Below are 57,671 nucleotides of genomic sequence, written 5' to 3'. Positions count from 1 at the left end.
AGGAGATCGCCGACCAGTTCGGATTCGAGAACCCGCCCGCGCATGGTTTCGAAATGCGGATTGTTGGACAACAAGGTCGTGGGGACCGCAGCGACATTCAGCCCATGGGCCTGCATGGGCAGAACCGCAGCGCTGTTGCCAACATGCCCGTGCACGACCTGGCTCTGGATTGAAATGATGGAGGTGGTCATGCCGTGGATTTTCGCAATCATTTCACAGTTCCCTCGCTGACGGCCAGGTCAGTCCGTTCACGGCGCGGCAGGCGACCATTGAGAACGACATAGGCAACAAGCCCGATTATCAGTCCCCAGAAGGCTCCGCCGATGCCGAAGAGATTGATGTTCGCAGCCGAGGCCAGAAACGTGATCAACGCTGCCTCGCGGTTTGTAGGGTCAGACATGGCACCAGCCAGGCTGTTTCCAATCGTGCCCAACAGAGCCAGACCTGCGAGCGTTGTGATGAAGCTTGCCGGAAATGCCATGAAAACAGCGGCGAGCGTCACGCCGAACACGCCGACCAGCACGTAGAAGACACCGGCCGCAATACCGGCGATCCAGCGCTTTGATGAATCCTCGTGTGCTTCGGGTCCGGTCGCGATTGCCGCCGTGATTGCCGCGATGTTGAAGGCATGCGACCCGAAGGGAGCCATGATGAGCGAACCGAGACCTGTTGCGGTGACGATTGGATTAGCGCTGGTTTTGAAACCGTCATTGCGCAGAACCAGCATTCCGGGCATGTACTGTCCTGTCAGTGTGATGAGGAACAATGGTAGCGCGACAGACAGCAGGGCATTGAGAGAGAATTCGGGCATGGTGAAAACCGGAACTGCAAACTCCAGCCGCAGTCCAGACAGGTCGACCCGGTTTTGTAAAAGTAGAAAAGCCAGCCCAAGCACGAGTATGCCAACCACGGCGTAGCGGGCGGAAAACCGTTTCAAAACGACGTAGGCAACAATCAGCAGTCCGATCAGCGTGGGATCGGCTGTGGCGCCACCGAAGGCTCCGATTCCGAATTGCAGCAGAATTCCGGCCAACAGGCCTGAAGCTATGCCTGACGGTATCAGCCGAATGACTTTCTCAAAATAACCTGACACACCGAGAATAATGAAAGCCAGGGCCGAAATCATATAGGCACCGATCGCCTCGGCATAGGGTGTGGTGGCGAGCGCTGTGACAAGAAAGGCAGCGGCGGGCGTCGACCAGGCGGTGATGATCGGCTCGCGATAACGCCAACTGAGGTAGAGACCCGTCAGGCCGACGCCGATGGAGACAGACCAAACCCAGGAGGCGGTCTGCTCCGGGCTCAGTTCTGCAACTTTTGCTGCCTGAAAAACAAGAATGAAAGTACCGCCATAATTCACGATGACGGAGATCAGGCCCGCCACGATTGGATGAGTAAGATCGCTCAAGCGGATTTTTGATGTTGAAGCGCGGGATGAAACCATCCTGGGAAACCTCCTGGGAATCGAGGCGCGTGGCCGACAAGATAGCTTGACAACTAGTCGTTTAATGGCCTGATAGTTCCATCCATTTTGGCAATTAGGACCAGTCCATTTGTTCAAGCACTCCCAACTTGAAACGGTGAAGGCGTGGATCGCCCACCCCGCCCATGCGGCTATGCCGCTCCACGCCCGCATCCAGCGATCAATCCGGCAATTGATTGTCGATGGGGCGCTTGGGCCGGGAAAAGCGCTTCCGGCTTCGCGCGGTCTCGCCAGATCGTTGGGTGTGTCCCGAGACACGATCGAAGCCGCTTATACGCAACTGCACGCGGAGGGCTTCATCGACCGCCGGGTAGGCAGCGGCAGTTTTGTGGCGCAGATAACGGAGTTCACGCCCGGACGCAGTGTGTCCCAGCGCGACGCTCTTCTGCGCAATCAGGCACCCAATCTGAGCAAGCGCGGAGCGGTCATGTTTCGCAGCGGTGGCGTGCGTGAGCTGCTGACGCCGCGGCCTTTCGCTCATGGCGTTCCCGAGACCCGGAACTTCCCGCTTCCGCTTTGGGAACGTCTGGGACGGCAGGTGTTGAAGGAAGCCGGTACGCGGGCGTTGCTGCACGGGCATCCGCAGGGAACCGAGCCTTTGCGACGTGCTGTCGCCGAATATGTGAACCTGGAGCGCGGCGGTCGTGCGACTCCTGACAGGGTTCTGATCCTGACCAGCTCACAACAGGCGTTGGCTCTGTGTGCAAACATGCTGTTCGATCCCGGCGACCGCATCTTCATTGAGGACCCGGCCTATTACGGTGCACGCAAGGCGTTCGATGCTGCAGGTCTTGAATCAGTCCCGGTCAGCGTGGACGACCAGGGCATTGTGATCGAGCGGATGGCAAGCGAAACAAACAAGGCCAAGGCCGTGTTTCTCACGCCTTCGCACCAGTTTCCAACTGGTGCGACCCTGTCGCTGGATCGCCGCCTGGCGCTGATCGAATGGGCTGCCCGCCAGCAGGCATGGATTATCGAAGACGATTATGACAGCGAGTTTCATTACGCTGGAAAGCCTACAGCCTGTGTTCAAGGCCTCGACCGGCATGACCGGACAATCTATATTGGCACTTTCACCAAATCGCTCTTTCCGGGTCTGCGGATCGGCTACATGGTCTTGCCGCCGCAACTGGTCAGGCCGATGACCGTTGCGCGCACTCTGCTCGACGGGCATTCCGCACCAATTGCGCAGTTGACGCTTGCCCGGTTTATGGAGGGTGGACATTTCGGGGCATATGTCCGTGCCATGCGCAGCATCTATGCGGAACGGCGCGATGTGCTTGCGGGGTTGATCGAAAGACATCTGGCGGATTTTGTTGAGCCGCATGTATCTGCCGGAGGGTTGCAAATGTCTTGCTTGCTCACCGGTGATTTGTCGGAGCGCAATGCTGTCGCCGCTGCCCAACGTGTCGGCATTGAACTCCTTGGCTTGTCCGGGCTTTATGCTGCCGGTAATGGAAGGGCTGGCTTCCTGATGGGATTTGCGGCCTATACGCCGACAGAAATCGAGGTCGCGGTCAGAAAACTGGCAGCGGCCTTTCGGGCGACACCACATTTGCCAGCCTCATGAAACTCCCATAACTCACAAGGCTTGACCGAATTATAATTGTCAGTTGGTGCAATATTCTTTCTGAACAGCAGCCGATACCGGGATGCAATTTATGAACCTCCACACCAGAAGCACCCGATCTGACGCGCTTCCGCTCTTCATGTGGTTGCTGTTCAATCTTCTGGCGATCGGTGGCCTTATTGTCTATGAGCGTTCCGCTTTGTTGTCCGACCTTCAAACTGCAAGCTTTACGTTGCACCGTGAGGCTTCACAACGTGCCGATCAACACGATGCCCATTTGACGGCGCTTTCGACGATTGCTCAATCCAAAGTGCGAACAGCCGATCTCTCGCAGGACGATGTTTTCGTTGAAGTGGCGGCAACGGTCATTCGCTTCTATCCGCGCATAGATGAGATTCAATTGGTGCCGATGGAGCCAACTGTCCCGGTGACCGGCACCAGAAGGATGGAACCGGAACTGGCCGATGCCATACGGGCTGCGGTTCGCTTATCCCGTGGCGTTCCCGAATTGTTGGCACCGACGGCACGGCCCGGACACTATTTGATCGTAAAACGCAGCCCGAATACGGATAATCCGCGCGACGGCCTGGCACTGGCGATCGATGCTGGCAGCCTGATCACCTCTGACGACGCGTTCTGGAACCGTGAAGGCGTTGCCCGACGCATTGTCATGCCCGACGGAACCGTTCTGTTCAGCAGCCCTGTCTCCTTTGGCGAAGCGCGTTTCTCCAAAAAACTGGGCAGTGCCACACAGCCGCTTCTTTTCCAGACCGCGCTTGCCATGAAATGGACTGATCTGTTGCCTCTTGACCAATTGATCCCGCTTCTTGTCCTCGTGAATCTGCTGTTCTTTGGCGGGTTAGTCATCGTGCGCCAGACACAACGTACACGCCATGCGGAACGTCAGGCAGAACTGAGCGGCTTAGATGCCCGGCTGGCTCACGCTTCCCGTGTCAACGTGATGGGTGAAATGGCAAGCGGGATGGCGCATGAACTTACACAGCCTCTGACGGCAATTCTCGCCGGGGCGCAGGCAGGGCGCCGCTTGTTGATCCGCGCCAATACGGAGGCCGTCGCCCAAGCGCTGGAGGATATGGTGGATCAGGCGCGTCGCGCATCGGCAATTCTGGATCGGTTGCGCAATTGGTCTCGTCCGCAGCAGCGACAGACGGCACCTGCCGATTTGCGCCTGTCGCTTCAGAACGTCGAGGCCTTGCTGACGTCGGAAGCCGCTCGGCAGAATGTCAAAGTTGAGCTTGTGATGCCCGAAACACCTTTGATGGCCGCTGTTGATCCGGTGGAAATGGAGCAGGTGATGTTCAATCTTCTGCGCAACGCGATTGAATCGTTTCATGACGATGATCAAAACCGGTGGGTTAATGCATCGCTGAAAGCCGACGGGTCGGTCGCGATTCTTGAAATTGCGGACAATGGCCCCGGCGTTGCGCCTGATCTCTTGCCGCGCCTCTTCACCCCTTTTACCACCAGCCGGACGGAAGGAACCGGCCTCGGTCTGGCACTCAGCCAGCGGCTGGTGGAACGTTTTGGCGGCGAGATTTCCTATACTCCACTGGAGCGCGGCGCACTGTTTCGCGTTGTCCTCCCAATTGCCGAAGACGCGGGAAGTTAAGAGAAATGGGTCAGCCAGTCTATCTCATCGATGACGATGAAGCAGTGCGCAAGTCGCTCGGTCTTCTTTTGTCGACCATAGACATTGAAGTCAGGAGTTTTGCCGACCCTTCTGTATTTCTATCTCAGCTGCCACGACTCAAGCCGGGGTGCATGATTTTCGACATTCGTATGCCGGTCGTGACGGGTCTGAAACTTCAGGAGGTATTGTCTGAACGGGAGATTGACTGGCCCGTGATTATCATCTCTGGCCACGGAGATATCGAAGCTTGCCGTCGCGCCTTCCGAAATGGCGCGGTAGACTATCTTTCCAAGCCAGTCGACGAGCAAGATCTGATCGACGCAATCCAGAAAGCACAGCAATTGCTTGAACATCGGCTTGGCAGTAAGGCGCTGAAGGCCGAAACGCTGGCATTGCTAGATACGCTGACAGCGCGCGAACGCGAAGTGCTCGACCGTATCGCGCAAGGTTTCACTAGCCGGCAAATTGCCGACGGTCTTCAATTATCGCCCCGCACGATAGACAGCCATCGGGCGGCCATCGGGGCAAAACTGGGCACAACCTCGCAAGCAGAAATGACCCGTTTGTGGCTGGAGGTCCAGTCAAATCCGTAGAACTACCGATAAGGTCGTAAATGCTACGGATTTCGTTGAATGCTGGCGGCGACTAAATGTGCCTCATCACAAACGAGGAACGATCATGATCCGTAAACTTGCAATAATCGCTCTGTCGATGGCTCCGGCTACCGCTTTCGCTCAAACGCTTCCCACCACGCCTTATCTGCCGCTTGATCTCGCAACCAAGGCTGCACAGGTAGCGCTGGATGCCTGCATTGCCAAGGGCAATAATGTAAGCGTCGCCGTCGTGGCTCGAGATGGATCGACCAAGGTTCTGCTCAAGGCCGATCTTTCTGGCCCACACACCGGCAATAGCGCAGAAGGAAAAGCGTTCACGTCGGCAGCTCTGGGTCGCAATTCCGGTGAAATTGCAGATTTTATCGCGTCGAAACCAGCCAATAATGGCATGCGGGACATGGATTCTCGCTTTGTGATCCAGGCGGGCGGACTACCGATCAAGATCGGCGACGCGCTGGTGGGCGGGATCGGCGTCGGCGGTGCGCCATCCGGTGCTACCGATGCGGAGTGCGCCCTTGCCGGTCTTCAGGCTATCGAAGCAAAATAAGAAAGACAGTCGGGACTGGGTATTGTTCAGTCCCGACCCATTTTCATGACATCTTGCCTCTTCGATCTGTATTGTTCTCGTGCGCCTCAAAAACCGACTGAATCTGGCGATCTGATTCATCGGAGGCCGTCTCTATCCGGTGTTCGGTTATCAGTTCACTGATTATCGTCAGAAATCGCATCAGCGTTGGCGACGTGTCACCGGCGCGATAGGTGGCATATAAAGGGATTTCAGGCGGTGAGGGATGAATTGGTTTGAAAACGACTTCCGGCTGGGCCAGCTGCCGCATGCTGGCGGGCAACAGGGCGACGCCGATGTTGGCGCCCACAAGGCTCAGAAGCGATTGCACCTCGACAACCTGCTGGCGAATTCTCGGCGTGAATCCGGCTTTGACACAACACTGATAGAGAAAATCTGCAAATCTCGACTGCTGAAGGCCAAACATTACGAACGGCTGATCTTTCAGTTGCATCAAGGAGACGCTGTTCTGGCTGGCGAGAGGATGTGACTGTGGCATGGCTACCATGAGAGCTTCCTGCATGATGATCTCTCGGTGCAGGCCGTCCTGATGCGGCGGCATGCGAAAAAGACAAACATCAATGCGCCGCTCAAGCAGTCCCTGTATCTGGAGCGCTGGTGTTAATTCGTGGAGTTGCCAGTCGACATCTGGATAACGGCTCGTGAAGATGTCGAGTGCTTTGGGGATGATGCCGACCAGCGAAGAACTGATTACGCCAATGTCCAGTCGACCGATGGCGCCTGCGGCCGTCATACGGGTCGTGACAACAGCCTTTTCCAACTGCTGGAAGATCAGCGGAACCTGCTCCTTCAAAGCCAGTCCCGCTACAGTCAGTTCGACATTGTGATGGCTGCGTTTGAACAGCACGACGTCGAGACGATCCTCCAGTTGTCTGATCTGCTGACTGAGAGGAGGCTGCGACATGTTCAAACGGACTGCGGCGCGACCGAAATGGAGTTCTTCCGCGACGACCAGGAAATAACGCAGTGTTCGCAGATCAAAAGGTTTCAGGTGATTGTAGGCCATATCGAAAATCTTTCACCGAGCGAAGCAAACAATATTGTACGACCCAAAGGACGAGGGGCGATAGTCCTTGAGAATACGAAACTCTGTTGTCGAATACGGCTTGCTGGCGGCCTCACTCACGACTACCCGCGAATATGAATAATCGCAACGCATCTTGATTTCATTACCCTGTTGCATTTATGGGGTCCGTGTCAGGTGTGGGGATGAAGATCTGGAGATTTTCAAGGGATGCTGACCGGTAATTCCTTGCCCATTCACTCAAGACTGTGCGGCTTCCCATTTTCGAGGTTTAAGTGTTCGATATCATTCTCATTTTCGCTGTTCTCAGCGTGACCATGCTGTTTGACTGGACCAGACAGTCTTCAAAGTGATCGCTTGCAGCAATCCACGTCTCAGAAGAGTTACAGTCGGCCTTTGGGTCGGCTTTTCTATTGTGCGCGGTGCTCCTGATCGGAGCGATAGGTTTCTGGGCTGAACCAGACCATATCGAAATCGTCTCACAATGCACTGAAAGCGATATTGTACGTCTTACCATCAATGCGGCGATAGTGGGCAGTGACGAAAATCACTGCTGTCGGAAAATAAGCCTGCCGTCGTCTGGCGAACGGTTGCTGCACCAAAGGGGGACGCAGTTGGTTTTCTCGAGGATCGGTCCTTAACGACCGGGAAAAGGAGACCAATCAATGATCATCGATACCAGTTGCTATCCGACCAATCTGGTCGATCTGGCCTGGCAGCATGATGGCGATCCGTTCAGCGGTGAGCGCCTGATTCAAATGATGGACGGCCCCTATACGATCAACGGCAAACCACGTCGCATCGACAAGGCGTTCATCCAGCCGCCGCAGGGCAATACTATCTATACATGGACGGATGGAGAGCTGGACGGGCGCCAGTCCATCGATGCCTATATGGCCTATACGCTTGAAATGGTTCAAAAATACCCAGACCGCTTCATTGGCTGTTTCGTTTATAATCCGCGTTGCGGCGTACAGAACGGGGTCGAGGCCATTGAGCGCTATGTGAAGGAACATGGCTTCCGCATGGTCCAACTGCAAGCCAACATGCATGCATATCGGCCTGACCGTGCCAAGGACTGGCTGCGCCCTGCGCTCGACAAATGCCGGGAACTGGGTGTGCTCGTCAAGCTGCATACCGGTGATGGACCCTACAGTATTCCGACGGAGTGGATTCCGCTCATCAAGGAATATCCGGATATCAATTTCATCATGGCGCATTTCGGTGTGCAGACCGGAGGGGTCTACTGTTTTGAGCCTTTCCAATGGGCAATGGAGTATCCGAACGTGTTCTGCGAAAGCAGTTGGTGTCTGCAGTCGCGCATCGTTGAATTTGCCAAGGATTTGCCGACGCACAAGATCCTTTACGGTTCAGACACGCCGCCTAACGAACCGGGTATGTGGCTGAACCTGCTCGAAGTGCTGTGCCACGAACCGCCGCAAGGGATGAATCTCGACGAGGATACGCTTGAAGATTATCTCGGCAACAACCTCGCCCGTATGTTGGGCATGGAGCCGACACCTCCGCCTGCCACCTATCAGGATGCAGTCGCAGAACTTGAACGTCATGGCATCGAAAACAAGCACTACCTGGCGACCCTTGCTTAGTTCAGCGGAGAATCCACATGATTATCGATACCCATCTGCATCCTACCAATCTGGTCGATGAGGCCTGGCGCCATACCGGTGAGCCGTTTACCGGCGAACGTATGCTCAAGCTTATGGACGGTCCGTATATGATTAACGGCAAGCCACGCCGGATCGATATGGGCTTCATTCAGCCGCCACCCGGCAATACAGGCTACCGCGATGGCAACCGCCGCGGACGCGACGGCATTCGTGACTACATGTCCTATGTCGCCGAACTTTGCCAGAAATATCCAGACCGCTTCATCGGCAACTTCAACTACAATCCTCGGTGGGGTCCGGAAAACGGCGCTGCGGAACTGGAATTCCATGTCAAGGAATATGGCTTCAAGATGCTGAAGCTGCATTCCAACATGCATGGCTATCGCCCGGACCGCGCATTGGAATGGTTGCGGCCTGCCATGAAGAAATGTGCGGAGCTGGGCGTCGTCGTGCTCATCCATACGGGCGACGGTCCCTATTCGATCCCCACGCAGTTCTATCCCATCATTCGTGAATTTCCGATGGTCAATTTCATCATCGGTCATTTCGGGATACAGACGGGCGGAAACTACTCGTTCGAAGCATTCTGGATGGCGATGGATACGCCGAATGTCTATTGCGAATCCGGCTGGTGCTTCCAGTCGCGCATTGTGGAGTTTGCAAAGCAGTTGCCCCCGAACAAGATCGTGTTCGGTACGGATTCGCCACCGAACAATCCCGGCATGTGGCTACGCGAACTGGAGGTTCTGTGTTCGCCAGAGCCACAGGGCATGAACCTTAGCGAAGACATTCTTGAGGATTATCTGGGCAACAACATAGCCCGCCTTATCGGTCTCGAACCGACCAAGCCTCCCAAGGATCTGGCGGAAGCGGAGAAGCGTCTCAAGGCCACCTACGTCTGAGGCACCGTGCGGGGTGCTCCTGCGCACTCCGCACATTTCAGGAAATGACATCGGGAGAAGTCATGAACGAGTTGCATTCAGTCACCAAGACGGGATCACAGGATTTTCAGAGTTTCGCGAACGTCTATCGGCAACTTTACCCCGATGACGTGGTTCATATCCGCGAACCCCTGCAGGACGGTCGCGATGTCACAGCACTGGTGGCGAGGCTGGCAGAAAAGGGCAAGACGCCCATGCTGGTCTGCGATCAGGTTCAGGGTAGCGAGGTGCCGCTGGTCACGAATGTGTTTGCATCGCGCGAACGGATCGCACGCATTTTCGGAACACCTGTTTGCGAGCTTCATGGCGAGTATCAGAAACGCGCTAATGCTCCGATCGAGCCTGAATATGTCGCCGATGGTCCGGTGATGGAACAGGTCGATGAAAGCAAGGACGTAGATCTCGAAAACCTTCCGATGATCCGGCATTTCGAGAGTGATCGCGGTCCCTACATCACAAATGCTATCATCGTTGCGAGTGATCCTGAAACTGGTATTGCCAATCTCAGCTATCACAGGTCGATGCGGCACTCACAGTCGGCACTTGCAACGAGCCTGCATTCGCGCGGTCATCTATGGCGGATGCACCAAACGGCACGCGAAAACGGTCGGCCGCTGCCGGTGGCGATGGTGATTGGTGCGCATCCGCTTTTCATGCTGGCTGCTTCTGCGCGGCTGCCATTCGGTGCAGATGAGCGTGCTGTTGCTGGCGGACTGATGCGTGAGCCGTTACGTCTGGTCAGGACGCCGCGCTACGCTATCGGTGTCCCGGCGGCGGCAGAATATGTACTGGAGGGACATCTCGATCCGCATGCACATGTTGAGGAAGGGCCGTTCGGTGAGTTCTCGGGATATTCTTCGGATAGGTCGACCAATACGCTGTTTCACGTAACGGCTATCATGCGTCGTCGGTCGCCTTGGCTGGTCGACGTCGTGGGCGGCGCGACAGACGAGCATCTCAACCTTGCCCGCCTGCCGCGGGAAGCCGAAATGTTTGAAAAGCTGAAGGCGCGGTTCCCCTCAGTGACGCGGCTGCACTATCCCACCTCTGGAACGCATTTCCACTGCTATGTGGCGCTGAAGCAAACTCGCCCCGGCGAGGCGCGCCAAGTCATGATGGGTCTTCTTGGTTGGGATCCCTACCTGAAAACTGTCATTGCCGTCGATGACGATATAGACGTTACGCAGGACAGTCAGGTGCTCTGGGCTCTGGCTACACATTTCCAACCGCATCGTGATCTTTTCACGATCGACGGTCTTCCCGGCAGTCCGCTCGATCCATCGTCAAGCTCTGACGGTACGACATCGCGGCTGGCGCTTGATGCGACGCGAAGCCCTGATTTTCACGGCATTCGCGCCGTGATCGGCGATGACGCGCTGGCACGTGCGCACGATCTTCTCGGCGATCTGGCCGGAATAAGACCAACAGGAACGCCATCATGAATGCCGTCTCTCCACGCCCACACGACTATCGTCCGCGCATGGTGGTTGGTATCAGCGGTGCGTCAGGCTTCGTGTACGGTTTCCGCCTTCTCGAAATTCTACAGCGGCTTCAGATCGAAACGCATGTCGTGGTTAGCCGGTCGGCGCTTTTGACGATGACACACGAGACCGACTACAAGCTCGCCGATATTCGCGAGTTGGCAAGTCATCTCTACAAAGCCGACGATATGGCCGCCAGCATTTCCAGCGGATCCTTCAGAACCATGGGCATGGTTGTGGCGCCGTGCTCAATGAAAACGCTTGCGGAAATTGCGCATAGTCTCTCGGGGAGCCTGATCAGTCGGGCGGCCGACGTCACACTGAAGGAGCGGCGAAAACTGGTGCTGTTGGCCCGGGAAACGCCGCTGACGCAGACGCATATTGCCAACATGCTGACGGTCACCCAGATGGGCGCCATTGTGACGCCCCCTGTTCCCGCCTTTTATGCCAGACCCGCAAATATCGCGGAGATGGTCGATCACACGGTTGGCCGGGTTCTGGATCTTTTCGATCTGGAGACGGGTGGCGTGCGGCGATGGCTCAAAATGCCCTGACAATGACAATCCAAGGGAGAAAAATGATGTTGAAGACAGTCAAGGACAAGATTCCCGTCACGGTGCTCACCGGCTTTCTCGGTTCCGGCAAAACGACCTTGCTGAACTACATTTTGAAGGAAAATCACGGCATGAAGATCGCCGTGATCGAGAACGAATTCGGAGAGATCGGCATTGATGGCGATCTGGTTGTTGGCAGCACGGAAGAAATCTTCGAAATGACCAATGGCTGCGTTTGTTGTGTGGCCGAGGCACGTGATGATCTGCTGCGGGTTATACGTCAGCTTCTAGAGAGGCCGGAACGTCTTGATCATATCATTATTGAGACGAGCGGACTTGCCGATCCCTATCCGGTTGCACAGACTTTCTTCCTCGACGATCCGATCCGCAATGAAACCAATCTCGATGGCGTCATCACGCTGGTTGACGTGAAACATATTCGCCAGCATCTGGACGATATCCATCTGGATGGCATCGACAATCAGGCGGTCGATCAGATTGTCTGTGCAGACCGTATCGTGCTGAACAAGGTGGACCTGGCACAGGACGCAGATATCGCCGATGTAAGCAGGCGCATCCGCCAGATCAACGAAACTGCGGATATCGTGTTGTCGAGCTATGCGCAAATCGACCTGACCAAAATTCTGGGACTGGCTGCCTTCGATCGCAATCGCAAGATGGCCGCCGAGATCGATTTCGACTGGCACGTGCACAATCATAATCGCCACAGGCATGATGGTCACGTTCATGATGGGGATCATGGTCGTGATCACCCATGGCTCGGGGACGCCAGTCATACCCATGACGCATCGGTCACGTCCGTCGGTATCGAGCTTCCGGGGAATATGGACCCGCAGAAAATTTCGCGATGGGTGCAGGAACTCAAGCGACAGAACAACGAGAATCTGTTTCGAATGAAAGGCATCTTTTCCGTTCAGGACGATGACTATTGCTATGTCCTGCACGGCGTCCACAACGAGATCGAATTCCGCCCCAATCATCCATGGGCAGGGGACGAACGCTCGAACAGGATGATTTTCATCGGGCGCAATCTCGACCGGGCTTCGCTGCAAGCCCGAATGGAAGCGTGTCGAGCATAAAAGGCCCGTATCGACCGGCTTCGGAGCCGGGAGTTTATCTGCTGCATCGCCCGATGCGGGATGATTTCCGAAGCTGGTTTGATGGAATAGGTGAAAAACGTCGAGACAAGACGTCACGAAAGGAACGGCCACAAGTCGTTGGAAATTGACTCAACAAGGGGAACAACGATGATATCTGCAATACATCCAGTTGATGAAATATTGCCTGCCAAGAAGACACTCACGCTGGCGTTGCAGCACGTTGCAGTGTCGTATGTGGGATCGGTCGCAGTACCGCTGATTATCGCCAATGCGCTCGGCTTCAGTTCTGAGGAAACCATCATCCTGATCAGTGCGACCTTCTTCTGCTCAGGTATCGCGACACTGCTGCAAACAATAGGATTTTGGCGTTTCGGCGTCCGTCTTCCGATCATGAACGGTGTAGCCTTTTCCAGTGTCTCGGCAATTATTGCCATTGGCTCCATGCCGGGTGTCGGGATCGCGGGCATTTGCGGTGCCGTGATTGCAGGCGGCATCTTCATTATGCTGATCGCGCCGATTACCGGGCATCTGCGCCGCTTCTTTCCACCTGTCGTCACGGGCTGCATCGTCACCGCCATTGGCGTGCAGCTTCTGCCGGAAGCCTATCAATGGGCAGGCGGCGGACGTGGCCAGTCCGATTTTGGCGACCCTGCTTTTCTTGGCGTGGCGCTGCTGGTGCTGATTGTCATCCTTGCGTTCAACAGGTTTGGATCGCCACTCCTGAAAAATCTGGCTGTACTTTTCGGTATGGGTGCAGGCGCTCTGGTCGCCTTTCTTCTGGGGATGGGCAATCTCAACCCGGTAGAAGCTGCCCCTTGGGTAACCGTGCCGACGCCGTTCCATTTCGGGCTGCCGACTTTCGCCATCTTGCCATTCATGACGATTGTGATCGTGATGATCGTCCAGACAGTAGAATCCATGGGGCTGTTCATTTCGATCGGTGAGATCGTCGACAAGGATGTAAAGCCGGAGCAGGTAGCCGATGGTGTGCGCGCCAATGGTCTTGCCAGTGCGGTTGCGGGCGTCTTCGCGGGCTTTCCCTTCATCGCTCATATGGAGAATGTCGGCCTCGTCATTCTGAGCGGCGTGCGCAGCCGCTGGGTTGTTGCGCTCTGCGGCCTCATGCTGTGCGTTATCGCCTTCTTTCCAAAGTTCGGCGCGGTCCTTGCAGCGGTGCCTGCACCGGCACTCGGAGGTGCAGCGGTAGCGATGTTCGGTATCGTTGCTGCGGCTGGCATCCAGTCGCTGTCCAAGGTCGATTACGCGAATAATCAGTACAATATCCTGATCGTCGCGTTGACGCTGGCCATCGCTTTCATTCCGATCATGTCGCCGAATCTATTCCAGCAGCTGCCGGACTGGACGCAGTCGATCCTGCATTCGAGCGTTGTAGTGGCTTGCGTGGTTTCCGTTACGCTTAATCTCGTTCTCAACGGATTGGGCGACAGCAACCTGGTTCATGGCAGTCATCTGGCCGAAGCTAAGTCCCAGACCAGCGGAGGCTGATCCTAATCTGCGGAGCCGGGTAGAGAGCCCGGCTTGCCGCCAAAGGTTCGTATCCGCCCGCTATGGAGGCTGCGGAATACATGCCTGCGGGACGGCTTCGTTTTACTTTTTCAGCTCCATTCACATAGTGAGGTTCAAGATGGATAATCTGTACCAGCAATCCAACGTGCCGTGCCGCTGCCTTGTCCGGGGAGGTTTGGTTGCTGTCAGCGCCCGCGATGTCCGGCAGGCCGACATGTTGATTTCGGAGAAGGGCATCATCCTGGATATTGCACCCGACATCGAACCCGAAGGTGATATGCGGCTTATCGATGCGGCAGGATGCATTGTTTCGCCGGGTTTGGTGGACATGCACCAGCATCTTGATAAGACTGGAGTATTGCGTTTCGCACCCAACCCATCCGGCACGTTGCAGGGGGCACGTGATGCTTTCGCGAAATACGCGCGGCAGGCCCCACCTGACGACATTTTCAAGCGGGCGTCCCGAACCATTGAGCGTTGTCTTAGCCGTGGTACTCTGGCTATCCGAAGTCATGTGAATGTGGACAAGGATGCTGGTTTTAATGGCATAGAAGCTCTGGCGAAATTACGATCTGGTTGGGTCGACCGGGTGAAGCTGCAGCTCGTGGCCTTCATGATCCCGCATCCCGGACAGGACCTCGACTGGCTGGAAGCCAATATTGATCGCGCGGTTGCGCTGGCTGATGCCGTCGGGGGCACGCCCGCCGTGGCAGAAGACCCGGAGCGTTATCTCGATATTCTGTTCGCCGCCGCTGCACGGCACGGGCGTCCGGTCGACCTGCATCTCGATGAACATCTCAACCCGCAACGCCCACTTTTCAATGCTGTTTTCGAGCGGGTCCGCCGCTATGGGCTGGAGGCCCGTACCGTGCTCAGCCATGCTTCGGTTCTTAGCGCGATGGATCGGAGGGATTTCGAAGCAATCCTGGAACATATCATTGTGTTGAAACTCGGCGTTGTCACGTTGCCAGCGGCCAATCTTTATCTTCAGGGACGCGATTGTGACAAGCTGCCACCGCGCGGGCTGACGCGGGTGGCAGAGATCGTGCGTGCCGGTGTGCCTATTGCCACAGCATCCGACAATATCGAAGATCCATTCGTTCCGACCGGCTCTGGCGACATGCTGGAAATCGCACGCTGGACCCTGCTTGCAGGACATCTAAAGGGCGACGAACTGGCCACTGCCTATGCGATGATTACCGCAATTCCTGCAAAACTTATGGGTGTCAACGATTATGGCTTGCATCGGGGCGCACGGGCTGATTTTCTGCTGGCCAAAGCCGAAAGCATCGACAGCTTCGTGGCCGGCGGAACACCGCATTTGCGTGTTTTCTCCAGTGGAACGCTTGTATCGGAGACGCAAGTCGCCACGGTGACTGCGGCGAAGGCGCAATCCGTCATGCGCGAACCGGCCTGAGACGTCGCGCGTCTCCGGACAAAGCGAGAGGGGCACAATGGCCGGGGAATCGACAAAGCGGCTGACAGCGTTCGGCATGGTTATCCTGCGCGAAGTGATCAGCGTCTACTGGACGCTGATCAAGATCATGCTGCCGGTGATGGTTCTGACACAGCTTGTAATCGAGATGGGCTTGATCAAAGCCATCTCACCTGCCTTCGCTCCCGTCATGCAGGTCGTGGGGCTGCCTCCGGAGGCCGGCTTCGTTTGGGCGATGAACCTTTTGGTTGGCGTATGGAGCGGGGCAGTGGTGATGTTCACCGTCTTGCCGGTTGACACACTCACATCGGCACAGGTGACGATCCTCGGATCGCTGTTCCTTTTTGCCCATGCTCTTCCTATCGAACAGCGCATCGTGCAAAAGGCCGGTCCGCGTTTGATTGTCTCGACACTGATCCGGCTTGGCGGCGGGCTTGTCTTCGCGTGGGGGATCAAGCTGATTTCCAGTCATACCGGCTGGCTGGCGGAACCGGCGGCGCCGAGCTGGGTGCCGGGCCACTATGATTCTAGCTGGAGCAGCTTCGTCGCCGATACGGCGTCTACACTGGTCTGGATATTTGTTGTTCTGCTTGGTCTGGTGGCGGTGTTGAGAACGATGGATGCGCTCGATGTGACGCACTTCCTAAACCTGCTTCTTTCACCCTTGTTACGCATGCTCGGCATATCGAAGGATGCCGCTCCGCTTACTGTTGTGGGGCTGGTGCTGGGGCTATCCTATGGCGGTGGCCTCATCATTCGTGAAGCGCAGCGCGGACACATCCAGCCTCGGGACGTCTTTCTCGCGTCGAGCTTCATGGGACTCTGCCACAGTCTGATCGAAGATACGCTGATCGTGGTGGCTCTCGGTGCGGATATCTATGTGGTCCTGTTCGGCAGGCTGATTTTCTCCGTTCTGCTGGTTGGGATATTTGCCAGATTTTTGCGCGGAACTGGTGATGCGTTCTTCTTCCGCTTCCTTTATCGAGATACTCTGTGCGGCAAATCCCGATCACAATACGGACAGGTTATCGAACAATCATCGGATTCTTGAGTGGCGCCTGCAAAAGCGGTGTCCTTGCCGCGACAGATGCTGGTTGGAGGATGATTGCCTTGGCGTCCCGTGCAAGTGAAAGGATGGCTTACTGCGCCCTCTGACACGTGTCACTCACTTCCATAGCCGATTGGGTCTATGTAGGTCACGAGAGAAAGGATGTTGGATCTCGTCTCTACCTTGCAGAAGAACAATCAAATATCAGGCCGCGTGGATCAGGGATGAAGGCTGATCCAGTACGAGCCTTCAAAGGGGACGGCAGCAAAACGCTTGTTAATTTCTGCCAGTGTTGCTTCAGGATTGATGTCTGCGAACATTTCCGGTCTCAGCCAGACGGCGAAGGCTTCGGCGGCCAGAATATTCAGGGGGACGGCATTAAAGAAGTTCCACAATCCATGCACGCGCTTATCGTGCACAGCCTTCAAGCCGACCCGAAAAGGATTTTTCAAGGCGTTTGACAGAGTGCTGCGCGCTTCCTGCTCGCTGACGCCTGGCCCAATCGAAAAGCCGCTATACTTGCCTCCCGGCGACGAGGTGGCGATGTAAACCTGCGGGTCGGCAGCAACGATAAACTCGCTGCTGATCACGGCCCCCTGTGGCGGTCCGTCCGCAGCGATATTTCGGCTGCCGGTCAGTGTGATGAACTCGCCCATGCTGCTTTGTCCGTAGGCGTAGCAGCATTGGTCGGCATTGGGAAAGGCTTCAAGCAACACCGTCGGCCCGGCATCGTTCTTCGCCACCCGATCGCGAATTCGGGCAATGCGTTCGTCATAGAAATCCGCAAAGGCGTTGGCTTGTTCTTCGCGGTTGAGTACCTTACCCAGCAGACGCATGTTCTTCGACGTGTTTTCGAGTGCATGGTTGCCGAAATCGACGACGATAACCGGTATACCCATTTTCTCGAGATAGGCGATTGCCTGCACACCCTCATCATTGCGCATCTGCCAGTCTGAAAGGATGGCCAGGTCGGCTTTGACAGAAACGATCTTCTCGACCGAAACTGTCATGCCGTCACCGATGATTGGCAGCTTGTCAATTTCCGGGAAGCGCCCTTCAAAACCAGCGTAGATTTCCGGGTTGTCTCCCTTGAGATCGTCTGCCCAACCGGCCAATAGGCTGACGGGATCGGGATGGATAAGTGACAATGCAATCAGATTGAAGCCGCTGCCAAGCAATACGGACTTCGGTTGGGCTGCAATGGTAACGTCCCGGCCAAGCGCGTCCTTGACATGAATGGGATAGGTTACATCTGCACTAGCGCTTCTACCAACGGCTAGCCAGATTACTGTCAGGCAAATAAAAAGACGGATCATTTCGTTACTTTCTGGAGCGGTTCCAGGCACAGCGGAGCCGCTGGAACTGCTCTAAGTATTTGTTTCGTCTCATTATCCTACGCAAAACCGCTTCGCACTTTTGCTGGAACCGCTCCAAGTTCAGATAGCGCTGTCGGGGCTTGAGAACTTTACTCTGCGTACTGGCGTCTACCAGGAGTATTTCAGGCTGCCGACAACCGTGCGGCCTTGATCGCGATAACAGAATCCCGCAGAACAGACCGGCTTGCGCGTGTCAAAGAGATTGGTGGCGTTAACTTGCAGTTTTACGCCTTCATAGTCCTTCTTGATGGCGCCGAAATCGAAATCAATCGCGGCGTCGACGAAAGCGCGCGAGCTGTTTTTCATGGTGTTTTCGTCATTGCCATAACTGGAGCCGACAAAGCGCACGCCTGCGCCGACACCCAGACCGTAGAGGAAACTGTTCTCGGGCAACTTGTAATGCGCCCAAGCCGATGCCATGTGGGTCGGCACGGACGAGATTTCATTGCCCAAAGTGCCTTCCGGCCCGTCCTTTATACGGGTCTGTATGTAGCTATAGGAGGCAATGAGGGACAGGCCGTTGTCGAGGCTGGTACTGGCTTCTAATTCCAGGCCGCGCGAGCGCAGTTTACCGCGCTGGACCTGAATGTTGGCTGGGCCGCTATCCAGCTCAACCACTTCGTAATAGAGGCCGTTGTCCTGATTGATGTTGAACAGAGCTGCCGTCAACAGGGTATTGCTGTTGGGCAACTGGTACTTGATACCGATTTCCTGTTGTTCACTTTCTGTTGGCTCGAACGGGTTGCCCGTTGCCTGGTTAACACCGGCATTGGGCGAAAAGGCTGTCGAATAGCTTGCATATGGCGTAATACCCCAGGGGGTCTCATAGGTAAGCCCGGCACGCCATGTGAAGGCTTTGTCGCTCTGATCGAAATCGGTTGAGGTGCTGGTTGTCAGATCGGTGTTTTTCGTGTCGGTGCTGACCCAGTCCTGACGGCCGCCAAGGGTAATGGTCCATGCGTCGTAACGGATTTGATCCTGCATATAGACGCCAGCCATGAACTGGTCCTGAACGTTTCTCGTCTGGAAATCTATTGGCGCTACAGGGCGTCCCATAGACGGATGTCTGGTATCCAGCGGGGGCGAGTAGCCATAACCATTCAATCCCTTCCATTGCAGCTTCGTCAGTTCGATACCGGCCAAAAACCTGTGCTCAAAGTTGCCGGTATCGAAATTCGCTTCCAGTTGGTTATCGATAGTGAAACTGGTCAGGCGCTCTTCAAAAGTGCCGGCGCTGCTATCGAGAAGCAACGGATCGTCCTGATTGGCCTGATAGGCAAAGGCCCAGTCGGCCCCGATCTTTGACGATGCAAGGCGCGCATTCTGGCGGAACACGAATGTGTCGTTGAGGCGCGTTTCAAATTCATAGCCGATACGCCCCTGGGTTTGGACAGAGTCGTTGAAAGCGGTGTTACCTGCAAAAAAGTCGGAGACCTTGTTCGTAACGGCATCATAATAATAAGCGGCCGTGCCACCGGTTTTGGTGCGAGAGAACTCGCTGAGGATTGTCAGACGCGTATCTTCGTCCGGTTTCCACGTAAAGGCTGGTGCAATGTAAATGCGGTCGTCGGGAACCGATGGCTGTTCGGTATCGGCGTTTCGCCAAAGGCCTGTCAGGCGGTAGTAAAGCGGGTCACCTTCCTTAACTGGACCGGAGAGATCGAACTGGGTCTGATAGCGATTGTGGGTACCGTACTGGACCTGCACTTCATGAAGAGGAGTTTCGGTTGGACGCTTGCTGATGAGGTTGAACAGGCCGCCAGCACCAGAAGCACCATAGAGGGCTGACGATGGGCCACGCAAAATCGAAACGCCTTCCAGGCCATATGGTTCGGTCTTGAACAGTGCGGAACTGGCTCCGGGCTGGCGGAGATTGTCGCGGAACACACCAGTATAAGTGACGTCGAAGCCGCGCACGGTGAAGGAATCGAATCGCGGATCGAAGCCGTAACCACCAACGCGGGCACTGGGCGTATAGGCAATGGCATCAAGCAAGGTCTGCGGATTGCGATCCTCAAGCTGCTGTTGGGTAACAGAGGAAATAGACTGCGGGGTCTGGACAAACGGCGTGTCGATCTTGGCGCCGGTTGCGCTACTGCGCGCCACATAGCCGTCTGCATCAATTACGCCGCCGCTGCCGCCATCAATCACGATTTTGTCGAGAACGACAGCACCTTTCTCCGTCGAAGATGAGGCGGATTGCTCCTGCGCAATTGCCGTGGCAGCAAGAGCGATCAGGGATGTACCGGCTAGAATTGTGCGGCGAAGAGGCATGCAGTCTGAACGCATAAAGAATATTCCCACCATGATTTTGATAAGCATGAGTGATATACTCATGTATTTATACTGGCAAGAAATTACATGATAAAAAGAGTCATATTTTAAGGTTTGTAGTCATCATGCAACAATCCGGTTGATGCGGGATGCAGCCTCAATGTCATCGTGCCGTATGATGGCGTCCTATTCCCTCATGAAGAGAAGGAGCCGAGGGGGTAGAAGCAGCGACTATGTAAGCCAATTCAACAAGCCCAAGCGTCTGGTTTCGGTGATTATATTTAAACGTGATAGTGAGGACCGTTTCGTCGGACGCATGGTAAGCTGCACCTTTCGTAACGAGAAGGCACGATAATGCGCTTGATAATGGGAATGCTTCTGGCGGTGTCAGCATTTGGGTGGGGAGGCCCTGCTCGGCAATCTTGACGAAGTGGCCAATAAGGAAGGCCGGGACAAGGTTATCCAACCGGTTGCACATTACCGTCAGTTCTTATCTTAACCAGCGCCGTGATGTCATTTGGGCCGAATATCTACAAACGGCGCTCATCGATCTCGCGCCGGCCGTGGTGATCGACGACAAGGCGGGCGTGCAGTTCATGGGTGATTAGGCCAAAGGCGAATTCAGCAAGGCAGGGAAAAGCCTGGCATCGATTTTGTCTGCGGGCGTTTCCGGGAGCTGAAGGCTCAGTGGCTTTCAATGCCGGTCAGTTTGCGGCTTTTGAAGTTGGCGAACACAAGAGCAACGCGCAGCCAGCACTAGCGACCGCTGCGGAAGACGTCAATTTCCAGTCGGCCTTCGATGTGGTGAAGGGGTCGGCACCCGCGAATTCAATGGTCAACTCAACGGAGATCAGGCGTTGAAACAGTTGACAGGTAGCACGTTCTTTGAAGGCATGACGCTGATGGCGCGTACAGGAGTACAATGGGGGTGGTATCGGCATTGATGAATGCGGCAAGTCTAACAGTGTCTTCTGTCGACATCGACGCTGGGTTGAGACCAGAGTGTTCGAAACAATGCTTGAAGCTCTAGCTGAGCCAGCGGAACGGGATCGAAGTGCCGGCATGATCGACAGCACTGTCATTCAGGTATGTCATTGTTACGTTCGACCTAAAAAGGACCCAAGAGACGAAATCGCTGGCTGATCGCGCGACTGGTTCACAATCAATCGCGATGCTCAGGAAGGACTGCTCGGCTTCGCCTTGATCCTAAGATAGACGCAAGTTGGCTCTAAGGTTCGCGCCGTTGCTCCGAATATATTGGACCGGATTGAGGCGTTCCTAGCCGACGAGGGTTATGATGCTGATGCCATTCGCGAAAAGATCGCGAGCGGCAACATCCAGGCAAAAAACAGCAGACGCGATCTAGTCCTACATAACCAAACCAAACACAAATGTCTCAATCAGATCGAATCGCGTTCTAATAGATGGTGGCGGGCTGCATCCGATACGACAAGATCAAGGTATCTTACCTCGGCTTTGGCGCAGTCGTTGCAGTTGAACTATAGATGCCCAATGTTCACGAGCGCTAAAGAGTCCACAATTGTACGCTCGGTAATATATCAGAGGATGAATCAAAAAGAAAATTGTGAAATTTCTACGATTATTTGATTGCTGTGTGAGAACTCTTAATTGGCGAAATCCCGTTGTGTAATCAACAAGAATAAATAAATAAAACTAGAGAAAACAATTTTATATGCATTACTCTAATAAGTAAATTACTAATTTATAATGAATTGATAGTATAGTTTCTATAATAATGTAGGTTATCTTTTGATTTACTAATATAGTCAAGGTATTGACCGTATCAATATGATGTTGTATGTTACATAATTATCATGTGCACGTCAAATATAGTTATATATATGATTCATCATGAATAATAATTCAAAGAATAGCCGTTGGAAATATTTCACAATTCGAACATATTGTCGATGTTCTTGAAATAAACTCCGATGAATATTTGGAAGGAAATGCGACGTAGATGGTTGTTTGTCGTGCGTGGGCTCTGAAAGGGGTGACTGTTTTGCGAGATTGCCGCTTTTTATGTGCGGGTGTTTCCGCGCTGGCGCTTGCGATCAGCGGGGCTGTTTCTTCTGTTGCATTTTTTAACCTCGATGGTGCCTATGCGGCGGATCTTTCCGGTGCGGCCCCTGGTGGTAACAGGGGTGGCCATCCTGTTGGCGGTTCCGGAAACGGGTATGGTGGAACGAGCTACACAGGTGGGGCGCCGGGGGCTTCAGTTGACGGCGTTGGCGGTGCTGGCGCTACTGAGGGCACTACGGCTGGCGGTAAAGGCGGCGCGGTCGGCGCAAGCACCGTCGGGGGTAGCGCTGTTTCCATTACGGGGGGGAAGGGCGGCGCTGGTGTTGCGGCATCCAACGGAAATGCGACCGGTGGCGGTGGCGCTGGGTTGTTTCTAGGAAGCGGTGGCACGTTCAATCTGATGGCCGGCTCCCGTGTAACCGGCGGTCAGGGCGGCGATGGTGGTCCTGGGGGCTACAAAACTCGGGGTGGTGGTGCCGGCGGTGGCGGTGCCGGTGTTGTATTGAACAATACCACGTTGAGCAATTCATTGGGATCGGTAATCCGTGGTGGGGCAGGCGGGGTGTCTACCTCTCTCAGTGGCTATTCGTTCAGTCCGAGCGGTGCCGGTGGCGGTGACGGTGTGGTCGTCAATCAAGGGGGAAATTTTACCAACTTGGGTTCAGTTGCGGGCGGAGCCGGAGGGGACGCGGGGGGCTGCAAGGCGGTGGTGGCTACGGCGGCAACGGTGGTTCTGGTATTCGGATAGGGACTGGCTCACACGTGGTGAATGCCGGTGTCATTACAGGTGGTAAGGCCGGTGCGTCCGTTGGCGTTACAGGTTCCGCTGCTGCCGGGAATGCTGTCGATATCGTCGGAAATAATAATATTTTCGAGATTTGGGATGGCTCCAGTATTAACGGTAACGTTGTCGTTAAATCAGGTACGAGCGGTAATATGTTCGCGCTTGGTGGGAGCACGAATTCTACGTTTGATGTGAGTTCAATCGGCGTCAAATATTACGGCTTTCAGAAACTAGGCAAGTTTGGCTCATCCACGTGGCAGCTAACAGGTACGTCAAGCCTTGCTTTGCCGTGGACGGTTTCGGGTGGTTTCCTGAAAATTGCCAGCGACAGTGCTTTAGGCTCAACTAATAGTTCATTGACGCTTGATGGCGGCGGCTTGATCTTGGATGGCGATTTCGATGTCAATCGTGACATTGTCGTCGGTGGTTCTGGTGGACGAATCCAAGTCGGCGATGGTGAGAACAAGCTTACAGGCGCCATTTCAGGTAGCGGAACCCTCGCCAAATCGGGGGCTGGCACATTACTTCTAACGAGCGATGACAGTGGTTTTACCGGTCTGACTCAGGTTAATGCCGGACAACTTGAATTCTATCGGGGCGCGAAGGTAGGCGGAAATCTGATCGCGTCTTCGGGGGCTACGATCACTGGAACGGGTACTGTTGGCGGTATAGGTACTTTTGCAGACGGCAGCACCCTCTATGTGCAGACTGGTTCGCCAATGACGTTTGGTCGCGGTTTGACCTTTCAGTCCGGCAGTACTCTTGATGTAACTTTGAGCGGAGCGCCATCGGAGACACCATTAATCAATGTGAACGGCGATTTGGCGCTGAACGGAACACTAAATGTCAGCGATGGCAGCTTCATGGGGGATGATGATGGTGGACCTGGCATCTATAGATTAATCAACTATACCGGTAATCTAACGTCCAACAACATGACAATCGGTCATGTTCCTAAAGGTTACGATAGCCTCGAGCTGCAAACTTATGATCCGGGGCATGTAAATATCGTAAACACTCAGGGAATGGTGTTTCGTTACTGGGATGGTGGTGATGCTACCCGCTATGGTGATGGAAAAATTAGCGGCGGTAGCGGTGAATGGAATAATCTTAGTGGCAACGATAGTTGGACCGATTCGAGGGGACAGCTGAACGGTGAGTGGACAGACGACACATTCGCTGTGTTTCAGGGATCTTCAGGTCGGGTATCGATAAGCTCCGATTTCACGCCAACCGTTACTGGAATGCAATTCTTCGTTGACGGCTATATGCTGGATGGCGGCAGCATAAATCTGGATGCTGGCGACAAAACACCAGTTATTAATGTCGGCAACGGTCAATCTACAAGCTCTAATTTTACAGCGATAGTCAACTCCAAGCTGACTGGAGGAGACGCTGCGGGAGTCGGCCTGAACAAGACAGGCTATGGAACGCTTATTCTTACAGCGGAAAATAGCTATGCAGGCTCAACGGAGGTATCGCAAGGTGCTTTGCAGCTTGGCAATGGCGGTACGACCGGTAGTATTCTAAGCACCAGCGATATCGAACTGGATCGCTCCAATGGAGATTCTGGGCGCTTGATCGTCGATCGCAGCGACAACATCCAGTTGGAGAATAATATTTCTGGCGAAGGGCAAGTAGTTCAAAAAGGTGCGGAGGCAACAACATTTACGGGAAATAATACATTCTCGGGCGGTTTGACTGTTTTAGGCGGGGAGGCCCATGCTGGGCGTGCCGGCAACTCTTTCGGTTCTGGTCAGCTAAAAGTTGCAACCGGAGCGAAGGTCTACCTCGATAATTTCGATACTACGGTGGGTGGGCTTGGAGCATCCAACTCCAAAAACATCACGTCCGATGGTGATATTGACCTTGGTTCAGCGATCCTAACATTGAACCAGACTGCCAGTGGAACATTTGCCGGTTCTATTTCAGGAACGGGCGGCTTGGCCATGAGCGCTGACAGTAAGGGTTCCTCCCTGACACTTTACGGTGCTAACGATTATTCCGGTGCTACGAATATTCTCGCAGGTACGCTGATACAGGGAGCAAAAGGCGGCTTTAGTAGCGCCTCGACCTTTAACGTCAGTAACGACGCCGGATTACAGCTTGGTGGCTTTGATACCAATATGGCGTCGTCGACCAATCACGGAACTGTTCGTTTTGGCGGGCAGGGTGGTACAACTTTGACTATCGCCGGCAATTACGTGAGTAGTGGCGGTACCATTGTCATGACGTCCAATCTGGATGGTGACGATTCCAAGACAGATATGCTGAAAGTAACCGGTGATACTGAAGGTGACACCACGCTGCAAATCGTCAACCGAGGTGGCTTTGGTGGCCCAACTGTCAATGGCATCAAGGTTGTCGATGTAGGCGGCCAGTCGAATGGTGACTTCAAATTAAAAGGCGACTATGTCACCAAGGATGGACAGCAGGCCATTATGACTTCGTCGGCCTTTGCCTATACATTGCAGAAGAACAGCGTAGCCGATCCGAACGGCGGTAACTGGTATTTGGTCAGCCAGAATACTCAACCAAAGTCGGATACATCTGATCCCGGTTCCAATCCTGGCCGTTTCAGTGCGGCAGCACCGATCTATCAGGCTTATGCAAATTCAATGCAGGTTCTGAATAGACTCCCTACGCTACAACAAAGGGTCGGTGACCGTTATTTTGACGATGTATCGGCAATCGTCCGCCTTGCAGGAGAAGGTGGTGAGCCAGCTACCGTTGCAAATTGGGCGCGCATGATAGGCTTCACAGCGTTACCACGACAGGTCCCTTAACGCAGGGCATCAACACATTTTTGCTTCAAACGGGTATTGATGGTGAATTCTATGAAGATGCCAACGGACGTCTTATTGGCGGGCTAACGGGACAATACGGACAGTCCAAGTCTGAGGTATCCAATTACGATGGTGATGGCACCGTCGACACGCAGGGGTGGGGGTTCGGTGGAACTCTGACTTGGTACGATAATGACGGATTTTACGCCGATGGTCAGGCTCTCATCAGTTCGTACTCGACGGATCTCAATTCTGATACGTTAGGTACACAACTATCGAGTGGCAACAAGGGCATTGGTTATGCCGCGAGCGTGGAAGTTGGACAGCGCTATATTCTGGACGACAATTGGTCTGTGACCCCACAGGCTCAACTTAGCTGGTCTTCTGTACGGTTCGATGATTTCAGCGATATCTATGGTGCGAGTATCAGCGATAAAGGCAGAGACAGTCTGATTGGACGGTTTGGCTTCGCAGCAAGGTATAGCGACAACTGGCAGGGAAGTGACGGAAGAACTGTTGAGGCCAATGTTTATACATCGGCTAATTTCTACCAGGAGTTTCTTGGTGGTACTCGTATTGATTACGCCGGCACGTTACTCGACAACACCACGGATAACCTGTGGGCTGGTATGGGTGTTGGTGGATCCTACAGATGGGCGGATAAGAAGTACACCATCTACGGTGAGGGAACGATGAATACCTCTATCAATCATGTAGGTGAAAGCTATTCGTTTAAAACTACGGTCGGATTCCAAGTAAAATTATAAGTTATTTGGTTCTGTTTGGAATTAAAAGGTATTCTTTGGCATGAGAAAATTTCGCTATTACACGTTCTTATCCACTGCGATAGCGATGGCGACCTTACTGATCGGCACGTATTTCCATGAAGAAATCGCCGACATCGTCAGCCACAACGTATATATTAACAGCCTTATACTTGGAATCTTCTGTGCTTCCACCATTTATTTGCTAATAGATGCTCTATTTACTATTAGGAAAGAACATTTATGGCGACGTTACGGGGCAAACAAACGCTGCGCGCGCGCGATATTCGGTCGGCGATTTGAAGCCATACCGGAGCAAACAGGTACCATTCTGGATGAAATGATCCAAAAATGGAAAGAGTCCATTGGCTGGAAAGCAACAGCTATAGATTACATCTCAGGTTCTTTGGTCGGTGTTGGTTTGCTTGGAACCTTCATTGGTTTGATGCATACCATGGGGTCTGTATTCGACGTGCTTTCTTCGCAGGCATCTGGAAAAGATCTGGTTGCGGGGCTAAGCGTTCCGCTCTCCGGTATGGCGACTGCGTTTTCCGCGTCGCTGATGGGACTTACCAGCTCGCTCACGCTTGGCCTTCAGTCAATGCTGCTTGATAAATCTAATCATGAGTTTTTTGCCGGGATTGATGATTGGGCGATCTCTGAGAAAGAAGAAGTACAAGACGTTGCGATCGGTTCGAAGAGCCGTGGTGGCGGAATTAAGTACCTGAGCAATCTGGCCAAGAGCACCGCCGATCTCAATGAAAACGTTCTTGGATTACTCAAGGTCAATAGCGCTCTTGCGAGCCATTCAATGAAGGGATGGCAAGAAGCGATTAGGGAAATCAAGGAGCTACGGAATTCCTCTGATGAACATTTTAAGATGAGCTCCCGTCATTCAAGCGATTCAATGAATGGATGGCAAGAGGCAATTCGGGAAATCAGAGAGTTGCGAAACTCCTTTGATGAACTTTTCAAGGTTAGTTCCCGTCTTTGCGAACTGGGTGACGAGTCAAACCAACATGCAATAGCACTCAATAATACGATGGCTGCAAATACCGCTCGTGTCGAGCGTATGCGTGTAGGTTTGGATTCTGTGATGGAGGGCAGTGTTTCGCGCACTGGAGAATTGGGTGATCATGTTCGTCAACTCAATCAAAATATTGCTGTTCTCGTCGATAAGTCCAGTGCGGACCAGAATTCCCTGGAACGAGTGGCCGAATTCCAACGTTTGATGCATGATGCAAGCTTTGCTTGTCTACAAGAAATCGTTGCCGCCCGAACGACATTAGAGTCGGCATTTAATCGTCGAACGATGGAACAGGCAGTAAAATAATGGCAAGATACGCAACCTATCTTTTGTCTGTTTCTCTTTTGGTCATGGCAGCTCCAGTCTCGGCTAAGTCGTTGAAAGACGCTATTCGGGACGGAATAAACTACAACACCTCCGGTAAGATTGCTGATGAACAAAGCAATGCGGCTAAGTATAAGGTGGACCAAGCATACGCATCCTATTGGCCTCAGGTGAATTTGATTGGCAAGACCAAGACTAATGACAGAGGATATGGTGCCAGTTACAGCCCAGACGATGATGAAGGGAGTATGCTGACATTTGCTTTTCAGTATACACTTATTGATCTGACTAGGGATCGTCAGATTGCGGCCGCACATAATGCCTATAACGCCGCGAAGCGGAATGCAAAAATTCAGCAGGAAAAACTGGCCTTTGATATTGTTAAGGCCTACCTGGATGTGTGGCGTAAGCAGAAAATCAAAGCTGTGACAGGTGACTATGCTAACTCGATAGAAAAGCTTGCAAATAAGGTTCAGGCCAGAGTGAACGGAGGTCTTTCCGAAGCCTCAGATTCAGTTCGTGCCATGGCGGCTTTGGATGAGGCGCGTACCCGCTTGGAAGACGCTGACAAAGCTTTGGAGGATGCGAAACTAACCTTATCTTCTATTATTGGCCAATCCTATACAGTCAACGAAAAATTTGATGAGAATAAGAAGCCAATAATACCAAAGCTTCCTGCAACACCTGAATTGTATGAAAATAGTTTTGTAATTAAAATGCTTTCTGAAAAAGCAAAGCAGAAGAAAGAAGAATACGAGTTCGCAAAAAAGGACCCGTTTCCGAAGCTTCAGCTTCTTGGAAATTACAAGGAACGGTTTGAGGATTCTGACGCACCATCATCCCAGTTTTTTCTGCAGTTCAGCATGCCGCTGATGGATGGGGGCCTTAGCCGCGGAAAGACGAACGAGGCCCGTTCGATGAAGAATATAAGCGAATATCAGCTTCAGTCGGGTGTAAGAGATCTAAATAAGAATTTTTCTATCTTAAAAATGACTTTGGATAAAGAGAGCAAGATATGGGAGCTTAATAGGGCATCCATTGTCAAGGCAGCAAAGACACTTGATCTTTATGATAAAGAATTTGTGATGGGTAATAGACCTTTGTCTGATATAATATCGGCCCAAAGGGATCTCTATACAGCTAAGATTTCTCTTCTAAATTCAAAGTATAATTTCAACTCGATTTTATCCGCATTGTATAATCTTTATGGGGATACGGCTAGTTCAATAAAGTTTATGTAGGTCGCAATGTCCCAAAAAAAGAATCACATATGGCCGGCTTATGTTGATCTAATGACGGTATTGCTGCTGGTATACATACTTGTAAACAGTATGTTTTCCGTCATTATATCTGGTGCTAACTTGGATGATAGTAAAATCACAAGCGCGGGTGACAATACTGATACTGGATCGGGTCAAATTAACTTGCCAATGGTTGGTGATGTGCCTAGCGCTAGCGCGGCAGTCAACGATGACACAAAGTTGGCAAAGCAAGCGCCAACAGCATCAGAAAATGGCAAAGAAAGCGACATTGATAATACGGGTGTATTATCTTCTGACGATGAACAATTGAGAAAATCAATAGAAAATATCGTTCAGAATAAAATCAATAAAGAAAGTCAAAAGAATGGGATTGTTGAGTCTCAGTCTGACAGTAATGTATCCACGACATCGAGTGCTGTCGACCCGGGATCCCAAGAAGGACATGTAGCTCAAGGAGCGGATGGAACTAACGCAGGGGGATCCTCTACAGGGCAGAGGGGGGAGAGCCTAACCCTCCAAGCTCAGAAAAAATTATATGATCATTCTGCCGGTGATCTAGAGATCAAGTTTCAACCACAGCAAGAGAGCTATTCGGAAGCAGAAAAGCAAACAATTCTATCTTGGATTAAGAAAAACCAAGGGCAAAATGGCTACTATGAAGTTGGCATTTTTGTGCACGAGATAGAAGGTACGAGCGCGAGTAGTTTGCTTACACAGCAGGCGAGCCTCTACTATCAACTTCTGGTATTTTTTAAATCTCAGGGCGAAGATTTGAGCAGAGTTCATCTTAGAAACGCGGTTCCTTCCGATGATGTCGAAAATGTGGTTAAAGCGCGATATATCCCTTGTGAAGGAGCTTGCTCTTTTAAGGCAGACTAACAGGGGGACAAATGGACGGCAGTTATTGCTATTTCTTGCCAGCTTTGTCCTTCTTGCTGCAATCTTAATAATGAAAGTGGATATCTCTATACAGGCACATGGTTACTTGCAGATCAAGGACAAGAATGTGGTGGTAGAGCATCCTATCGGCGGACGCGTCGAGAAACTGTTCGTTAGAGAAGGTCAGGAGATTGAGAAGGGGCAACCTCTGGCTATTATCGATAATAGTTATGTTTCAGAAGAGTACAGTAAGAATAAGTCATTAGTTGGCGTTCTGAAAGTTCGCATTGAAAGAATTCGCTCTGAAATTTCTGGCAAGGAATTTGTATATAGTGGAGAAGAATATTCTGATGATGGTCTAGCGTATAGACACGAGTTTGATGTTTATCAGGCCAACAGAAAAAATTACGAAGATGAATTGAAAATTAGTCAATCAGTAGAGGATGAAAGGCGATCGGAGCTTCTTTCTAATAAAATACTGATTGATGGATTGAGAAAGCAGCTGGAATACGACCAGAAGCAAGTGAAGATGGTAGAGGGCTTGGTGAAGGTAGGGGCTGCTGCCCAGGGAACTTTGCTTACGCGACGTTCGGAAGAGCAGAAGACTGTTAATGACCTTAATAATGCCATTTCTAAATCCAATATTCTGAGCGATCAAGTTGCGAAGGCTAAACTCGATACCGAGAAGATAAAGAAAGCATATATAAGCGAAAAGCAAAATGAGCTTTTGAAGGTTCAGGATCAACTGGCTGAAGCACAAGCCAAGTTGTCCGGCGCACATGATAGAAAGCAGCAGGAGAAGATACTTAGTCCGGTACGTGGAATGATCCAGAAACTGACAAAATCGCATGAAGGTAGCGTTATAGCACCTGGGGGAGAGATATTGGAAATAACTCCCAAAGATGTTCCGGTGGTAGCTTCTGTGAAACTCGAAACAAAGGATCGAGATAAGATATGGGTCGGCATGCCGGTTAAAGTAGAAATTAATGGATATGAGAGGGCAGCAGAACATTCGCTGAAGGGTAGTGTAACTTTGATTAGTGCGGACTCCTTTTCGGAAGAGCGTGGTGCTAGATACTATCAATTTGAGATCTCTATTGATCAGAACGAGATAAAATCTAAGCTGTATCCTGGGATGTCTATTGTATCTTACTTTTTGATCGGAAAACGGTCAATTTTCGAGTATTTTTTCAAGCCCTTGTTGAAAGGGGCTAGCCATGCTCTTTCGGAGCCGTAATTTAATTTAAACGAATGTCGTCATGGTTGGTTATTGTATAATATAATCTAACCCAGAATGGAAATATTTAAAGGAGAACTTCGCATGGAGAACTCAAAAGAACAGATTGTTCTTATTAAAACGTTGCAGGATAATTCTCTGCCATTCCCTCTGAACGGGGCATCGATTTCCATTCACGGGCAGGATTTTGTTTTCAAGACCGCTTCGGGAGAGGTGTTTAAATTACCATTTGCGGCTCAGTTTGCGGGGTTAACTGACAAAGCATTTGATCTTACTTTTGCAGACGGTCAGCATTTGACCTCGAAGCAATTGGTCGAACGAGCGATTGCCAATTATACCAAGAATGACGTTCATCTATCGAAATTTGATGGGGATGCTCCGCACGTATCGCAGGATCAGCATCCTGTTGAAAAAGTGATCGTGAAAACCGTCGTTGAAAAGGTGGTGGTTCCTGACGCCGGCGCGGCCGTGCATGACGACGATTCATCTGGCGCGCACTCAAGTTCTGATGCCCAAGACGTGCAGATGGATTTGATCGACATTCGTCCAGCACCTCAGCCGTTCCAGTTAAGTTCAAGTTCAGGTGGTAGTCGGCATTCAGCTGATCCTGTGCCTCCAGTAACGCCCGGCACCCCCGGCACTCCTGGCACCCCTGGTGTGCCGCCGTTGCATCAGTTCCAGCTGGATACTGTCACTAATAGCTACGATCACACGGTGATAGCGGGTGGTGGATCTCGTACTGATTCTAGCTATGACAAGCAGTATGGACCGCAACTTATTGATTTGACTGGCGAGAGCGACGCCTGGACTGTTGATGCACGTATTCGTGGTAGTTCAAATGACGAACATACTCTGACGCGCATTTTCAAGATGGACAGTGCCACTGAAATCACAAGTGTCACTGCCAATCAGAGCAGTAACTATCACATAGTCACGTCGGATACGTCAGAAGGCCAGCAACTAGGCTTGGCGAAGAATGAATTCGCTGTCGTCTATTCGACAGATGCATCCGAGCAGTTTCAGGTTCACGTAGAATTCAATCCGCCGACGGCAAACGGGGATACGTCGTATAGCTATGGATTTAAGATTGTTAACAACCCCACAGCGACGTACGACGCGGATGGGAACGTGCAGCTTGGTGCAGAGCCTTCTCCTATTGTAGTAAAAGGAGGTGCTGGCGATACTACTATTATTGCCGGGCACGGTAACGATGTTTATGACGGTGGCGGGGGCCATAACGTTGTAGATTATAGGGAATATGATCACGGCATAACCGTGGATTTTCAGGCAGATAATAAAGATATTTTAAAGACTTACGATCTGAATGATACGGATTCCGCTAAGATATCATCTGATGGTGCATCATCGTCTCAGGTCATAAATGGTATTCAAGAGATTTACGGTACTAAATTTGATGATGTATTCATTACAAACGATGGCAGTCACATCTTTCATGGCGGACTCGGTAATGACACCTTCATAGGCTACGGTGGAAATAATGTCTTCGATGGTGGTACCGGGAATAATACGGTCGATTACCGGAATGTAGGCGGGCAGACGTTTGGACATATCGATATCGCATCTGATTTAGGCATTGATCTTAACGGTGTAGAAATTGATCTTTCGCAGAACATCACGAAGAGGAATGGATGGACAGATGCGCAGGGTAATTTCGGACAGGATCAACTGAGTGGTATTAATACTGTTTACGGGACGAAATTTAATGACCTTATTACGGGTGGTGACGGCGACGATGTAATTTATGGTGTCGCCGGAGACAACATCATTAAAGCTAGTGGTGGGAATGATAAAATCGACGGTGGAAGCGGCAATTCAATCATTGATTATTCCAGCTTAACAGCGGAGGTTGACGTCGATCTGAATGCAGGTGCAGCTGTCAAGCAAGGCATCGGAACGGATCATTTGACGAACATTTATCGTGTTGTCGGCTCAAGTGGCGGCGGCGCTCTCGTCGGTCGTGATGGCTATGCAAATACTTTGGTCGGTACAGATGGTGACACTTCCTTTTCTGTACACGGTGGCACGGATTATCTGTATGGGGGGAAGGGCAACAACGTATACAGTGTGACTGACGCTGTTGTCACTATTCATGCCGATGGTCTGTCGAATAAGGCAACGGTGAGTAATGGTCTCCTTACCTATTATGGTTCGGAGTCTGGCAATGATACGATCGCGGACACACTTGGCGTAAACGATGGGAAGACGACGGTCTATGCCGGGAAAGGGTCTTTGGATATTACATTCAACACGCTATCGTACAATGAAATCTACGCTGGCGGTGGCGGCAAGTTGACCGTTCATAGCGGCAACTCTTACAATCACATGTTCCTAGACTCCCAAACCAGTACAACATTGGATTATTCCGGTTACACATACGCTGGCTTTAAAGCCAATCTTGCGTCAGGTGTGATCATTAATAATTCGGGAGCTTCCGATACTATCGCGCGCGGATATATCGATAATCTTATCGGAACACAATCTGGTAGCGGGATTTACGACGCGAAGGGCTATCAGCACAATCTAAATATAACTGCTTTTTATGGAAGCAATACCATCAATATGGGCGACGGTGACAAAAATAGTGTCAGCGTAATGCAGGCTTCTGGAAGAAACATTATTGATGTTGGGTCTGGCAAGAACAATACGATTACAATATATGGTGGCGATAGTAATAAAATTACTGCCAACCATGTGAATGTACAGAATGATGTGCATATAGTTGGGTCATCAAATAGTAATATTATTGATATTGAGAAATCAGCGACAAATAATATCGATTTCTCTAATGATTCGAATTCGAATTCATTTACTTTTGGGGCTGGAACAAAGAATAATAGTGTCAATATACTTGGTAAAGGGTCAAATAATACCTTTAAGGCGGGTGTTGGCACGGATCACAACGTCTTCCATATAACGGGAACCGGTTCGAACAATACCTTCACGATACTTGGAGGTGCGCACAATGAGATATATGTTGATGGTGGAGGAACTAATAATAAAGTTGATTACAGCGCAACTACAGGTCAGATGAAAATTGACCTTGTAAATGATAAAGCCGATTTAAACGGCAGTGGGGGCCATGACGAGTATAAAGGTATCACGTATATTGTTGGTAATAAAGCTGTAGGCAATACTTATACGTCTAAGGATGGAGTTAATACTACCTTTGATATACGCTTGGGCACACATGCAGTTGTGACGGCAGCAAATAATGCAAGTAACCATTACATGGTTACGGCAAACCATAATGATACTATTGTTTACACGGACGTTAATACGTCTGCAACATTCACTTTGGCAAAAACCGGAGGAACAGTAACAAAAGGTAGCTATACTGACACTATTTCTGATGGATACTTCAATAAAATACTCGGCACCAATCATGGGGACACATTCAAGATCGGCGCGGGTATGAATAATCTGGAGATCGATGCCGGTAGTGGAGATGATGTTTTTCTCCTCGATACTACCTGGGGAGTGAAGGGGTCCATTTTCAACGGTGGCCAAGGTAATAACACGTTCACATACTATGATACCAGTACAAATGCGTTCACTGTAAAAATAACAGGATCTCAAGGAGATCACTTCAATTTTACTGGAGGGTACGGTAGTTCTGGAGCAAATGGTCAGTTTCAAGCAAACGACTTCAATAGCCTTACTTTGTCTGGTAGCAATGTGAATACTGTTGATTGGGGCGGGGTGGCCAGAAGTGGCGTCCATATTGCGATCGCGACCCACGGATCAAGCAATACCAACACATTTCTAGTTGTCGGTGGCGGAAACGTTATTGATGGTGGAATTGGTGCCACGGTGACATCCTACAGCTATGTGAACTATTCCTATTATTCGAGTGCAAATAACACAAACATCAACGTTAACCTTCAGACCGGTTCTGTTCATTTCAGCGACAACAGGGCAGATGACACGTTGCATAATATCAATGCTATTGCTGGTTCTGGCGGAGATGATACCATAGTGGGGCACACCAGCATGAACGACATCTTCTACGAGAGTGGGGGAAGCGATCATATAGATGGCGGTGGTGGGACCGGCAATATATACAAGGCAACTTTGGGGCATGTCGTTGCTAACTTTGATTCAGGCACGATAGGAAAATTTGACGACAACGGTGTTGCTATTGGCACTGATACTATCAGCCATATCCAACAGTTTGACTCAATGCACAATGTGGGTACGACCGAGATTACGGCGTCGAGTAGCTTCTCAATGACGTTCAATCTGTCGGGCGGAGGTAGTTATCACTTCTTCGGCGCCCAGCACTATGCAGACACAATAAATGTAAGCGGATCGAGCCACCTCGATTTAGACTATACTCATGTGAATGATAATATTACCGTTAGTCTAGGCAGTGATGCGAACGGGAAGTTGACGAATGTCACTAAGGGCGGCGGCATTCACGATGTAGTGCACGGCGGAATTACTAGCATTGAAACCTCTGTAGGTAATGATACGTTTAATTTCACTAAACTTGCCGATCTGAATGGTATTCAAATTGACGGCGGGGGCGGCAGCAATACTCTGCACTTGAACTCTGGAGGGGAAGCCGATCTTGACCTGGGTGGTCTAAGCAATGTGAAGCACATATCCATTATAGATCTGACGGCGACACAGCATAACTCGATCAATTTTAATATGGATCAGTTTTTTGCCCACAATGATGAAAGTGCGGTAACCATGAAGATTAACTACGGCGACTCCACGCGCCTTAATCTTACATATGACCATACCCACTGGACTCTGGATCAGTCGGTAGCGGGGCATGATGTGTATACCAACAGCACAACGCATAATACGTTCACCGTTGATCATCCCGTCGCGCCACCACCAGCGCAAACTGCTTGATTCAATACCTGTATCGTAAAAGCGACATGTGTTTGCGGAAATGGCGATTTTCGAATGCTAAAGCGGCGTATGCTTAATAGGCATGCACGCCTACAGATAGAAATCGCCATTTCAAGCTACCGATGGCGTCTTTAAGATCTGGCTCCAATCGGCAACTGTATCAATTTAATATTTTAGCTTAACTGTTGCATTGAAAGTTTGATCTGTTGATGAGTGTGCAGCGAGACCAAGGGTGCCTATCGTTAATATCGGCGGCGCATGAACTGGCCCATTTTGTTGATGTTAGGCTTCCAGCATCTTTCACGGGACGGGTATTCGAACTGTATCCCGACTCTGAAAGGTTTGATGATATTCTGAACTTCATCAGCATCGCTTTGGGTGGCTTCTTCATTCCCGTGGGCGGTTCAGCGTCAAAGAATAAAGCCGATAATTGCCTCGTTTACCAAAATGGCAGATGGACAATAGGCACTGATGGGCTGGATGAACAGAAAGGGCAGTTCTTCAAGTTTGTCCCCTCCGAAGAGACCCAAAAGTTAACTTTGTCTGGAATGATTCGTCTTTGGATCAAACGACGGACGGGCTTTTTTTCCTACTTTCTGATTGCGTTCATCATCAACGTGCTCGCTCTTGGTACTCCCCTTTATATGAACGCGATCTATGGGCGAGTTATACCTGCTTCCGCAGAGGCTTCTCTTTGGACGCTATCCGTTATGTTGATGGCATTTTTTCTTATTGAGGTTTATCTAAAGAAGAAGAAAGAAAGCATCGTTTTTAAACTTGTTAGTGATTTCTCTGTATTCTTCGAGCCTAACTATATTAGACAGATGATATCAATTGTATCCAACGAGCGCAACAAGTGGGGTGGCGCGCGTGCCATGGGTCTTACCAATCTAGTCAAGCTAAAAGGTGCCCTATGGATACTGATTTCATCACAGTATATAGATATTGCTTTTTGCCTGATGTACTTTCTGGTTATCGCAATAATTGCACAGTATCTGGTCGTTGGCGTTATTGTTATGGCAATAATACAGGTCTTTGCGGTGGTTTTTTTTGATTACAAGGCCAAGTTGGATTTCGACAATCTGCAACAAAGAAGCTCTGGACTTCCAATTCCGTTCCTGGATGATTATAAAGCAAATGGAATGGATAATTCATTTATTTCGATATATTTAAATGGCACCGAGCAGAATAATAAACTAGAAGAAAGAAAACTTTCCCATAGAGTTTCGATGAATTCAACGTTATCGTTTATATCATCGTCACAAACGGTAGTCATTGTTGTATTCGCATATTATCTACTGCAATACGGTGAATTAGCACCAGGTGCATTATTCGCGACTATTATTTTGTCGGGCAAAATCAGTCAACAGATTTCTTCTCTTTCTTCTTTCTTACCATTAATCAGGAGTATGAAAGAAACATTTCAGCAGATTAATGATGTTTTTCCGAAGGAAGTAGTGCCTCTCCGATGAGTATTGGCGACCAGCAAGATAAGGATGGCTGGGGAGTTAAAAATATCGAATTTTCTTTCGAAGAAAAGTCTGGTCGTAAAGTACTGGATAACATCAGCTTTGACATCCGTTTGGGCGAAAAGGTTGCAATTGTGGGGGCTGGAGGGAGTGGGAAAACAATTCTTTCTCGCCTTTTGTTGGGTTTGATAGAGCCCACTAGAGGACGAATTTCCTTTAATAGTAAGAATCATCCACGCGTTTCAGCGCTAAGGGAAGACACTTATTACTTCCCTCAGAGGAGCTTTCTTTACAGTGACACTCTATTCGAATATTTTGGGTGCAATGATGAAGAGAAACTAAAGAAGGTTCTATCTTTACCTTTTATGAGGTGGCTACCGCAAACATTTGCTGGCGGTATGTATGCTCGCTTAGATACTGCATCAGGTGTTTCTGTAGATAAAATGCAGATGCTGGAAATGTGTAGATTCTCAGTGAGTGAGAAGAACTTTTGGCTCTTGGACGAGCCGACGGCTTTTGTTGGAGCTAGCGTAGAGAAACAATTCTGTTCAATTATGTCGGAAAGACTCCAGCCGTCTACAACATTGCTGCTCTTTACTGGACGGTCAAATATGCTTCACTTAGTTGACCGGGTTATTTTCATAGAAGATGGTCGAATTGCTTTTGACGGATCTCGAGAAAAATTTCTATCGATGTTGACCTGAACTGCGGTGTTCCCTGAATAGCGCCGAGTTGGTAGGTAATCCCCCCTCTTTAACGGGGGATTACCGTATTAAACGTCTTCGGCACCCGAGCGGCTTATATGGCGTTTTAGCAAGGCCGCAGCAAATTCGAAATCCTTGTTCGCGATTGCTTCGAGAATGCCTAAGTGATCGCTGCAAGCCTTACGAATGCGCAGTTCGCCCAACCGGTCGAAGTCGGAATATTCCGTCATGCGACGCAAATGGTTTTGCCAGCGAACAGATTGCGTGAAAAACCGATTATTTGCCCATGAAACGATGGTTTCATGGAAGTTCGCATTGGCGTTGAACCAGAGATCGCGTGTGAGACTTTGGAGCGGCAAGGCCAGTATCTCATTTTGCTCGCGTTGGAGTGCGGCAAGCTGGCTTGGGTCAGGCGTATAGTCCGATTGGGCCAGTGCTCCACATTCGATCACCAGACGGAAAGCGTAGCTTTCATTGACGGCACGTTCATTGTCGAGTGACTCAGCAAATCGCCATCCATGGCCGGGGAGGCGTTCTGCCAGACCCTCCGTTGCAAAGCGCATCAACACCCGGCGTACTGCGCCACGTGTTGCACCCAGTTGGTCAGCAAGCTCGGCTTCGGACACTTCATCGCCGACAATTCCAGAGGCACGCGAACTCATCAGGCGCCGATAAAGCTCTTCAGCTTCTGAAGGGGGAAGAAGCTTGTCGTTCAGCTCATCCGGTTGCGGAAGGCGATGCAGTTGATATCCGCGATTTGGCGTCTGACTGACAATACCGTGCTGCACCAGAAGGTTGAGCACCTGACGCACGGGCGAACGCGAAACGCGAAGCTCTTTGGCGATGGCCGCATCTGACAGTCTGTCGCCGACATTCCAGCGTGCAGCGGATATGAGCAAGACCATTTTATGTGCGACTTCCGCCTGCAGACTGCTCAGACCGGATTCGCTTTCCGTTGATCTTTTAACGTTCACATTCACGCGCAGCGTCTCCTGATTGTGCGTTCTCCCATGAAACCATGCTCAAAGAATACGGGATATTTCGCAATAGGCCATTTCTTTCTCGTATGGCCTATCCCATTGGAATGACAGGCCGAGTTCTTGTAGGAGGGTATAAACCAAATTGTTCAATATTCTAATAAAAAACTGTTGACTCCGCAATGATTGAGTGTGAATTGTATTAAAGAGATGCAAAATACAAAAAAGCGAATGTGGATCAAGTATGTCAGTTACCCCATTTCCATTCATTACAGTTTCGGGTGCACCGGAAGAGCGTGGGCGTCAATATGGGGTTTTGGCTGCGGAGCGTATTCGGCGTAGTGCTGGCCTATATTCCGGCACGCTGGACGCATTCGGCCTTTCGGCTGAGCGTAAGCAGAAACTGATTGAGGAGTTTGCTGGCCGTATCGAAGAATTTGACGCTTCCTATGTTGAGGAAATGCGCGGAATTGCCAAGGGGGCAGATGTCGCGTTTGAGCAGATCGTCATGATCAACGCGCGTACTGAAGTCGTCGCAATGGCGCGTGCAGAAACGGGTTCGCCTGATCCGGAAGAGCAGGATGACGGCTGTACCGGCGCTCTCATCATGCCTGCAAAGAGTGCTTCGGGTAATCTGGTTCATGGTCAGAACTGGGACTGGCGTTCAGAATGTGTTGAGACCGGTATCGTTCTGCGTGTACGCAATAATAATGGTCCGGATTTCGTTACTTTTGTCGAGGCAGGCGGTTTGGCGCGCAGTGGCTTCAATGAAGCTGGTATCTCGATCACCGCCAATTATCTTGAATGTGAACGTGACTATAAAACGCTTGGCGTGCCGCTTGGTCTTGTGCGTCGCAAAGTGTTGGAGCAAGAGCATTTTGCGAAGGCCATCAAGGCTGTAGCATCGACGCCGAAGTCCTGCTCCAACAATATCATGATTGCGACCAGTGCTGGTTTCGGCATTGATTTTGAATGTGCACCGGATGAATCCTTTCCGATCCTGCCGGAGAATGATCTTATCGTTCATGCCAATCATTGGGTAAGTCCGGTCGCGCTTACCAAGCTGCGTGATATCGGTATCCCATTTGTACCGGAAAGCTTCTATCGCGACTGGCGCGTGCGTCAGTGCCTTGAAGGCCATGACGGAAAAATTGGTCGCAAGGAGCTTAAAGAAGCGTTGTTTGATGACTTTCTTACGCCTTATGCCGTGTGTCGTCCGCCGCGTCCCGGCAATCACGACAATATAACGGCTACAGTTGCCATGGTGGTGATGGAAGCAGCGCTGGGCATGATGGAAATCGCGCCGCTGCCCGCCTTGAACCGCCAGTTTGCAACCTACTGTCTGCAAGACTACACGCCGCTACCGTCTGATGCCGCACCGCGTGCGAAATCCCTCTTTATCGAAGGCTAAAGACATGTTGCGCTTTGCGCTCTCCAGAATAGGAATGGCCATTCCGACATTGCTGATTGTGGCAGTGGCTGTGTTTGTGATTGTTCGGTTGATACCGGGCGATCCTGCGGCTCTGATGCTGGGCGATTCTGCAGATGCTGCGACGCTGGCTGCGCTGCGCGAACAGCTTGGCCTCAATCACAGCATCCTTACCCAGTTCCTGATCTGGGGCGGCAATGTTTTACATGGCGATCTCGGTGTTTCCATAGCCAACCAGCAACCGGTGCTTTCACTGGTTCTGGAGCGGTTTTCGGTGAGTGGACGTATAGTCCTGTCCGCAGTGGCGCTTTCGACGCTTGTGGCGGTTCCGCTTGGAATGATCGCGGCCTGGAAGCAGAACAGCCTGACCGATCTGACGCTCGTGACCTGCGCCACTTTGCTGCTTTCGATTCCAGCGTTCTGGATGGGCCTGTTGTTGCTGCTGGCATTTGGTCTGAAGCTCGGGTGGTTGCCGATTGTTGGCTATGTCAGCTTCAGTGAGAACCCATGGAAGGCATTTCTCTATCTGGTTTTGCCGGTGATGACGCTGTTTCTGCACGAAATTGGTGTGATCCTGCGTATGGCGCGCGCATCGACGCTCGAAGTGCTTAACCTTGATTATATTACTCATGCACGGGCCAAGGGACTGTCGGAAGCAACCGTGATGTGGCGCCACGCTTTTCGCAACGCATTTGGTCCGACATGGACATTGTTGGGCCTGATCCTTGGTAATCTGCTTGGTGGCATTGCTGTTGTGGAAACGGTTTTCACTATTCCGGGTCTCGGTCGGCTTCTTGTTGATGCGATTTTTGCCCGCGACTACCCGGTTATTCAGGGTTGCTTGCTGTTCACGGCCTGTGTCTATGTGTTGGTCAATCTGATCGTGGACCTTCTTTATCCGTTCTTCGACCCGAAGGTGACGGCGAAATGAAAAACATCTCTCTCAATGCGCTGATCGGCGGAACCCTGAGCGCAACGCTCCTCACGGTAGCTATCGTCGGTTCGTTCTGGACGCCTTATAATCCCTTGACGCTCGACTTTACTGCGCGTCTTGCATCGCCAAGTGCTGCACATTGGCTGGGCACGGATGAATTCGGACGCGACCAGCTAAGCCGCCTTATGAAAGGCGCATCGGCCAGTGTTTCCATCAGCGTGTTAACTGTCTTGATCGCTACATTGGGCGGAATACTAATAGGAGCGATCAGTGGCTTTCTGCGTGGCTGGTTCGACCGGTTGCTGATGATGGTCAATGATGCGCTTCTTGCATTTCCCGGCATATTGATGGCTCTTGGACTGTTGGCTGTTTTTGGTGCGAACAAGAACGGCATCATTCTCGCGCTCGCTCTGGCTTATATGTCGTCGGTCATCCGCGTGGTGCGTGGCACAGTCTTGAGCTTGCGGGAACGGGAGTTCGTTGAGGCTTCCCGCGTTATGGGAAACTCGGAAATCTATACGATGGTACGGCATATTCTGCCCAATTGCCTGGCCCCTGTTCTGGTGATGGCAACGTCGATGTGCGGTTGGGCAATCCTTGCAGAAAGCTCGCTCAGCTTTCTGGGTTTGGGCGTGCCGCCACCAGCGCCAACATGGGGAAATATGCTGGCCGGAAGCCGCAACTTCATAGACCAGGCTATTTGGCTCGGTATCTTTCCGGGCCTTGCAATCTCACTGTCACTGCTTGGCATTAATCTTCTTGGTGATGCGTTACGCGATCGCCTCGACCCACGCATGAGGAAGCGCTCATGACTTCCGCACCCCTGCTTGAAATCGATGATGTCAGCTTGCGAGTTGGTGACAGTACGCTGGAAATAGTCAAGCGTGCCTCCTTCTCTATAAGCCCCGGTGAAATTCTCGGCATTGTTGGTGAATCCGGTTCTGGCAAGACGATGCTTGCACGCGCAATCATGGGGCTGGTTCCGGCATCCATTAAAACAAGTCATGGTGCAATCCGTTTCAAAGGCCAGAACGTTTCCACCATGTCGCCAGTTGCATTGCGCGGCCTTCGTGGCGATGGCATCGCAATGATCTTTCAGGAGCCTATGACGTCGCTCACTCCGTCGTTGACTATCGGGCGTCAGCTCGACGAAGGGCTGGAGCTCCATTTCCCGGCGGAAAAAGCGCAACATGCCGAATGGATCAGAGCCATGTTGCTGCGTGTTGGTATTACCGATCCCGATCGGGCGATACAGGCGTTTCCACATGAGTTTTCAGGAGGAATGCGCCAGCGTATCATGATCGCTTGCGCCATGCTCATGCAGCCTGATTTGCTGATTGCGGACGAGCCTACGACCGCACTTGATGCGGTTATCCAGCGGGAAGTCATGGAGCTTCTGGTTGATCTCACGCGTGAACGTGGCACGACAGTTTTGCTCATCAGCCACGACCTTCCAATGATCGCGAGATATTCCAATCGGGTTGTCGTCATGCGACATGGGGAGGTGGTTGAGACAGGTGATACCGCTGATGTTCTCGCCAAACCGCGACATGATTATACCCGCAAGCTGCTTTCAACATTGCCGGTTCGTGGCCCTGCGCGTGTGGTGCCACAGGCAGAACCGTTGATCAGCGTTCGCGATCTGGTTGTCGATTTTGAAGGGCGCGGCGGCTGGTTTAAAAAAGCTGGCGGCAAGCGTGCTCTGCATGGCGTGACGATTGATGTTTTGCCGAATGAGGTTGTTGCTGTTGTTGGTGGTTCAGGTTCGGGCAAGACCACTGCCGCGCGCGTTATGGCCGGCTTGATCCAACCGAGTGAAGGCAAGTTACTCTTCAAAGGGCAGCCGGTTACAAAGCGTTCAGCCCATTATCAAGACTACCGTTTTCACACGCAAATGGTGTTTCAGGACCCTTATTCATCGCTTGATCCGCGTATGAAAGTGGGTGCGCTGGTCAGTGAGGCACTGCGGTTCTCAAAAGAACTGTCTTCGAGCCAAAAGTCCGAGCGGGTCCGTGAGACGCTCGATGATGTCGGTCTGGGTGGCGATTACGCCAATCGTTATGCGCATGAAATGTCGGGCGGTCAGCGCCAGCGCGTGGCGATTGCGCGTGCTCTTGTGCGCCGTCCGGCCTTTGTGATTGCCGATGAAGCCGTCTCGGCGCTCGATGTCACGGTGCGGGCACAGGTTCTCGATCTCTTTGCCAAACTTCAGCAGAGCTATGGCTTTGGCTGTCTGTTCATCACCCATGATCTGGGCGTGGTGGAGCAAATTGCTGATCGTGTGGTCGTCATGAATGAGGGACGCATCATCGAGCAGGGAACGCGCGATGAAATCTTCGATGCGCCGCAAAATGACTATACCCGCCGCCTTCTGTCGGCCATTCCGATGCTCGAATTAACGGGCGAGGGCGGCGTCAAACTGAAATGGCGTGGTGACGGTGCAAATACAAAATCTGGCGAGGAGGGCGGTCATGTCCATCATTGAAGAAAAGCCAGCAACCAAACGTCAGGGTCATGGCAAAAAACTCAGCTTCTATGACTTCGGAGCAACCACTTTTTTCGCGAGCCAGTTCGACCAGCGGTTCAGCTACTGCCTTTACGTGCCTGAAGATTACGACGAAGATGGCACAGAAACACATGAGCTGATCGTTATCATTCACGGCACTGGACGCACCGCTGCACAATATCGCGATCATTTTGCAAATTTTGCGCAAAAGAACCGTTGCATTGTGCTGGCACCGTTGTTTCCCGCAGGCATTGTCGTGCAGGGCGATCTCGCCAATTACAAACGGATCGCGTTCCACGGTATTCGTTTTGATCATGTTCTGTTGTCGATGATCGATGAAGTGGCGGCCAAATATCGTCTCAAGAGCAATCGCGTGATCATGTATGGCTTTTCGGGTGGTGGGCAGTTCTGCCAGCGCTTTTTCATGCTGCACCCGCAACGGCTCAAAGCCGTTTCTATTGGCGCGCCCGGTGTCGTGACTTTGCTCAATAGCGATTATGACTGGTGGGTCGGTGTACGCGACGTTGAAGCCCGCTTTGGCTGTCGCATTGATATTGAAGCGATGAAAGCGGTGACGGTTCAAACGGTTATTGGCGAAGAAGACACCGCTACCTGGGAAATTGCTATTCCGCGTGACAGTGCCTTCTGGATGCATGGTGCCGATTTGCAGGGAAATTGCCGAATCGAGCGCATTGAGACCCTCGCAAGATCGTTCGAGAAGCATGGCATACCAGTTCGCAGAGATCGGGTTTGCGGCGTGGCGCACGAGCCCTTCAAAGTGCTTGAGCCGGTGGAAGCGTTTTTTGCCGATGTTCTCAGATCACACGGCTGACCATACCGCAAAGTCAAAAATAAAGGGGAAAGTAGAATGTTCAAACCAATTTCACTACGCTCTGCATTTGGCATCGCGCTTCTTGGTTTCAGCACCACATGCTTCCAGGCACAGGCTGCGGATGATGAAACCTTGCGTGTCGCAATTCACTCCGATGTTGCCAGCATCAATCCCGGCGTCAATCGTGATGCCAATGCCGATATGGTTGTAGCACACATCGCTGAAGGTCTGGTCGCTTATGGCGACGATCTGGCGATTAAGCCAATGTTGGCGGAAAGCTGGACTTCAAACGCTGATTCTACCGTTTATGATTTTAAGCTCCGCCAAGGCGTCAAATTCCAGAACGGTAAAGAGCTGAGCGCCAAAGATGTTGTGTGGAACTTCGAACGGTATCTCAAGCCGGAAACCGGCTTCCAGTGCGTTAATCGTTATAATGGTAAAGTGGACTCAGAATTGACGTCGGTCGAGGCTGTTGACGACAGCACCGTACGTTTCAGTTTTGCAGCGCCAGCGCCAAATTTCGTTATCACCATGGCGACTATTCAATGCACACCATGGATATTAAGCCCTGAATCTGTTGACGCTGATGGTAAGTTCGTAAAGCCGATTGGCACTGGTCCCTATGCTTTTTCCAAGTGGGAACGCGGTCGCTTTCTGGACCTCACTCGTTTTGACGATTACGTGGCGCTATCAGGAATTGTTGATGGTTTGGCCGGTAACAAAAAGGGTCATGTGAAAACGATCCAGTTTATGACGGTTCCTGATTCAAGCACGCGCACCAATGGTCTTTTATCGGGCGAGATCGATTTCATCGATGAAGTTGAACCGACCGGGGTCAAGGATCTGGAAGCGAAGGGCATGAAGGTCAATGTGCAGCAGACGCCTGCATGGATGGTGCTGCAAATTCAGTCGGCTTCGGACAAGCTGAAAGATCCGCAGATGCGACAGGCGATTGCTCATGCTATCGATCTCAATCAGTTGGCTGTGGCAATTGGCGAGGGTATGTATACGCCGAACCCGTCGGTCATTGCACCAAACACGGTTTATTCAGACAATCAGGCGGCCGCCTGGCCCGCTTATGATCCAGCCAAGGCGCAAGAGCTGCTGAGTAAGACAGGATACAAGGGCGAGCCGATCAGTCTTCTGGTTGCCAACCGCCAGAACCGCGTACAGGTTGCGACTATCATTCAGGCTTTCCTTGCAGCATCAGGCATCAATGCGCAGCTTGAAGTGCGCGATTGGGCAACCCAGCTCGACCAGTATCGCCGTGGTGCATATGAACTAGCGGTCTTTGCCTACTCTGCCCGTCTCGATCCGTTACTGTCGTTCCAGTCAATGATTGGTGACAAGAAAGTCGATGCCGCGCGCCAATGGGATGATGCAAAGGCGGAAGAGCTTCTCAAGCAGGTGTCAGCGACAAGTGATGTCGAGGAGCGCAAAAAGCTCTTCAACGAACTCAACAAGCTGATGGCCGAGCAAGTGCCGATCCTTGGTTTGGTAAATTTGCCATCCATTACGGCGACAGGTCCAAAAGTGAATGATTACAAGGGGTGGGCTGGCGATACAGATCGTTTCTGGATGATTAGCAAGGCACAGTAAAACGCTCCTTTTCGACAGTTTAGCATCTGGATATTTCCATGACGTCCACATCCTTTGATTATACCCGGACCGACGCGATTGGTCTGGGAGAGGCTATTCGAGCTAAAATTCTCTCGCCACGCGAGGCTGTTCAGGAAGCATTTGCAGCGATTGATCGGTGTAACCCTGAGCTCAATGCTGTCATCCTTGAGATGCGTAATCAGGCAGAAGAGCAGCTTAAAACATTGCCGGAGGGGGCGCTTAGTGGTGTCCCGGTTTTGTTGAAGGATGATTGTCCGTCTTATGATGGTGCCGCAATGTCTTTTGGTTGTCGGGCGGCTGAAGGTAATATCTCGCAACGCGATCATGAGCTGGTCAAACGCTATAAGGCCGCTGGTCTGGTCGTTGTAGGAAAAACCAACCTGCCCGAGTTTTCCTGCAATATTGCAACGGAATCCTCTTTGCATGGTCCGGCCCTCAATCCTTGGGACGTGAAGCGCAGTATTGGTGGTTCATCCGGTGGTGCGGCAGCAGCGGTTGCAGCGCGTATGGTTCCCATGGCTTATGGCAATGATGGAGCGGGATCGATCCGGATTCCTGCATCCTGCGGCGGACTTTTCGGGCTGCGTCCATCGCGCGGGCGTGTACCCTGCGGTCCAGTCTCGACGGAGAACTGGGGTGGCATGGTTAGCCATCACGTGCTGACGCGTTCGGTTCGCGATTCCGCGATGATGCTCGATCTGACAGATGCACTTGAGCCGGGTTCGCTTTATGCCGCGCCAGCTAAAACGGATCTTTTTGTCAACAGTGCCAAAACCATCCCGCGTAAGCTGCGCATCGGTGTTTGGCAGGAGCCCGTTTTTAGTGAGCATCTTGATGATCAGGTGGTTGCCGCACTCGAAGCGACAATCGCGTTGTGTGAACGGCTCGGCCATACAGTCGTTCTCGTGCAGCCAGATTTTGACGGCGAGCAATTGGCAGATGCCGTGCAAAAACTGATAGCTGTTTACACTGCAATTGAAGTTTCCGATGTTGCTGCGACAACTGGCAAGCCTGCCAATGATCTCTATTTCGAGCCGTCCAATCTGGGGTTGGCTGCTTATGGTGACGGTTTGTCCGCAACAGATGTTATTCGGGCGCGCCTGATCGCAAACAGTACGGCTCGCAGTTTCGGTCGCTTGTTTGAACAATGCGATGTGGTTTTAAGTCCCGTGATGCCGGTTGCATCATTTCCGCTTGGAATGCTCGACGTGCGTTCACCTGACTGGGAAGATTTTGTCCGGCAGTTTCTGCAACTCACGACTTTTACCCATCCGGTCAATGCCGCAGGACTGCCTGCGATGAGCGTTCCGCTGCACGAGACATCTGATGGCTTCCCTGTTGGCAGCCAGTTCATTGCTCCTTATGGGGCAGAAAATCTGTTGTTTGAACTTGCAGGGCAGTTGGAAGCCATGTGTCCATGGTCTGATCGGTTGCCTGCAATTCACGCCTGAAATCAAGAGACAAGCGATGCTTTATACAAAGCCCTATTTCCAGCCGTCCGATGTCAGCGAAGTTTTCGATCTTGTTGACAGAACGGTGCTCGGCACTTTGATCACCAGCCATGAGGATGGAGTTGCAATTTCCCATCCGGTTTTCATGATTGATCGGACGAGGGGAGAAAGCGGCACGCTGGTCTCGCATGTTGCGGCATCCAACGATCACGCTGCGTTTCTGAAACGCGGCTTGCCATCAATCGCGATTTTGATGGATATCGGTCATTACGTGTCTTCGTCCTGGTATCCTGGTTACCCGGAAAGAGACAGTGCGCCGACATGGAGTTTCATGGTTGTCCACATTCATGGAATACCAAAAATATTGTCGCAAGCAGCGAGCGCCAAGCATCTCCATGATCTGGTCAGGCACATGGAAAAGGGCAGGGACAAGCCTTGGCAGATGAAGGAACTTGGCCCCGGCGGTCTTGAGCGGCGTCTGCCCAACATCGTTGGATACGAAATGCCGATTGAAAAGATGGAAATCAAATTCAAGCTTGGGCAGGACGAGCGATCGGCAGATATGAGCGCTGCGATCAAAAAGCTGCGCGAAGAGGGGCGGGATGATGTCGCCGAAATGATGGCGCGTCATTGCAAGCTTTGAGGAGAAGAAGGTCAGGCATATAGTTCTTTTTTATCTCCTACCTTAACAGTCTGCGAGCTTGTTGCCGGCGCTTTGGGCTGCATTGGGTACATCTACGCAGACGCAGTTCGATATTCTATAGCGCATCCCCAAAGTGCAAAGCGGCTTTCGGAAAAGATGATTGTAGAATAGATGGATAGAGCAGTTCCAACAACTCCGTTCTAACCGGAATCGCTCTAACACTGGGTCTGGACCCTGTATCATTTCGCCACCCGATGACGCGCGTGCTGTCCTTGCATCACAGATAGCTGGACTGCTTAGCCCGTTGTTGCGGTTTCTGTAGCAGTGTGCGGTTCCTTCTACACCTTGGCTATGAAGGCGAGTGATGTCAGCAGGGTGGGCCTGAGCCGCGCTGCCTCCAGCACATCAGCCAGCCAGATTAAACAACGGGCCCGTTTCTGGCGTCGAAAGGCCTGGGACGCTCGGAAACTGTGCGTGCAGCATTTTCGATGAGTGGGCCGAAGCTGTCGCTGAATCGTTCTGCCGACCATTCCTGCAAATTTCCGGCGACATGGATCGCCCCGATGGGTATACCGTTTGCATCTGTGATCGACGCGCCGATTGCTATCTCGTGGGGCAGAAGCTGACGGCAGAGAACGGAGTGTCCCCGTCTGCGCGTAGCATTGACTTGTTCCATTACTCCGGCAAGATCGGTAATCGTATAGGGCGTGAACGGGGTAAGGTCGGAACGATTTACGATATCGGCAATCCGGTCATCCGGCAGACGCGATAAGACGGCAATGCCGCCGGCCGTGCAATAGGTCGGAACCGCATTGCCGACGATAGTGGCGCTGAAAACTTCATGTTTTGACGGCATACGCAAAGCATAGACCACGCGTATATCATCGAAAAGCGATAGATCTACGCGCTCGCGCACCCGTCGGCGCAGTTCCAGCATAACTGGATTGGCCCGCTGCAGCATTGGGTTCAGCCGCAAAAAATCATGCGTCATATCGAGAATTCGCAAGCCTGGTAGATAGCCGCGATCTTCCGGGTCACGCGCAACCATGCCGAGTTTCATAAGCGAGTTAACGATACGCTGCGTCGCACTGCGATCAAGCCCAGACGCGGTCGCGATCTGTGTCAGGGATAGCGGATGTCGAGCGCTCTGGAAGGCTGACAGTACAGCGACCGTGCGCGCAACCGAACGTAGAAACAACGGGTCATCTTTAAATTCGTCCGCTTCGTCAGGATCGAAAGTGGACAGTCCAGTCAGGTCACGAAATTGGTTCATGGGAACAAGCTTTAATCGTGATTCACGGATTGACAAGCAGCAAAATTGATTCCTATCATAAAAAACAATATAGATGTATCGCTGACAGATACACAGTTTCGTCCTGGGGATAAATCGGTAAATGGGAGTATGCTCGTGCTCAAGCGCGTGGCTGTGGCTGGCTTCTTGCATGAAACGAACACTTTTGCCTCGGCGTCAGCCGATATGGCAGCGTTTATTCAGGGGGGTGGATATATTCCGCTTTCTCGCGGCGAAGCGGTCTTGCAAAATGCGCGGAATGTAAATCTCGGCATCGCCGGTGCGCTGGATTTCGCTCGCGAGGCTGGTTGGGAGGTCGTGCCTATCTTGTGGGCCGGTGCCATACCATCCGCCCCGGTCAAGCGGGATGCCTATGAAGCCATCGCTTCAGAAATCGTCGAAGGGCTTAAGGGTTGCGGCGCGCTCGACGGGATTTTCATTGACCTGCATGGCGCTATGGTCGCCGAACATGTCGACGACGGTGAAGGAGAGCTTCTTGAGCGTGTCCGGGCGGTTCGTCCGAACGAGCCGATATCTGTCGCCCTCGATCTCCACGGAAACATCACGCAAAAAATGTTCGAAAACACCGACGTGATGGTGGGGTTCCGCACCTATCCTCACGTCGATATGGCCGAAACCGGCTATCGGGCGGCACGGGCATTACAAGCTCTGATGGACAAGCCGGAAGGCTGGCACAAGGCAATGCGACAAGGGAATTACCTGATCCCGATTGCCTGGCAATGTACGGATGAGGAGCCGGCCAAAGGCCTTTATGCCATGACGGCGGAGCTGCCTGAGAATGTGCTGACGGCATCCTTGTTCATGGGCTTTCCGGCGGCAGACTTTGCCGAATGCGGTTCATCGGCTTTCGCTTATGGCTGGAATCGAGAGGCCGTTGAGGCTTGTGCAGATGAGCTCATTGCCGCGCTGGCCGCTGCTGAACCTTCCTTTGCCGGCACGGCTTACCAGCCGGAAGAGGGGGTGACGAAGGCTATTGAACTGGCGCGGTACGCGCGCCGACCGATCATCATCGCGGATACCCAGGATAATCCGGGAGCAGGTGGTAGTTCCGATACAACCGGGATGCTTCGCGCACTCGTTGCCTGCCGCGCAGAGCGGGCTTCCATCGGCTGCATTCACGATCCAGAAGCTGCAAGGATTGCTCATCAAGCAGGCGAGGGAGCGACAGTGCAAATCGCGCTCGGCGGCAAGTCCGGGATAGAGGGCGACGCGCCATTTAAGGCATGGTTCACCGTTGAAAAGCTTTCCGACGGCAAGGCTCATGCGACAGGACCCTACTATGGTGGAACCTGGCTGAACATGGGACCGTCAGCCTGTCTGCGTCTGGGCGGCACACGGATCGTCGTCACCACCAATCTCGCCCAGATGGCCGATCGTGCGCTTTATCGCATGGTGGGTATCGAGCCAGAGAAGGAAGCCATTCTCGTCAACAAGAGCTCGGTACATTTTCGTGCAGACTTTGCACCCATAGCCGAACAACTTCTGGTCTGCACCGCACCGGGTGCGATGCCGCTCAGCCCAACCAAACTGTCATGGAAAAAATTGCGTTCGGGCATACGGCTGGAGCCGCTTGGACCGGAATTCAAATAAAAACAAAACAACCTTCAGAGGAACCACGCAGATGCTGTTTGTCAAATCTCCTGAACCTGGTCCTGTTCTTCGCAGGCTGAAGTATGGTCTTGCCGCTTCCTTGATTGCTCTAGGCGCTGGAAACGCGTGGGCGGAAACCACGCTCACTGCAGTGATGCATTCGGATTTGCGTATCCTTGATCCGATTATCACAACGGCGCATATCACGCGCGATCATGCCTATATGATCTATGACGTGCTGATCGCCGTGGATGAGAACTTCAAGCCGCAGCCGCAGATGGCCGACTGGACCGTGTCAGACGACAAGAAGGTCTATACTTTCACGCTGCGTAACGGCCTGAAATTCCACGATGGAGCACCTGTGACTGCCGCTGATGCCGTGGCTTCACTCGAACGCTGGGCTAAACGCGATGCTGGCGGCCAGCTTATCATGGACATCACGGATTCGCTCAAGGCGACCGACGATAAAACCCTTGTCTGGACCCTGAAGGAGCCGTTTTCGCCCTTCCTCGATACGCTCGCCAAGCAGGCCGCTCTGCCTCCTTTCATCATGCCTGCGCGTATCGCGGCGACGCCGGCCGACACGGCAATCACCGAACATATCGGTTCCGGGCCGTTCAAATTCGTGCCGGGCGAGTTCCAACCCGGTGTCGGCGTGAGCTATGTCAAGAATGAGGATTATGTTCCGCGCCAGGAACCAGCAAACTGGATGGCTGGCGGCAAGGTCGTCAATGTCGATAAGGTGCGCTGGGTCACGATGACCGATGCTCAGACAGCGGTGAATGCCCTGACTAGCGGCGAGATTGACTACATCGAGCAGATTCCGGTGGATCTTGTTCCATTGCTGGAAGGTGACGACGGTGTTGTTCTGGAGCAACGAGATCCTCTGGGATACCAGACGATGGGTCGTCTCAACTTCAAGCATCCGCCTTTCGACAACCCCGATATACGTCGTGCGGCTTTCCTAGCCATGTCACAGGAACCGGTGCTTGCCGCTCTCATGGCTGACCCGAACTATTACAAGGTTTGTGGCGCGATCTTTGGTTGCGGAACGCCCAATGCGACCAATGTCGGTTCAGAGAGCATTACAGGCCAGGGCAATATCGAAGAGGCAAAGGCGCTGTTACAGAAGGCGGGCTATGACGGCAAGCCGGTTGTGCTGATGCAGCCGACGGATGTGAGCAGCCTGTCTCCACAGCCTGTCGTGGCCGCACAACAGTTGCGAGCAGCCGGGTTCAACGTCGACATGCAGCCGATGGATTGGCAAACGCTGGTCGGCCGCCGTGCGTCCAAGGACGAACCGTCGAAGGGTGGATGGAACATCTTCTTCACCAACTGGCAGATACCGGAAGTCTGGACGCCACTGAATTCAGTCATGTTGAATGGTCGCGGCGATCAGGGCTGGTTCGGCTGGCCGCAGGATGACAAGATCGAAGCGTTGAAGAAGGAGTACATTTCGGCCCAGACACCTGAAGACCAGAAAGCCGTGATCGAGAAGATTCAGGCACACACCCTGGAGAATGTACTTTACATCCCGCTTGGCGAATACAACCCCCCGCAGGGGCGTCGCACCAATATCGTTGACATGCTTGGTTCGCCAGTGCCGGTCTTCTGGAATGTGAAGAAGACCGAAGAGTAACTTTGCCCGCCGTTATCGTTCTCATCCGTTTCGGGCGTGATAACTCCCAGTCCACCGCGGAGCCGGCTTTTCTTGTCGGTTCCGCATCACGCGGGGCGTGCATATGGCTGTCTATCTCGTAAAACGCATTTTTGCGCTGGTGCCGGTGCTGTTGCTGGTATCGATTTTCGTCTTCCTCCTCCTGAGACTGACGCCGGGCGATCCGGCTGCAATTCTCGCGGGCGACGCAGCGACGACGGAACAACTGGAGCGTATTCGTGAGGCAATGGGCCTCAATGAACCGATCCTGACGCAATATCTCACCTGGATGGGGAAGATATTCCAGGGCGACCTTGGTGTTTCGCTGATTTCGGGCGTGCCCGTCATGGATATGGTTTCGCAGCGCATCGGCCCGACGATTTCGATCGCTGTCCTGACCATCATTATCGCGGTCCTTGTAGCCATACCGATGGGTGTAATTGCTGCTTGGCGGCACCGCTCTTGGATCGACTATCTGGTGATGAGCTTTTCCGTTCTGGGCTTCTCCGTTCCCGTTTTTCTGGTCGGTTATGTGCTGTTGCTGCTCTTTTCGGTCAATCTGGGCTGGTTGCCGGTACAGGGGTTCAAACCGATCTCCGCGGGTCTCGGCGCCTTCTTGGAGCGGGCAATCTTGCCTGCGCTGACGCTGGCTTCCATCTATATCGCACTTATTGCACGCATGACCCGTGCGGCGATGCTGGACGTTCTGGGCGAAGATTACATCCGCACCGCGCGAGCCAAAGGCGTCAGCGATCGCCGTCTTCTATTTGTCCATGCTTTAAAGAATGCGGCTGTGCCGGTCGTCACCATTGTCGGGACGGGCTTCGCGCTCCTGATCTCTGGCGTCGTGGTCACAGAAAGCATCTTCAACATACCCGGCATCGGCCGCCTGACGGTCGACGCAGTGCTTGCCCGCGATTATCCGGTAATCCAAGCCATGATCCTGCTGACGAGCGGACTCTATGTGTTCGTCAATCTGTTGATCGATCTTTCATATACATTGTTCGACCCGAGGATTCGTTATTGATGCGCACAGAATCGACATCGGCCGGCATGCACTCGATGCTTCGCCTGTTCTCGTTGCCGCGCGTCGCCCGCGTTGGCATCGGACCGCTGATTGCTGCCGTGCTTCTCGCCGCAATCATTCTTCTAACTCTTATCTCTCCGTGGATCGCTCCCCATGATCCGTTGGCCATGAACCCGATGATGCGTCTCAAGCCGCCATCAGACCAATATCTGCTTGGCACGGACAATTACGGTCGGGACCTTTTCTCGCGCATGATCCTCGGAGGGCGTATTTCGCTTCTGATAGGGCTTCTTGCCGCGGCTTCTTCTATCGCGGCCGGCGTACTCATCGGTCTTATAGCAGGATTCTTCCGAACTGCTGATGCGATAATCATGCGCATGATGGACGCATTGATGGCGATGCCTTCGATCCTGATCGCCATTGCACTGGTCGCGCTCAATGGACCGTCGATCGGCTCGGTGATTGTTGCAATTACCATCCCAGAAATCCCTCGTGTGGTAAGGCTGGTCCGTTCGGTCATTCTAAGTGCCAGAGAGGAACCTTATGTCGAGGCCGCCTTAGCGCTCGGGTCCAGCACGCCAAAAATCCTGTTCCGCCATCTTTTGCCGAACACGATGGCACCGCTGATTGTGCAGGGCACATACATCGTTGCATCGGCGATCCTCACTGAAGCGATCCTTTCCTTCCTCGGGGCTGGCATCAGCACCGAGATACCGACTTGGGGGAACATCATGGCGGAAGGGCGTCAATTCTTCCGCATCAAACCGTCGATCGTGCTTTGGCCGGGACTTTTGCTGACGCTCTGCGTCCTCTCTATCAACCTTCTGGGCGATGCGGCACGCGATACGCTCGATCCGCGCCTGAAAAAGCGGGAGGGCTGACATGGAACTGAGAAATCGTGACTTTTCGGCAGAGCCTGTCGTCTTGGAAGTGGATGATCTCGCCGTGGCGCTTCCCGCTGGCACCCCCGTACTTCGTGGCGTGAGCTTCGATATTCGGAAAGGCGAAACAGTCTGTCTCGTTGGGGAATCGGGATCTGGAAAATCCGTCACTTCCCTCACTGCCATGGGTCTTTTGCCGCAAAATGCATTGCGGGTGACGGGCGGTGCAATCCGCCTCGACGGGCAGGACCTGGTGCAATTTTCACCAGCTGATATGAAGAAGATGCGTGCCACGCGCATCTCGATGATCTTTCAGGAGCCGATGACTGCGCTCAATCCTGTGATGCGGGTTGGAGAGCAGATCACGGAAGTTCTGGATATACATACCGGACTTTCGGCAGCCGCCAAGCGTGCCAAAGTAATCAATATCATGGAGCAGGTTCATCTGCCGGACGTGGAGCGCATCTATCAAAGCTATCCGCATCAGTTGTCGGGTGGCCAGCGCCAGCGTATCATGATCGCCATGGCGCTCATTCTGGAGCCTGCGGTTCTGATTGCAGATGAGCCGACCACGGCGCTCGACGTAACGACGCAGAAGCAGATTCTGTCACTGATCGCGGAACTACAGGAAAAGCACGGAACAGCCGTTCTGTTCATTACGCATGATATGGGCGTGGTTGCTGAGATCGCGGACCGGGTCTGCGTGATGCGCAGTGGCGAAATCGTGGAGCGTGGCACCATTCGTCAGGTTCTGTCTGAACCAAAGCAGCAGTACACGAAGGATCTGCTTGGTTCCGTACCAAGCCTCATTCCGCGCTCTTCGCGCGAGCGACAAGCGCTCGATGCTGTCATTCGGGTGCGTGATCTCGGTATGACTTATCGAAGCGGCGGTCTTTTCAGCAGAAAGCCTGGCGTCAAGGCGTCGCGTGAGGTCAGCTTCGATCTCCAGCCAGGGCGAACACTCGGCATTGTCGGCGAATCCGGTTCAGGTAAGACCACCGTGGCGCGTTCAATCATGCGCCTGATAGAGCCGACGGAAGGCGAAATTATCGTGGGTGGGCGCGATATTGCCCATCTCGGAAAACGGGAGATGAAGCCGTTTCGCAAAAAGCTTCAGGTTGTGTTTCAGGATCCATTCCGCTCGCTCAACCCTCGCTGGACCATCGAACAGAGCCTGACTGAAGGGCCGCTGAACTATGGTGTCTCCTATGAGAACGCAGTTACCGAAGCCAAGCGTCTGCTCAAGATCGTGTCATTGCCGGAAGATGCCCTTAAGCGATATCCGCACCAGTTCTCGGGCGGGCAGCGTCAGCGCATCGCGATTGCGCGTGCTGTCGCTCTTCGTCCAGATATTCTGGTTGCCGATGAAGCCGTGTCTGCGCTCGATGTGTCGGTGCAGGCGCAAGTTCTTGATCTTCTGGCGGAATTGCAGAGGGATACCGGCATCGCAATTATTTTCATCACGCATGACCTGCGTGTTGCAGCACAGATTTGCGATGAGGTGCTGGTGATGAAACGCGGACAGGTTGTGGAACAGGGCAACGCCGCTGACGTGCTGGGTAAACCTTCCCATGACTATACACGCTCGTTGATCGAAGCCGCCCCGGGCCGTTTCTGGGATTTCGCTGCGGGACGTCCCGCAGCCTGATCGAAGGGCTGCCGATGGCAGCCCCGATCTTCTTTAAAGTTTCAAACAGGAATGAAATCATGCCCATCATACCGTTTATTCACGAGAAAGCCGGCGAAATGCGCGCGGTTTTCGAGGATCTTCATCGCCATCCCGAAATTGGTTTCGAGGAGAAACACGCTTCAGGCGTTGTGGCTGGTCTTCTGGAAAAATGGGGCTTCGATGAAGTCCATACCGGTATCGCCGGAACCGGTGTCGTCGGGATACTGACGGGGCGCAACGGTGGCAATCGCCGCATCGGCCTGCGTGCCGATATGGATGCGCTGCCTATCGATGAAACTTCCGGCGTTCCCTACAGCTCACAAAATCCCGGACGCATGCACGCCTGCGGTCACGATGGACACACGACGATGCTGCTCGGCGCGGCACAATATCTGGCGGCAACGCGCGACTTCGAAGGCAGCGCGGTATTCGTATTCCAGCCCGCAGAAGAAGGTCTCGGCGGAGCGCGCCGCATGATTTCGGAAGGGCTTTTCGAGCGATTTCCCTGTGACGAAATCTACGGAATGCACAATCAGCCTCTGGGTACACTCGGCAAAGCTGCGATCCGAAAAGGCGCAGCTATGGCTGGGGCCAGCTTCTTCGACATCAAGCTGACTGGCAAAGGCAGCCATGCGGCCCAGCCGCATAATGCGCGTGACGTACTGGT

The 57,671-nt window shown here is 52.3% G+C and carries 43 protein-coding genes and 1 pseudogene (2 of these 44 cut by a window edge); 37 read left to right on the top strand and 7 right to left on the bottom strand.

Going from position 1 to position 57,671, the window contains the following annotated elements; translation table 11 throughout:
• Nucleotides 1–212 carry the 5' portion of a pyridoxal kinase gene (pdxY, locus tag FJQ48_RS19360; protein ID WP_139976552.1) on the bottom strand. The gene continues 634 nt to the left of window position 1, outside the view, so only the first 212 of its 846 coding nucleotides appear in the window; the start codon lies at nucleotides 210–212; the stop codon falls past the left edge of the window.
• A complete protein-coding gene (locus FJQ48_RS19355) occupies nucleotides 209–1,444 on the bottom strand; it encodes a benzoate/H(+) symporter BenE family transporter (RefSeq protein WP_139976551.1) in 1,236 nt (411 codons plus the stop codon). The genes pdxY and FJQ48_RS19355 overlap by 4 nt, the downstream gene beginning before the upstream one ends.
• A 109-nt stretch (nucleotides 1,445–1,553) precedes the next feature.
• On the opposite strand from FJQ48_RS19355, the gene FJQ48_RS19350 reads away from it, so the two are divergent.
• The 4 genes from FJQ48_RS19350 to FJQ48_RS19335 all read left to right on the top strand — a co-directional run bounded on the left by FJQ48_RS19350 (nucleotide 1,554) and on the right by FJQ48_RS19335 (nucleotide 5,865).
• The gene (locus FJQ48_RS19350) at nucleotides 1,554–3,053 is read left to right on the top strand and encodes a PLP-dependent aminotransferase family protein (protein ID WP_139976550.1); all 1,500 of its coding nucleotides are present in this window, start codon (nucleotides 1,554–1,556) and stop codon (nucleotides 3,051–3,053) included.
• A 91-nt stretch (nucleotides 3,054–3,144) separates the two neighbouring features.
• Complete coding sequence (locus FJQ48_RS19345; RefSeq protein WP_139976549.1) at nucleotides 3,145–4,683, top strand: ATP-binding protein; 1,539 nt, start codon at nucleotides 3,145–3,147, stop codon at nucleotides 4,681–4,683.
• 5 nt (nucleotides 4,684–4,688) lie between these two features.
• Nucleotides 4,689–5,297, top strand: a complete 609-nt coding sequence (locus FJQ48_RS19340) for a response regulator (RefSeq protein WP_139976548.1) — start codon at nucleotides 4,689–4,691, stop codon at nucleotides 5,295–5,297.
• Nucleotides 5,298–5,382: 85 nt separating this feature from the next.
• On the top strand, nucleotides 5,383–5,865 hold the full coding sequence (locus FJQ48_RS19335; RefSeq protein ID WP_139976547.1) for a heme-binding protein: 483 nt from the start codon (nucleotides 5,383–5,385) through the stop codon (nucleotides 5,863–5,865).
• A 43-nt stretch (nucleotides 5,866–5,908) separates the two neighbouring features.
• Here the strand turns inward: FJQ48_RS19335 and FJQ48_RS19330 are convergent, their stop codons facing one another.
• The gene (locus FJQ48_RS19330) at nucleotides 5,909–6,910 is read right to left on the bottom strand and encodes a LysR substrate-binding domain-containing protein (protein WP_139976546.1); all 1,002 of its coding nucleotides are present in this window, start codon (nucleotides 6,908–6,910) and stop codon (nucleotides 5,909–5,911) included.
• Nucleotides 6,911–7,593: 683 nt separating this feature from the next.
• Here FJQ48_RS19330 and FJQ48_RS19325 point away from each other — a divergent pair.
• From FJQ48_RS19325 to FJQ48_RS19290, 8 genes are all read left to right on the top strand, one after another.
• A complete protein-coding gene (locus tag FJQ48_RS19325) occupies nucleotides 7,594–8,535 on the top strand; it encodes an amidohydrolase family protein (protein ID WP_061347578.1) in 942 nt (313 codons plus the stop codon).
• Nucleotides 8,536–8,552: 17 nt separating this feature from the next.
• Nucleotides 8,553–9,458, top strand: coding sequence for an amidohydrolase family protein (locus FJQ48_RS19320; RefSeq protein ID WP_139976545.1), 906 nt, complete (start codon nucleotides 8,553–8,555; stop codon nucleotides 9,456–9,458).
• Between the two features lie 62 nt (nucleotides 9,459–9,520).
• Nucleotides 9,521–10,939 (top strand): UbiD family decarboxylase, encoded by a 1,419-nt coding sequence (locus tag FJQ48_RS19315; protein WP_139976544.1) that lies wholly within the window; start codon nucleotides 9,521–9,523, stop codon nucleotides 10,937–10,939.
• A complete protein-coding gene (locus FJQ48_RS19310; RefSeq protein WP_139976543.1) occupies nucleotides 10,936–11,532 on the top strand; it encodes a UbiX family flavin prenyltransferase in 597 nt (198 codons plus the stop codon). The genes FJQ48_RS19315 and FJQ48_RS19310 overlap by 4 nt, the downstream gene beginning before the upstream one ends.
• 26 nt (nucleotides 11,533–11,558) lie before the next feature.
• The gene (locus tag FJQ48_RS19305) at nucleotides 11,559–12,632 is read left to right on the top strand and encodes a GTP-binding protein (protein ID WP_139976767.1); all 1,074 of its coding nucleotides are present in this window, start codon (nucleotides 11,559–11,561) and stop codon (nucleotides 12,630–12,632) included.
• A 168-nt stretch (nucleotides 12,633–12,800) separates the two neighbouring features.
• Nucleotides 12,801–14,159 carry a nucleobase:cation symporter-2 family protein gene (locus tag FJQ48_RS19300; RefSeq protein WP_139976542.1) on the top strand — a complete coding sequence of 453 codons (1,359 nt, stop codon included), beginning with the start codon at nucleotides 12,801–12,803 and terminating at the stop codon, nucleotides 14,157–14,159.
• A gap of 298 nt (nucleotides 14,160–14,457) precedes the next feature.
• Entirely contained in the window at nucleotides 14,458–15,597 is a 1,140-nt protein-coding gene (locus FJQ48_RS19295) for an amidohydrolase family protein (RefSeq protein ID WP_247870428.1), read from the top strand.
• 37 nt (nucleotides 15,598–15,634) lie between these two features.
• Entirely contained in the window at nucleotides 15,635–16,666 is a 1,032-nt protein-coding gene (locus tag FJQ48_RS19290) for a nucleoside recognition protein (protein ID WP_139976540.1), read from the top strand.
• A 215-nt stretch (nucleotides 16,667–16,881) separates the two neighbouring features.
• Here the strand turns inward: FJQ48_RS19290 and FJQ48_RS19285 are convergent, their stop codons facing one another.
• Both FJQ48_RS19285 and FJQ48_RS19280 read right to left on the bottom strand, forming a co-directional pair.
• Nucleotides 16,882–17,979, bottom strand: coding sequence for an ABC transporter substrate-binding protein (locus tag FJQ48_RS19285; RefSeq protein WP_139976539.1), 1,098 nt, complete (start codon nucleotides 17,977–17,979; stop codon nucleotides 16,882–16,884).
• A 168-nt stretch (nucleotides 17,980–18,147) separates the two neighbouring features.
• Nucleotides 18,148–20,328: a TonB-dependent siderophore receptor gene (locus FJQ48_RS19280; RefSeq protein WP_139976538.1), complete on the bottom strand. Its 2,181-nt coding sequence runs from the start codon at nucleotides 20,326–20,328 to the stop codon at nucleotides 18,148–18,150.
• A 533-nt stretch (nucleotides 20,329–20,861) separates the two neighbouring features.
• Here FJQ48_RS19280 and FJQ48_RS22795 point away from each other — a divergent pair.
• The 11 genes and pseudogenes from FJQ48_RS22795 to FJQ48_RS19230 form a co-directional block, all read left to right on the top strand.
• Nucleotides 20,862–21,150 (top strand): annotated as a pseudogene (locus FJQ48_RS22795) (sugar ABC transporter substrate-binding protein); the annotation flags it as partial.
• Between the two features lie 1,144 nt (nucleotides 21,151–22,294).
• Nucleotides 22,295–23,104 (top strand): hypothetical protein, encoded by an 810-nt coding sequence (locus FJQ48_RS19275; protein WP_139976537.1) that lies wholly within the window; start codon nucleotides 22,295–22,297, stop codon nucleotides 23,102–23,104.
• A gap of 14 nt (nucleotides 23,105–23,118) precedes the next feature.
• A complete protein-coding gene (locus FJQ48_RS19270; RefSeq protein WP_139976536.1) occupies nucleotides 23,119–25,926 on the top strand; it encodes an autotransporter outer membrane beta-barrel domain-containing protein in 2,808 nt (935 codons plus the stop codon).
• Nucleotides 25,927–25,946: 20 nt separating this feature from the next.
• Nucleotides 25,947–26,693 carry an autotransporter outer membrane beta-barrel domain-containing protein gene (locus FJQ48_RS22880; RefSeq protein ID WP_180350255.1) on the top strand — a complete coding sequence of 249 codons (747 nt, stop codon included), beginning with the start codon at nucleotides 25,947–25,949 and terminating at the stop codon, nucleotides 26,691–26,693.
• A 40-nt stretch (nucleotides 26,694–26,733) separates the two neighbouring features.
• Complete coding sequence (locus tag FJQ48_RS19260; RefSeq protein ID WP_139976534.1) at nucleotides 26,734–28,023, top strand: MotA/TolQ/ExbB proton channel family protein; 1,290 nt, start codon at nucleotides 26,734–26,736, stop codon at nucleotides 28,021–28,023.
• Nucleotides 28,023–29,282, top strand: a complete 1,260-nt coding sequence (locus FJQ48_RS19255; protein ID WP_139976533.1) for a TolC family protein — start codon at nucleotides 28,023–28,025, stop codon at nucleotides 29,280–29,282. The genes FJQ48_RS19260 and FJQ48_RS19255 overlap by 1 nt, the downstream gene beginning before the upstream one ends.
• Nucleotides 29,283–29,333: 51 nt before the next feature.
• Nucleotides 29,334–30,182: a hypothetical protein gene (locus FJQ48_RS19250; protein ID WP_139976532.1), complete on the top strand. Its 849-nt coding sequence runs from the start codon at nucleotides 29,334–29,336 to the stop codon at nucleotides 30,180–30,182.
• Nucleotides 30,124–31,419 (top strand): HlyD family type I secretion periplasmic adaptor subunit, encoded by a 1,296-nt coding sequence (locus FJQ48_RS19245; RefSeq protein WP_180350254.1) that lies wholly within the window; start codon nucleotides 30,124–30,126, stop codon nucleotides 31,417–31,419. Before FJQ48_RS19250 ends, FJQ48_RS19245 begins: the two co-directional genes overlap by 59 nt.
• An 84-nt stretch (nucleotides 31,420–31,503) precedes the next feature.
• Nucleotides 31,504–36,303, top strand: coding sequence for a calcium-binding protein (locus FJQ48_RS19240; RefSeq protein WP_139976530.1), 4,800 nt, complete (start codon nucleotides 31,504–31,506; stop codon nucleotides 36,301–36,303).
• Nucleotides 36,304–36,512: 209 nt separating this feature from the next.
• The gene (locus FJQ48_RS19235) at nucleotides 36,513–37,775 is read left to right on the top strand and encodes a hypothetical protein (RefSeq protein ID WP_139976529.1); all 1,263 of its coding nucleotides are present in this window, start codon (nucleotides 36,513–36,515) and stop codon (nucleotides 37,773–37,775) included.
• Nucleotides 37,772–38,476, top strand: coding sequence for an ATP-binding cassette domain-containing protein (locus FJQ48_RS19230; RefSeq protein WP_139976528.1), 705 nt, complete (start codon nucleotides 37,772–37,774; stop codon nucleotides 38,474–38,476). The genes FJQ48_RS19235 and FJQ48_RS19230 overlap by 4 nt, the downstream gene beginning before the upstream one ends.
• A gap of 68 nt (nucleotides 38,477–38,544) precedes the next feature.
• Here FJQ48_RS19230 and FJQ48_RS19225 read toward each other — a convergent pair whose 3' ends face one another.
• The gene (locus tag FJQ48_RS19225) at nucleotides 38,545–39,456 is read right to left on the bottom strand and encodes a GntR family transcriptional regulator (protein WP_337961875.1); all 912 of its coding nucleotides are present in this window, start codon (nucleotides 39,454–39,456) and stop codon (nucleotides 38,545–38,547) included.
• 241 nt (nucleotides 39,457–39,697) lie between these two features.
• Here FJQ48_RS19225 and FJQ48_RS19220 point away from each other — a divergent pair, with 241 nt between their 5' ends.
• Genes FJQ48_RS19220 through FJQ48_RS19185 form a run of 8 tightly spaced genes read left to right on the top strand, consistent with a single transcriptional unit; the run spans nucleotide 39,698 to nucleotide 48,868 of the window.
• The gene (locus FJQ48_RS19220) at nucleotides 39,698–40,864 is read left to right on the top strand and encodes a C45 family peptidase (protein ID WP_180350253.1); all 1,167 of its coding nucleotides are present in this window, start codon (nucleotides 39,698–39,700) and stop codon (nucleotides 40,862–40,864) included.
• Between the two features lie 4 nt (nucleotides 40,865–40,868).
• Complete coding sequence (locus tag FJQ48_RS19215) at nucleotides 40,869–41,813, top strand: ABC transporter permease (protein ID WP_139976527.1); 945 nt, start codon at nucleotides 40,869–40,871, stop codon at nucleotides 41,811–41,813.
• Complete coding sequence (locus FJQ48_RS19210) at nucleotides 41,810–42,628, top strand: ABC transporter permease (protein WP_139976526.1); 819 nt, start codon at nucleotides 41,810–41,812, stop codon at nucleotides 42,626–42,628. Before FJQ48_RS19215 ends, FJQ48_RS19210 begins: the two co-directional genes overlap by 4 nt.
• Nucleotides 42,625–44,301, top strand: coding sequence for an ABC transporter ATP-binding protein (locus FJQ48_RS19205; RefSeq protein ID WP_139976525.1), 1,677 nt, complete (start codon nucleotides 42,625–42,627; stop codon nucleotides 44,299–44,301). The genes FJQ48_RS19210 and FJQ48_RS19205 overlap by 4 nt, the downstream gene beginning before the upstream one ends.
• A complete protein-coding gene (locus FJQ48_RS19200; RefSeq protein WP_139976524.1) occupies nucleotides 44,288–45,154 on the top strand; it encodes a PHB depolymerase family esterase in 867 nt (288 codons plus the stop codon). Before FJQ48_RS19205 ends, FJQ48_RS19200 begins: the two co-directional genes overlap by 14 nt.
• A gap of 36 nt (nucleotides 45,155–45,190) precedes the next feature.
• On the top strand, nucleotides 45,191–46,753 hold the full coding sequence (locus FJQ48_RS19195; RefSeq protein ID WP_139976523.1) for an ABC transporter substrate-binding protein: 1,563 nt from the start codon (nucleotides 45,191–45,193) through the stop codon (nucleotides 46,751–46,753).
• Between the two features lie 38 nt (nucleotides 46,754–46,791).
• Nucleotides 46,792–48,225, top strand: a complete 1,434-nt coding sequence (locus tag FJQ48_RS19190; RefSeq protein WP_139976522.1) for an amidase — start codon at nucleotides 46,792–46,794, stop codon at nucleotides 48,223–48,225.
• Nucleotides 48,226–48,241: 16 nt separating this feature from the next.
• Complete coding sequence (locus FJQ48_RS19185) at nucleotides 48,242–48,868, top strand: FMN-binding negative transcriptional regulator (protein ID WP_139976521.1); 627 nt, start codon at nucleotides 48,242–48,244, stop codon at nucleotides 48,866–48,868.
• Between the two features lie 418 nt (nucleotides 48,869–49,286).
• Here the strand turns inward: FJQ48_RS19185 and FJQ48_RS19180 are convergent, their stop codons facing one another.
• Nucleotides 49,287–50,141, bottom strand: a complete 855-nt coding sequence (locus FJQ48_RS19180; RefSeq protein ID WP_139976520.1) for an IclR family transcriptional regulator — start codon at nucleotides 50,139–50,141, stop codon at nucleotides 49,287–49,289.
• 129 nt (nucleotides 50,142–50,270) lie between these two features.
• On the opposite strand from FJQ48_RS19180, the gene FJQ48_RS19175 reads away from it, so the two are divergent.
• The 6 genes from FJQ48_RS19175 to FJQ48_RS19150 form a co-directional block, all read left to right on the top strand.
• A complete protein-coding gene (locus FJQ48_RS19175; RefSeq protein WP_139976519.1) occupies nucleotides 50,271–51,770 on the top strand; it encodes a M81 family metallopeptidase in 1,500 nt (499 codons plus the stop codon).
• Nucleotides 51,771–51,801: 31 nt separating this feature from the next.
• Nucleotides 51,802–53,409, top strand: a complete 1,608-nt coding sequence (locus FJQ48_RS19170; protein ID WP_139976518.1) for an ABC transporter substrate-binding protein — start codon at nucleotides 51,802–51,804, stop codon at nucleotides 53,407–53,409.
• 103 nt (nucleotides 53,410–53,512) lie between these two features.
• The gene (locus tag FJQ48_RS19165; protein WP_139976517.1) at nucleotides 53,513–54,454 is read left to right on the top strand and encodes an ABC transporter permease; all 942 of its coding nucleotides are present in this window, start codon (nucleotides 53,513–53,515) and stop codon (nucleotides 54,452–54,454) included.
• A gap of 35 nt (nucleotides 54,455–54,489) precedes the next feature.
• Nucleotides 54,490–55,335 carry an ABC transporter permease gene (locus tag FJQ48_RS19160; protein WP_247870427.1) on the top strand — a complete coding sequence of 282 codons (846 nt, stop codon included), beginning with the start codon at nucleotides 54,490–54,492 and terminating at the stop codon, nucleotides 55,333–55,335.
• A 1-nt stretch (nucleotide 55,336) separates the two neighbouring features.
• Nucleotides 55,337–56,983: an ABC transporter ATP-binding protein gene (locus tag FJQ48_RS19155; protein WP_139976515.1), complete on the top strand. Its 1,647-nt coding sequence runs from the start codon at nucleotides 55,337–55,339 to the stop codon at nucleotides 56,981–56,983.
• Nucleotides 56,984–57,042: 59 nt separating this feature from the next.
• Nucleotides 57,043–57,671, top strand: partial view of a M20 aminoacylase family protein gene (locus FJQ48_RS19150; RefSeq protein ID WP_139976514.1) — the 5' portion only. Its footprint extends 553 nt past the window's final position; only the first 629 of its 1,182 coding nucleotides appear in the window; its start codon is at nucleotides 57,043–57,045; its stop codon lies beyond the right edge, outside the window.

Origin of the sequence: Ochrobactrum sp. CGA5, from assembly GCF_006345815.1 — a bacterium.
Classification (GTDB): Bacteria; Pseudomonadota; Alphaproteobacteria; order Rhizobiales; family Rhizobiaceae; genus Brucella.
This window is presented reverse-complemented; position numbering and strand designations above follow the sequence as displayed.

Bases quoted from the DNA above. Each gene is read 5' to 3' on its own strand.
- FJQ48_RS19250 (WP_139976532.1), top strand. From the start codon at position 29,334: ATGACGGTATTGCTGCTGGTATACATACTTGTAAACAGTATGTTTTCC.
- FJQ48_RS19285 (WP_139976539.1), bottom strand. From the start codon at position 17,979: ATGATCCGTCTTTTTATTTGCCTGACAGTAATCTGGCTAGCCGTTGGT.
- FJQ48_RS19155 (WP_139976515.1), top strand. From the start codon at position 55,337: ATGGAACTGAGAAATCGTGACTTTTCGGCAGAGCCTGTCGTCTTGGAA.
- FJQ48_RS19315 (WP_139976544.1), top strand. From the start codon at position 9,521: ATGAACGAGTTGCATTCAGTCACCAAGACGGGATCACAGGATTTTCAG.
- FJQ48_RS19235 (WP_139976529.1), top strand. From the start codon at position 36,513: ATGAGTGTGCAGCGAGACCAAGGGTGCCTATCGTTAATATCGGCGGCG.
- FJQ48_RS19170 (WP_139976518.1), top strand. From the start codon at position 51,802: ATGCTGTTTGTCAAATCTCCTGAACCTGGTCCTGTTCTTCGCAGGCTG.
- FJQ48_RS19195 (WP_139976523.1), top strand. From the start codon at position 45,191: ATGTTCAAACCAATTTCACTACGCTCTGCATTTGGCATCGCGCTTCTT.
- FJQ48_RS19345 (WP_139976549.1), top strand. From the start codon at position 3,145: ATGAACCTCCACACCAGAAGCACCCGATCTGACGCGCTTCCGCTCTTC.
- FJQ48_RS19325 (WP_061347578.1), top strand. From the start codon at position 7,594: ATGATCATCGATACCAGTTGCTATCCGACCAATCTGGTCGATCTGGCC.
- FJQ48_RS19335 (WP_139976547.1), top strand. From the start codon at position 5,383: ATGATCCGTAAACTTGCAATAATCGCTCTGTCGATGGCTCCGGCTACC.
- FJQ48_RS19300 (WP_139976542.1), top strand. From the start codon at position 12,801: ATGATATCTGCAATACATCCAGTTGATGAAATATTGCCTGCCAAGAAG.
- FJQ48_RS19175 (WP_139976519.1), top strand. From the start codon at position 50,271: ATGCTCGTGCTCAAGCGCGTGGCTGTGGCTGGCTTCTTGCATGAAACG.
- FJQ48_RS19180 (WP_139976520.1), bottom strand. From the start codon at position 50,141: ATGAACCAATTTCGTGACCTGACTGGACTGTCCACTTTCGATCCTGAC.
- FJQ48_RS19305 (WP_139976767.1), top strand. From the start codon at position 11,559: ATGTTGAAGACAGTCAAGGACAAGATTCCCGTCACGGTGCTCACCGGC.
- FJQ48_RS19230 (WP_139976528.1), top strand. From the start codon at position 37,772: ATGAGTATTGGCGACCAGCAAGATAAGGATGGCTGGGGAGTTAAAAAT.
- FJQ48_RS19320 (WP_139976545.1), top strand. From the start codon at position 8,553: ATGATTATCGATACCCATCTGCATCCTACCAATCTGGTCGATGAGGCC.
- FJQ48_RS19275 (WP_139976537.1), top strand. From the start codon at position 22,295: ATGGTTGTTTGTCGTGCGTGGGCTCTGAAAGGGGTGACTGTTTTGCGA.
- FJQ48_RS19185 (WP_139976521.1), top strand. From the start codon at position 48,242: ATGCTTTATACAAAGCCCTATTTCCAGCCGTCCGATGTCAGCGAAGTT.
- FJQ48_RS19205 (WP_139976525.1), top strand. From the start codon at position 42,625: ATGACTTCCGCACCCCTGCTTGAAATCGATGATGTCAGCTTGCGAGTT.
- FJQ48_RS19310 (WP_139976543.1), top strand. From the start codon at position 10,936: ATGAATGCCGTCTCTCCACGCCCACACGACTATCGTCCGCGCATGGTG.
- FJQ48_RS19355 (WP_139976551.1), bottom strand. From the start codon at position 1,444: ATGGTTTCATCCCGCGCTTCAACATCAAAAATCCGCTTGAGCGATCTT.
- FJQ48_RS19240 (WP_139976530.1), top strand. From the start codon at position 31,504: ATGGAGAACTCAAAAGAACAGATTGTTCTTATTAAAACGTTGCAGGAT.
- FJQ48_RS19280 (WP_139976538.1), bottom strand. From the start codon at position 20,328: ATGCGTTCAGACTGCATGCCTCTTCGCCGCACAATTCTAGCCGGTACA.
- FJQ48_RS19245 (WP_180350254.1), top strand. From the start codon at position 30,124: ATGTGGTTAAAGCGCGATATATCCCTTGTGAAGGAGCTTGCTCTTTTA.
- FJQ48_RS19330 (WP_139976546.1), bottom strand. From the start codon at position 6,910: ATGGCCTACAATCACCTGAAACCTTTTGATCTGCGAACACTGCGTTAT.
- FJQ48_RS19215 (WP_139976527.1), top strand. From the start codon at position 40,869: ATGTTGCGCTTTGCGCTCTCCAGAATAGGAATGGCCATTCCGACATTG.
- FJQ48_RS19255 (WP_139976533.1), top strand. From the start codon at position 28,023: ATGGCAAGATACGCAACCTATCTTTTGTCTGTTTCTCTTTTGGTCATG.
- FJQ48_RS19160 (WP_247870427.1), top strand. From the start codon at position 54,490: ATGCTTCGCCTGTTCTCGTTGCCGCGCGTCGCCCGCGTTGGCATCGGA.
- FJQ48_RS19190 (WP_139976522.1), top strand. From the start codon at position 46,792: ATGACGTCCACATCCTTTGATTATACCCGGACCGACGCGATTGGTCTG.
- FJQ48_RS19210 (WP_139976526.1), top strand. From the start codon at position 41,810: ATGAAAAACATCTCTCTCAATGCGCTGATCGGCGGAACCCTGAGCGCA.
- FJQ48_RS19340 (WP_139976548.1), top strand. From the start codon at position 4,689: ATGGGTCAGCCAGTCTATCTCATCGATGACGATGAAGCAGTGCGCAAG.
- FJQ48_RS19220 (WP_180350253.1), top strand. From the start codon at position 39,698: ATGTCAGTTACCCCATTTCCATTCATTACAGTTTCGGGTGCACCGGAA.
- FJQ48_RS19295 (WP_247870428.1), top strand. From the start codon at position 14,458: ATGCGGCTTATCGATGCGGCAGGATGCATTGTTTCGCCGGGTTTGGTG.
- FJQ48_RS19290 (WP_139976540.1), top strand. From the start codon at position 15,635: ATGGCCGGGGAATCGACAAAGCGGCTGACAGCGTTCGGCATGGTTATC.
- FJQ48_RS19260 (WP_139976534.1), top strand. From the start codon at position 26,734: ATGAGAAAATTTCGCTATTACACGTTCTTATCCACTGCGATAGCGATG.
- FJQ48_RS19165 (WP_139976517.1), top strand. From the start codon at position 53,513: ATGGCTGTCTATCTCGTAAAACGCATTTTTGCGCTGGTGCCGGTGCTG.
- FJQ48_RS19200 (WP_139976524.1), top strand. From the start codon at position 44,288: ATGTCCATCATTGAAGAAAAGCCAGCAACCAAACGTCAGGGTCATGGC.